This window comes from Streptomyces sp. NPDC003635 (assembly GCF_053587635.1).
Genome location: NZ_JBSFOK010000006.1, coordinates 201,151 through 257,496, shown reverse-complemented (window position 1 = coordinate 257,496; position 56,346 = coordinate 201,151). Strand labels below are relative to the sequence as shown.

Annotated in this window: 50 protein-coding genes and 2 pseudogenes (1 of these 52 only partly in view); 30 read left to right on the top strand and 22 right to left on the bottom strand. The window is 71.9% G+C overall.

The window, feature by feature from the left end; translation table 11 throughout:
* Positions 1-39 precede the first annotated feature (39 nt).
* On the bottom strand, positions 40-765 hold the full coding sequence (locus tag ACWDRW_RS08905) for a hypothetical protein (protein ID WP_451721600.1): 726 nt from the start codon (positions 763-765) through the stop codon (positions 40-42).
* 260 nt (positions 766-1,025) lie between these two features.
* On the bottom strand, positions 1,026-1,265 hold the full coding sequence (locus ACWDRW_RS08900; RefSeq protein WP_451721599.1) for a chaplin: 240 nt from the start codon (positions 1,263-1,265) through the stop codon (positions 1,026-1,028).
* 694 nt (positions 1,266-1,959) lie between these two features.
* On the opposite strand from ACWDRW_RS08900, the gene ACWDRW_RS08895 reads away from it, so the two are divergent.
* From ACWDRW_RS08895 to ACWDRW_RS08860, 8 genes are read left to right on the top strand one after another with little or no spacing between them, the layout of a single operon-like run.
* Positions 1,960-3,120, top strand: coding sequence for a glycosyltransferase (locus ACWDRW_RS08895; protein WP_451721598.1), 1,161 nt, complete (start codon positions 1,960-1,962; stop codon positions 3,118-3,120).
* Positions 3,117-4,544, top strand: coding sequence for an exopolysaccharide biosynthesis polyprenyl glycosylphosphotransferase (locus tag ACWDRW_RS08890; protein ID WP_451721597.1), 1,428 nt, complete (start codon positions 3,117-3,119; stop codon positions 4,542-4,544). Before ACWDRW_RS08895 ends, ACWDRW_RS08890 begins: the two co-directional genes overlap by 4 nt.
* Positions 4,545-4,547: 3 nt before the next feature.
* A complete protein-coding gene (locus ACWDRW_RS08885) occupies positions 4,548-5,891 on the top strand; it encodes an O-antigen ligase family protein (RefSeq protein ID WP_451721596.1) in 1,344 nt (447 codons plus the stop codon).
* Entirely contained in the window at positions 5,888-7,540 is a 1,653-nt protein-coding gene (murJ, locus tag ACWDRW_RS08880; RefSeq protein WP_451721595.1) for a murein biosynthesis integral membrane protein MurJ, read from the top strand. Before ACWDRW_RS08885 ends, murJ begins: the two co-directional genes overlap by 4 nt.
* Positions 7,524-8,282 (top strand): polysaccharide deacetylase family protein, encoded by a 759-nt coding sequence (locus ACWDRW_RS08875; protein ID WP_451721594.1) that lies wholly within the window; start codon positions 7,524-7,526, stop codon positions 8,280-8,282. Before murJ ends, ACWDRW_RS08875 begins: the two co-directional genes overlap by 17 nt.
* Entirely contained in the window at positions 8,279-9,427 is a 1,149-nt protein-coding gene (locus tag ACWDRW_RS08870) for a glycosyltransferase (protein ID WP_451721593.1), read from the top strand. Before ACWDRW_RS08875 ends, ACWDRW_RS08870 begins: the two co-directional genes overlap by 4 nt.
* Positions 9,424-10,077, top strand: a complete 654-nt coding sequence (locus ACWDRW_RS08865; protein ID WP_451721592.1) for a lipopolysaccharide biosynthesis protein — start codon at positions 9,424-9,426, stop codon at positions 10,075-10,077. The genes ACWDRW_RS08870 and ACWDRW_RS08865 overlap by 4 nt, the downstream gene beginning before the upstream one ends.
* The gene (locus ACWDRW_RS08860) at positions 10,074-11,165 is read left to right on the top strand and encodes a GNAT family N-acetyltransferase (protein ID WP_451721591.1); all 1,092 of its coding nucleotides are present in this window, start codon (positions 10,074-10,076) and stop codon (positions 11,163-11,165) included. The genes ACWDRW_RS08865 and ACWDRW_RS08860 overlap by 4 nt, the downstream gene beginning before the upstream one ends.
* 22 nt (positions 11,166-11,187) lie before the next feature.
* Here the strand turns inward: ACWDRW_RS08860 and ACWDRW_RS08855 are convergent, their stop codons facing one another.
* A complete protein-coding gene (locus ACWDRW_RS08855) occupies positions 11,188-12,432 on the bottom strand; it encodes a glycoside hydrolase family 26 protein (protein ID WP_451721590.1) in 1,245 nt (414 codons plus the stop codon).
* Positions 12,433-12,557: 125 nt separating this feature from the next.
* On the opposite strand from ACWDRW_RS08855, the gene ACWDRW_RS08850 reads away from it, so the two are divergent.
* Complete coding sequence (locus ACWDRW_RS08850; protein WP_451721589.1) at positions 12,558-13,823, top strand: carboxylate--amine ligase; 1,266 nt, start codon at positions 12,558-12,560, stop codon at positions 13,821-13,823.
* Between the two features lie 146 nt (positions 13,824-13,969).
* Here ACWDRW_RS08850 and ACWDRW_RS08845 read toward each other — a convergent pair whose 3' ends face one another.
* From ACWDRW_RS08845 to ACWDRW_RS08835, 3 genes are all read right to left on the bottom strand, one after another.
* Positions 13,970-14,905 carry a chaplin gene (locus tag ACWDRW_RS08845; RefSeq protein ID WP_451721588.1) on the bottom strand — a complete coding sequence of 312 codons (936 nt, stop codon included), beginning with the start codon at positions 14,903-14,905 and terminating at the stop codon, positions 13,970-13,972.
* Between the two features lie 106 nt (positions 14,906-15,011).
* Positions 15,012-15,239: a chaplin gene (locus ACWDRW_RS08840; protein ID WP_451721587.1), complete on the bottom strand. Its 228-nt coding sequence runs from the start codon at positions 15,237-15,239 to the stop codon at positions 15,012-15,014.
* Between the two features lie 317 nt (positions 15,240-15,556).
* Complete coding sequence (locus ACWDRW_RS08835; protein WP_451721586.1) at positions 15,557-15,973, bottom strand: rodlin; 417 nt, start codon at positions 15,971-15,973, stop codon at positions 15,557-15,559.
* A 283-nt stretch (positions 15,974-16,256) separates the two neighbouring features.
* On the opposite strand from ACWDRW_RS08835, the gene ACWDRW_RS08830 reads away from it, so the two are divergent.
* Complete coding sequence (locus ACWDRW_RS08830) at positions 16,257-16,658, top strand: rodlin (protein ID WP_451721585.1); 402 nt, start codon at positions 16,257-16,259, stop codon at positions 16,656-16,658.
* A gap of 220 nt (positions 16,659-16,878) precedes the next feature.
* Positions 16,879-17,289, top strand: coding sequence for a rodlin (locus ACWDRW_RS08825; RefSeq protein WP_451721584.1), 411 nt, complete (start codon positions 16,879-16,881; stop codon positions 17,287-17,289).
* 63 nt (positions 17,290-17,352) lie between these two features.
* Here the strand turns inward: ACWDRW_RS08825 and ACWDRW_RS08820 are convergent, their stop codons facing one another.
* From ACWDRW_RS08820 to ACWDRW_RS08805, 4 genes are all read right to left on the bottom strand, one after another.
* Positions 17,353-19,278 carry an AMP-dependent synthetase/ligase gene (locus ACWDRW_RS08820; RefSeq protein WP_451721583.1) on the bottom strand — a complete coding sequence of 642 codons (1,926 nt, stop codon included), beginning with the start codon at positions 19,276-19,278 and terminating at the stop codon, positions 17,353-17,355.
* A 107-nt stretch (positions 19,279-19,385) separates the two neighbouring features.
* Positions 19,386-20,936 (bottom strand): YfbK domain-containing protein, encoded by a 1,551-nt coding sequence (locus ACWDRW_RS08815; protein ID WP_451721582.1) that lies wholly within the window; start codon positions 20,934-20,936, stop codon positions 19,386-19,388.
* 147 nt (positions 20,937-21,083) lie between these two features.
* Positions 21,084-21,938, bottom strand: coding sequence for an ABC transporter permease (locus tag ACWDRW_RS08810; protein ID WP_451721581.1), 855 nt, complete (start codon positions 21,936-21,938; stop codon positions 21,084-21,086).
* The gene (locus ACWDRW_RS08805; RefSeq protein ID WP_451721580.1) at positions 21,935-24,571 is read right to left on the bottom strand and encodes an alpha/beta fold hydrolase; all 2,637 of its coding nucleotides are present in this window, start codon (positions 24,569-24,571) and stop codon (positions 21,935-21,937) included. The genes ACWDRW_RS08810 and ACWDRW_RS08805 overlap by 4 nt, the downstream gene beginning before the upstream one ends.
* Positions 24,572-24,794: 223 nt before the next feature.
* On the opposite strand from ACWDRW_RS08805, the gene ACWDRW_RS08800 reads away from it, so the two are divergent.
* Positions 24,795-26,189: a condensation domain-containing protein gene (locus ACWDRW_RS08800; protein WP_451721579.1), complete on the top strand. Its 1,395-nt coding sequence runs from the start codon at positions 24,795-24,797 to the stop codon at positions 26,187-26,189.
* On the opposite strand, the gene ACWDRW_RS08795 is transcribed toward ACWDRW_RS08800, so the two are convergent.
* Positions 26,163-27,560, bottom strand: coding sequence for an APC family permease (locus tag ACWDRW_RS08795; protein WP_451721578.1), 1,398 nt, complete (start codon positions 27,558-27,560; stop codon positions 26,163-26,165). The genes ACWDRW_RS08800 and ACWDRW_RS08795 overlap by 27 nt on opposite strands.
* A 349-nt stretch (positions 27,561-27,909) precedes the next feature.
* Between ACWDRW_RS08795 and ACWDRW_RS08790 the strand changes: the two genes are divergently transcribed.
* Positions 27,910-28,755: a hypothetical protein gene (locus tag ACWDRW_RS08790; RefSeq protein ID WP_451721577.1), complete on the top strand. Its 846-nt coding sequence runs from the start codon at positions 27,910-27,912 to the stop codon at positions 28,753-28,755.
* Positions 28,756-28,809: 54 nt separating this feature from the next.
* On the opposite strand, the gene mmsA is transcribed toward ACWDRW_RS08790, so the two are convergent.
* The 5 genes from mmsA to iolC are packed head-to-tail and all read right to left on the bottom strand — an operon-like array spanning position 28,810 to position 34,906.
* Entirely contained in the window at positions 28,810-30,312 is a 1,503-nt protein-coding gene (mmsA, locus tag ACWDRW_RS08785; RefSeq protein ID WP_451721576.1) for a CoA-acylating methylmalonate-semialdehyde dehydrogenase, read from the bottom strand.
* 14 nt (positions 30,313-30,326) lie between these two features.
* Positions 30,327-32,204, bottom strand: coding sequence for a 3D-(3,5/4)-trihydroxycyclohexane-1,2-dione acylhydrolase (decyclizing) (gene iolD / locus ACWDRW_RS08780; protein ID WP_451721575.1), 1,878 nt, complete (start codon positions 32,202-32,204; stop codon positions 30,327-30,329).
* Complete coding sequence (gene iolB / locus ACWDRW_RS08775; protein WP_451721574.1) at positions 32,201-33,031, bottom strand: 5-deoxy-glucuronate isomerase; 831 nt, start codon at positions 33,029-33,031, stop codon at positions 32,201-32,203. The genes iolD and iolB overlap by 4 nt, the downstream gene beginning before the upstream one ends.
* Positions 33,032-33,038: 7 nt before the next feature.
* Entirely contained in the window at positions 33,039-33,920 is an 882-nt protein-coding gene (locus ACWDRW_RS08770; RefSeq protein WP_451721573.1) for a Cgl0159 family (beta/alpha)8-fold protein, read from the bottom strand.
* A complete protein-coding gene (gene iolC / locus ACWDRW_RS08765; protein ID WP_451721572.1) occupies positions 33,917-34,906 on the bottom strand; it encodes a 5-dehydro-2-deoxygluconokinase in 990 nt (329 codons plus the stop codon). Before iolC ends, ACWDRW_RS08770 begins: the two co-directional genes overlap by 4 nt.
* A gap of 163 nt (positions 34,907-35,069) precedes the next feature.
* On the opposite strand from iolC, the gene ACWDRW_RS08760 reads away from it, so the two are divergent.
* Together ACWDRW_RS08760 and ACWDRW_RS08755 are read left to right on the top strand one after the other, a co-directional pair.
* Positions 35,070-35,981 carry a helix-turn-helix domain-containing protein gene (locus tag ACWDRW_RS08760; protein ID WP_451721571.1) on the top strand — a complete coding sequence of 304 codons (912 nt, stop codon included), beginning with the start codon at positions 35,070-35,072 and terminating at the stop codon, positions 35,979-35,981.
* 364 nt (positions 35,982-36,345) lie between these two features.
* On the top strand, positions 36,346-36,549 hold the full coding sequence (locus tag ACWDRW_RS08755; protein WP_451721570.1) for a helix-turn-helix transcriptional regulator: 204 nt from the start codon (positions 36,346-36,348) through the stop codon (positions 36,547-36,549).
* Positions 36,550-36,578: 29 nt separating this feature from the next.
* Here ACWDRW_RS08755 and ACWDRW_RS08750 read toward each other — a convergent pair whose 3' ends face one another.
* Both ACWDRW_RS08750 and ACWDRW_RS08745 read right to left on the bottom strand, forming a co-directional pair.
* On the bottom strand, positions 36,579-37,622 hold the full coding sequence (locus ACWDRW_RS08750; protein WP_451721569.1) for a zinc-dependent alcohol dehydrogenase family protein: 1,044 nt from the start codon (positions 37,620-37,622) through the stop codon (positions 36,579-36,581).
* A 45-nt stretch (positions 37,623-37,667) separates the two neighbouring features.
* Entirely contained in the window at positions 37,668-38,867 is a 1,200-nt protein-coding gene (locus ACWDRW_RS08745) for a cation:proton antiporter (RefSeq protein ID WP_451721568.1), read from the bottom strand.
* Positions 38,868-39,071: 204 nt separating this feature from the next.
* On the opposite strand from ACWDRW_RS08745, the gene ACWDRW_RS08740 reads away from it, so the two are divergent.
* A complete protein-coding gene (locus ACWDRW_RS08740; protein WP_451721567.1) occupies positions 39,072-39,287 on the top strand; it encodes a heavy-metal-associated domain-containing protein in 216 nt (71 codons plus the stop codon).
* Positions 39,288-39,306: 19 nt separating this feature from the next.
* Positions 39,307-41,544 (top strand): heavy metal translocating P-type ATPase, encoded by a 2,238-nt coding sequence (locus tag ACWDRW_RS08735; RefSeq protein ID WP_451721566.1) that lies wholly within the window; start codon positions 39,307-39,309, stop codon positions 41,542-41,544.
* Positions 41,545-42,096: 552 nt separating this feature from the next.
* Here the strand turns inward: ACWDRW_RS08735 and ACWDRW_RS08730 are convergent.
* From ACWDRW_RS08730 to ACWDRW_RS08720, 3 genes are all read right to left on the bottom strand, one after another.
* Entirely contained in the window at positions 42,097-43,386 is a 1,290-nt protein-coding gene (locus tag ACWDRW_RS08730; protein ID WP_451721565.1) for a citrate synthase, read from the bottom strand.
* 267 nt (positions 43,387-43,653) lie between these two features.
* Positions 43,654-45,885, bottom strand: a complete 2,232-nt coding sequence (gene recD2, locus ACWDRW_RS08725) for an SF1B family DNA helicase RecD2 (RefSeq protein WP_451721564.1) — start codon at positions 45,883-45,885, stop codon at positions 43,654-43,656.
* A gap of 44 nt (positions 45,886-45,929) precedes the next feature.
* The gene (locus ACWDRW_RS08720; RefSeq protein WP_451721563.1) at positions 45,930-46,676 is read right to left on the bottom strand and encodes a helix-turn-helix domain-containing protein; all 747 of its coding nucleotides are present in this window, start codon (positions 46,674-46,676) and stop codon (positions 45,930-45,932) included.
* A gap of 229 nt (positions 46,677-46,905) precedes the next feature.
* Between ACWDRW_RS08720 and ACWDRW_RS08715 the strand changes: the two genes are divergently transcribed.
* The 3 genes from ACWDRW_RS08715 to ACWDRW_RS08705 are packed head-to-tail and all read left to right on the top strand — an operon-like array spanning position 46,906 to position 49,356.
* Complete coding sequence (locus tag ACWDRW_RS08715) at positions 46,906-47,577, top strand: DUF4097 family beta strand repeat-containing protein (RefSeq protein ID WP_451721562.1); 672 nt, start codon at positions 46,906-46,908, stop codon at positions 47,575-47,577.
* Positions 47,578-47,605: 28 nt separating this feature from the next.
* Complete coding sequence (locus tag ACWDRW_RS08710) at positions 47,606-48,565, top strand: ATP-binding cassette domain-containing protein (RefSeq protein WP_451721561.1); 960 nt, start codon at positions 47,606-47,608, stop codon at positions 48,563-48,565.
* Complete coding sequence (locus ACWDRW_RS08705) at positions 48,562-49,356, top strand: ABC transporter permease (protein WP_451721560.1); 795 nt, start codon at positions 48,562-48,564, stop codon at positions 49,354-49,356. The genes ACWDRW_RS08710 and ACWDRW_RS08705 overlap by 4 nt, the downstream gene beginning before the upstream one ends.
* A gap of 187 nt (positions 49,357-49,543) precedes the next feature.
* On the opposite strand, the gene ACWDRW_RS08700 is transcribed toward ACWDRW_RS08705, so the two are convergent.
* Positions 49,544-49,909 carry a hypothetical protein gene (locus ACWDRW_RS08700; RefSeq protein WP_451721559.1) on the bottom strand — a complete coding sequence of 122 codons (366 nt, stop codon included), beginning with the start codon at positions 49,907-49,909 and terminating at the stop codon, positions 49,544-49,546.
* Positions 49,910-50,058: 149 nt separating this feature from the next.
* On the opposite strand from ACWDRW_RS08700, the gene ACWDRW_RS08695 reads away from it, so the two are divergent.
* The 10 genes and pseudogenes from ACWDRW_RS08695 to ACWDRW_RS08650 all read left to right on the top strand — a co-directional run.
* On the top strand, positions 50,059-51,075 hold the full coding sequence (locus ACWDRW_RS08695; RefSeq protein WP_451721558.1) for a LacI family DNA-binding transcriptional regulator: 1,017 nt from the start codon (positions 50,059-50,061) through the stop codon (positions 51,073-51,075).
* 59 nt (positions 51,076-51,134) lie between these two features.
* A pseudogene (locus ACWDRW_RS08690) lies at positions 51,135-51,386 on the top strand (substrate-binding domain-containing protein); the annotation flags it as partial.
* Between the two features lie 34 nt (positions 51,387-51,420).
* Complete coding sequence (locus tag ACWDRW_RS08685; RefSeq protein ID WP_451721557.1) at positions 51,421-52,323, top strand: ribokinase; 903 nt, start codon at positions 51,421-51,423, stop codon at positions 52,321-52,323.
* Positions 52,320-52,701, top strand: a pseudogene (gene rbsD, locus ACWDRW_RS08680) (D-ribose pyranase). Before ACWDRW_RS08685 ends, rbsD begins: the two are co-directional and overlap by 4 nt.
* 415 nt (positions 52,702-53,116) lie before the next feature.
* On the top strand, positions 53,117-53,446 hold the full coding sequence (locus ACWDRW_RS08675; RefSeq protein WP_451721615.1) for a gas vesicle protein GvpO: 330 nt from the start codon (positions 53,117-53,119) through the stop codon (positions 53,444-53,446).
* A 32-nt stretch (positions 53,447-53,478) separates the two neighbouring features.
* A complete protein-coding gene (gene gvpJ, locus ACWDRW_RS08670; protein ID WP_451721556.1) occupies positions 53,479-53,967 on the top strand; it encodes a gas vesicle protein GvpJ in 489 nt (162 codons plus the stop codon).
* A 19-nt stretch (positions 53,968-53,986) separates the two neighbouring features.
* Positions 53,987-54,310 (top strand): gas vesicle protein GvpG, encoded by a 324-nt coding sequence (locus ACWDRW_RS08665; protein WP_451721614.1) that lies wholly within the window; start codon positions 53,987-53,989, stop codon positions 54,308-54,310.
* A gap of 19 nt (positions 54,311-54,329) precedes the next feature.
* Entirely contained in the window at positions 54,330-54,866 is a 537-nt protein-coding gene (locus tag ACWDRW_RS08660) for an ABC transporter substrate-binding protein (protein WP_451721555.1), read from the top strand.
* Complete coding sequence (locus ACWDRW_RS08655) at positions 54,859-55,956, top strand: SRPBCC family protein (protein ID WP_451721554.1); 1,098 nt, start codon at positions 54,859-54,861, stop codon at positions 55,954-55,956. The genes ACWDRW_RS08660 and ACWDRW_RS08655 overlap by 8 nt, the downstream gene beginning before the upstream one ends.
* A 26-nt stretch (positions 55,957-55,982) precedes the next feature.
* On the top strand, positions 55,983-56,346 hold the 5' portion of the coding sequence (locus ACWDRW_RS08650; RefSeq protein ID WP_451721613.1) for a gas vesicle protein. It continues 86 nt past the right edge of the window; 364 of the gene's 450 nt are visible here — the first part of the coding sequence; the start codon lies at positions 55,983-55,985; its stop codon lies beyond the right edge, outside the window.

The window sequence follows — 56,346 nt, the reverse complement described above, 5'->3', positions numbered from 1 at the left end:
CTTTGAGGTGCTGCCCGAGCGCCGCGTACTCGCCATCGGTCACACCACCCACCCAGCGCGCGTCAGGTCTGGGCTCGCCCCACTCGCCGCCCGCGGCAGGCCCGGCAGGCTCGGGGCGGGCAGTCCGCCGCCGAGCAGGGTGGCGGCGACCACGTTGACCAGGCCGGTCAGCACACCGGTGACGGCCGGGACGACCTGGCCGACGTCCCCGGAGGTGACGGCCTTGAGCAGGGCGTCGACCGCCTTCTGGACGGTGGCGAGGGCGTCGGCGACGAGGTCGGCGGGGAGTTCCGCGCTCGGCGCCTTGTCGTCGCTCTTGCTGAGCGTCGGCAGGGTGGGAAGGGTCGGCAGGGCCGGCGCGTTGGGCAGCGCGGGGGCGGCGGGCGTGGCCGGCGCGTTGGGCGTCGCGGGCGTGGCGGGGAGGTTGGCCGACGGGGCGGCCGGGGCGGCGGCGGTGACCTTGGCGAGGGCGTCCTTCACCGCCTGACCGAGCTTGTCCGCGTCCGCGGCGGGCAGTTGGCCGTTGTCGGCCTTGAGCGCGGCGTTCAGCAGGTCGGTGACGGGGGTCAGCACGGTACCGAGGTTGCCGAGCGACTTGACCTGGGCGAGCAGCGCGTCCGCGCCGGGGACGGGCGCATTGAGGGCCGCATGGGTGCGCTCACGGGCGGAGTCGTCGGCCGCCATGGCGGTGGGACCGGCGATCCCGATCAGGAGGGTGGCGCAGAGTGCGGAGACCGCGATACGCCGTGCGGGCAGAGCACGCATGGGTGTTCCTTTCGGTGGTGCGTGGGACCTTGTGCCCACCGTGAAAGCGCTCACCGCGCTCTGCAACCGTTCGAACGCTCTCGGTCACCATTCGTACACCGCGCCAACCACGTCCTGCCTGGTGAATGGCATGTCAAGGCGGCATGGCCGCGCCACTCCCGGAATGCCCCATTCGGGGCAATGCGGAGGATGACGCGAACCGGCCGCCCCACCGTGGCGGATCCACGGCGGGGCGGCCGGCAGAGGGTCTAGCGGTGACGTCAGTCGTTGACGCAGGTGTTGCCGAACGCCGGGTTCAGCAGACCGATCACGTTGACCGTGTTGCCGCAGACGTTGACCGGGACGTGGACCGGGACCTGGACGACGTTGCCCGACAGCACGCCCGGGGAGTGGGCAGCGCCACCGCCCGCGCCGGCGTCGGCGGCGGCGATGCCGGCGCCGCCCGCAACGGCCGCAGCGGCAACAGACGTAAGGACCAGGCCCTTCGCGATACGCGACATGGAGAGGTGCTCCTTGGGGTTGACACAAACACCCGGGCGGGGATGCCCGGCGCTGTGTCAACGCGCGACGCGCACCGGGGTTGTGCCGCCAATGGGGTGATCCCGCGACAGGCCCGGCTTCACCGTTCCGACACACTTGTCGGGTTTCGACGGATTAATAGGCATAGCGACTAGAGTTGCGGACCTCCTGACGCACCCCTATTGCAAGCAAATCGCACCTTTTCCGAAGGGCACGGCCGGTCATGCGCCACACCTGCATCTCCGCGCGCCGGGGCGGCAACTCGCCCGGTGGCACGCAGGGGATCGGGGCGCGCGCGGGGAATGGCGCGCGCGGGCGCGCGGGCTGTGTGGCGTACGCCGGGGAGCGCGGCCGGAGCGAAGACGCGATCGGCGTCGCGGGTGTCCCTCTCGGCGGCGCGACCGACCCCCGCCATGACGTCCTGAACTCCACGTTCGGCGAACCGGGGGCGGCTCCGGCGCGGTGTGCGCCCGCGTACACCGACCCCCTCCGCCACGACGCCGACGTGTTCGAACTCGGCAAGGCGCGGCGAGCCGGTGGTGACCAGCCGGCCGTCCGGCTCGTTTCCCAGCGGGACGCAGTGTGGGCCGCGCGCTCTTCGTCGCCGTCGACGCCCAGAGCTGAGGCGCGATCCCGCCCGTCCCGAGCGACACCCGTGAGCGAGGAAACCGCGCAATGCACCTGCCACCCACCGACCCTCCGCCTCGGGTCCTGCATCTGACCCAGCCTGTGGACGGCGGGGTCGCCCGCGTCGTGACGGACCTGGCCCGCGCCCAGCTCGCGGCCGGTCTGCACGTCACGGTCGCCTGCCCCGACAGCATCCTCACCGGGCAACTGGGGGCGCTCGGCGCCGACGTACGCGCCTGGTCCGCGACCCGTACGCCGGGACCGACACTCGTTCGAGAGGTACGCCTGCTCGCCCGGCTGGTCGAAGAGGTACAGCCCGACCTGGTGCACACCCACAGCGCGAAGGCGGGCCTGGCCGGGCGGCTCGTGCTGCGCGGGCGGATCCCGACGGTGTTCCAGCCGCACGCCTGGTCCTTCGAGGCGGTCGACGGGGCCATGGCGGCGGTCGCGCTCAACTGGGAGCGCAAGGCCGCGCGTTGGGCCTCCCGGGTGGTGTGCGTGAGCGAGGCGGAGCGGGTGACCGGAGTGCGGGCCGGGATCCGCGGCCGTTACACGGTGATCCCCAACGGCATCGACCCCGAACGCTTCCACCCCGCCGCCGTCGGTACCGTACGCGCCGGACTGCTGCCGGACGTCGATCCCGGGGCACCGCTGGTGGTGTGCGTCGGACGGCTGTGCCGGCAGAAAGGGCAGGACCTGCTGCTGCGGGCCTGGGCCGCGGTGGCGGAGCAGGTGCCCGGGGCCCGTCTCGTACTGGTCGGCGACGGTCCGGACGGCGCCGTACTGCGCTCGCGGGCGCCGAAGTCGGTGCTGTTCGCGGGGGCGGTCGCCGACGCCGCCCCCTGGTACCAGGCCGCCGACCTGGTCGTCCTGCCCTCGCGCTGGGAAGGCATGGCACTCGCCCCGCTGGAGGCGATGGCGTGCGGCCGGCCGGTGGTGGCGACCGAGGTGGGCGGCGCCCGGGAGAGCCTGCCGCCCTCGCTCGCGCCGCACTGCCTGGTCCCCCCGCGCGACCCGGCCCGGCTGGCCTCGGCCATGACCGAGCTGCTGCGCGACCCGCTGCTGCGCGAGTCCCTCGGCCACCAGGGGCGCCGGCACGTCCTGTCCACGCACGACGTGCGGCACACCGCCCGGGCGGTCGCGGAGGTCTACCGCGACCTGCTCGCCGGGCGGGTGCCCACCGAGTACAGGGAGTCCATCCACTCGTGACTGCCGACAGCACCGTCCCCCCGCCCGCCGGGCAGCCACGGGGCCCCGGTTTCTCGCCCGTCTCCGTCATGCCGCCACGCGGCTCGGCCGCCGGTTTCCGCTTCCCGGCCCGCAGACCCCGCCCGCGCCCCGCGTCGCCCGTACCGCTGCTCGCGGCCGATGTCGTCGCCGCCCTGCTGGGTGCCCTGGCCCTCACCGGCGCCCAGCGCCGACCGCTGCTGGTCGCGGCACTGGTGGCCACCGCCCTGCTGCTGCGCCCGCAGCCGCCCCGGCCGGTGACCGGGGTGCTGGACGAACTGCCCGCCGTCTGCGGCCGGATCGCGGTGGCCTGGCTGGCCCTCGCGACCGCGGTCGCCGCGTACGCCCCGCACCACGCTCTCTCCGCGCGCACCCTCGCCCTCGGCTTGCTCGCGCACGCCGCGGCGAGCTGCGCGGGCCGGGGTCTGGTGCACCGGCGGCGCGCCGAGGCACTGCTCGGCCGCCCGCGCGCCGCGCTGGTGATCGGCCCGGCCGCGACCGCGCAGCGCGTGGCCGCCGGGGTGCTGCGCCATCCGCGGTGCGGGGTGCGGCCGGTGGGCATCGTCGCCGGGGACCCGGACGGCACCGAGAGCCTGCCCGTGCTGATGACGGGCGAGGAGGTCGAGCGGGCGCTGATCCAGAACGGCGTCCGGGACGTCCTCGCCGTCCATCCCTCGGTACGGTCCGAACGGGCCCCCCTGCTGCGGGCGCTGGCGGAGTCCGGGTGCGCGGTGTGGGAGGTCGACGCGGACTCCCCGACCTACGCCACCCGCGACCAGCTCGCCGGGTTCGCCTGCCGCCGCCTGGACATGGGGACGACCCGGCGACGCGGCAGCGCGGGCAAGCGGGCGCTGGACGTGGCCGTGTCCGGGACGCTGTTGCTACTGGTCAGCCCGCTGCTGCTGGTGTGCGCCGTGGTGCTGCGGGTGACGGACGGACCCGGGGTGGTCTTCCGGCAGGAGCGCATCGGACAGGGCGGGCGCCCCTTCACGCTGCTGAAGTTCCGCACCCACCGCCCGGTCGACGAGCACGAGTCGGCGACCCGCTGGAGCGTGGCCGACGAAGTGCGCATGTCGTGGTTCTGCCGCTTCCTGCGCCGCTCCTCGCTGGACGAGCTGCTCCAGCTGTGGAACGTGCTGTGGGGCGACATGAGCCTGGTCGGGCCGCGCCCCGAACGCCCGTACTTCGTGGCGAAGTTCAGCCAGACCTACCCGGGCTACGCGGCCCGCCACCGGATGCGGACCGGAATCACCGGGCTCGCCCAGGTCCACGGGCTGCGCGGCGACACCTCCATCGAGGACCGGGCGCGGTTCGACAACGCCTACATCGACAACTGGTCGCTCTGGCAGGACATCTGCATCCTGCTGCGCACGGCGGCGTCCCTCGTCCGTCCGACGGGGAGCTGACCGATGACGAGCCTCGCCCTCACCCCGCCCCGCGCCCTCTCCCCGGCCCTCCCGGTGGTGGCCGTCGTGGCGCTGCTCGCCCTGCCGGCCGGATCGGGCGGCGAGGGCGGGGCGGGCCCGGCGGACGCGCTCTCCGCGCTGGTGGTGCTGTACTGCGTGGTCAGCCTGCTACGGCAGAGGCGGCGCCCCCTGTCCCGTACGGCGGTCGTGGTGCTCGGACTGCCCGTGGTGGGTCTCGCGGTCGCCGCCGCGGGGGCGGTGTCGCCGGGCGCCGGGCTCAGCGGCATGGGCCGTTATCTCCAGGTGTTCGTGCTGGTCCCCGCCGCCGTCCTGCTGCTGGTCCGGGACCGGGCCGACTTCCGGCTGCTGGCCTGGTCGTTCGTCGCCCTCGCGGGATGGCAGGGCACCCTCGGCGTGCACCAGTACGTCACCGGCACCGGCGCCTCCTACCAGGGCGAGCCGATCCGGGCCGTGGGCACCTTCGGGGCGCAGGACGTGATGGGGATGGCGACCGTCGTCTCCTTCGGTCTGGTCTGCGCGGTGGGCCTCGCGCTCGGCCGCGCCCCGCTGCGGCAGCGCGCTCTCGCCGCCGGCTGCGCCCTCGCCCTGCTCGTGCCGCTCGCGCTGTCCTTCAGCCGGGGCGCCTGGATCGCCACCGCGGTGACCTGCGCCGCGCAGTTGGCGCTGGCCGGGCTGCGCCGGGCGCTGCAGGTGGGCGCCGTGCTCGCCGCCGCCGGGGTGATCCTGGTGGGCGGGTTCGGGGTCGGCACGGCGATGCTCCAGGAGCGGATCAGCAGCATCACCCAGGTCACCGACGCCCCCGACCAGTCCGTCACCGACCGCTACACGATGTGGGCGGCGGCGGTCGGCATGTGGCGCGAACAGCCGCTGACCGGGGTGGGGTTGAAGGGGTTCCCGGAGCACCGGGACGCGCACGCCTCGCTGGCCCTGTCCGCGGGCAGCGACACCGAGGGCGCCGGCGCCGGGTTCGTCAGGCAGCCGCTGCTCTCCCCGCACAACATGTACCTGCTGATCCTCGCCGAGCAGGGTCTGATCGGTCTGCTGGCGCTGGCGGGCGGCTGGCTGGCGCTGCTGGTGTGCGCCCTGCGGAGGGTATGGCGGACGGCGGCGGGGCTGGACTGCGGTCTGGTCGCCTGCGGGCTGCTGGTGTGGCTGCTCGTCGACTTCGCGTACGCCGACATCGGCGGACCCTCGACGGTGCTGACCGCGGTCTGCCTGGGCCTCACGGCCTGGTGGGCGACCGCCGGGGAGGCCGAGCCGCGGCCGGCGGCCACCGCGGAGGCCGCCCGACGGACCGCGACCGCCGGGGAGGCAGCGCAGCGATGACGGTGACGCCCCCTCGGACCGGCACCGACGGCTCGGTGTCGCTGCCCTCGGCCCGCTCCGGTGACCCGGGCCCGGTCCAGGACGGTACCGGACTCGCCCCCGTCTCCCGGAGGTTCCTGGCCCGCGCCACCCTCGTCACGGCCGTGCTCTCGATCGCCGGTGCCCTGCTGGGGCTCGCCCGCGACCAGGCGCTGGCCCGGCTGTTCGGGGCCGGTACGGAGACGGACGCCTTCCTCGTCGCCTGGACCGTGCCCGAGTTCGCCTCGACCCTCCTCATCGAGGACGGTCTCGCCTTCGCCCTGGTCCCGGCGTTCAGCCTGGCGCTGGCCCGCCGCGCCCAGGGCGCCCCCGGCGACCCGGTACGGGCCCTGGTCACCAGCACCCTGCCGAAGCTGACGCTCACCCTGATCGGCGCCGCCGCCCTGGTCGTCGTGACCGCCCCCCACCTGGTCGGGGCCCTCGCGCCGGGACTGCCCGATCCGGCCCTCGCCGTCGACTGCACCCGCCTGACCGCGACCTGCGTGCTGAGCTTCGGGCTCGCCGGATACTGCAGCGCGGTCCTGCGGGCACACCGGCGCTTCCTGGCCCCGGCCGCGATCTACGTGGCGTACAACACCGGCATCATCACGGCGATGTTCGTCCTCGGCGGCCACTGGGGGGTGCGTTCGGCGGCGGTCGGGGTGGCCGTGGGCGGAGCTCTCATGGTCGCCGTACAGCTGCCCTTCGTTCTCCGGCGGTTGCGGCGCGGGGAGGCCCTGGCCGAGGAGACGGGGCGGACGGAGGGGCAGGCCGTCACGCTGGCGCTGGTGGCGACCGTGCTGCTGTTCGCGCTGTGCCGGCAGTCGCAGGTCCTCATCGAACGGTTCCTCGCCTCCGGGCTGCCCGCCGGGTCCATCTCGCATCTGAACTACGCGCAGAAGGTGGCCCAGATCCCGATGACGCTGTCGTTGATGCTGTGCACGGTCACCTTCCCGGTGGTCGCGCGAGCCGTGGCCGAGGGCGACATCGAGCTAGCCCGTGCCCGGGTGGAGCGCGATCTGGCCATGGCCGCCTGTGTGGTGCTGCTCGGCGCCTCCACGGTCATCGCCTGCGCCCCGCACATCACCGAACTGCTCTTCCAGCAGGGTGCGTTCACCGACCGGGACACCGCGGCCACCGCCGGGGTCATGCGCGTGTACGCCCTCGGGCTGCTCGGCCAGACCCTGGTCGGCGCCCTGATCCGCTCCTACTTCTCGGCGGGCCGCCCCACCTGGTTCCCGCTCGCGATGATGTCCGTCGGCATCGCCGTCACCTCCTGGATCGGCGTGTGCACCGTACGGCCGTGGGGCGTGCACGGCATCGCCGCCGCCAACGCGGCCGGGATCACCGTCACCGCCGCGCTGCTCCTCGCGGGGATGCGCAAGCGCGCGGTCCCCGTCCGCACCCGGCGGGTGCTGGGCGAGCTGAGCAAGCCGGTGTGGGCCGCGGTGATCGCCACGGTGGCCGGTGCCCTGGTCGCCGCCCGCTTCGACACCCCCCTGCCCGGTCTGGCCGCGGGCGCGGCCACCGTGACCGGCGTGTTCCTCCTGATCGGCTGGGCGCTCGGCGCCCAGGGCCTCTCCCCCCTCACCACCGTCACGCAAAGGCTCCGCGATGTCCGTTTCCGTTGACACCGGCCCGCGTCCCGGGTCCCGCCCAGAACCGGTCCTGTGGGTGGCGATGTACCACTCCGTGGGTGACTGCTCGGACGACCCGTACCGGATCACGGTCACCCCTCAGCGCCTCGACGAACAGCTGGGCCGGCTGCGTCGCCGGGGACTGCGAGGTGTGTCCGTGGCCGAGCTGCTCGCCGCCCGGCGGCGAGGCGAGGGACGCGGTCTGGTCGGGCTCACCTTCGATGACGGGTACGCCGACTTCCTCGACCACGCCCTGCCCGTGCTGCGCCGCCACGACTGCGGCGCCACCCTCTTCGTCCTGCCCGGCAGGCTCGGCGGGGACAACGCCTGGGACCCGCTCGGCCCGCGCAAACCGCTGCTCACCGCCGACGGCATCCGCCAGGCGGCACAGGCCGGGGTGGAGATCGGCTCGCACGGGCTGACCCACGTGGACCTGACGAAGGCCGACGACGACCTCCTGCGCGCCGAGACGGCCGAAAGCAGAGCGGCGCTCTCGGAGTTGACCGGTGCTCCGGTCACCGGCTTCTGCTACCCGTACGGCACGGTCGACGCCCGCGCCGTCGAGGCCGTCCGCGCGGCCGGTTACGCCTACGCCTGCGCCATCGACCCCGGCCCGCTCAGCGCGCTGCACGCACTTCCCCGCGTCCATGTCGGCCAGAACGACACGGCCGTACGCCTGTATCTCAAGCACCGGCTGCACCGGCTGCGCCGCCGTCCCGTGGCGGGTCTGCGGTGAAGGCGCTGCACGTCATCACCGGCCTCGGCGTCGGGGGGGCCGAGCAGCAACTGCGGTTGCTGCTGCGCCACCTGCCCGTCGACTGCGACGTGGTCACGCTCACCAACCCGGGCACGGTCGCCGACGGTCTGGTCGCCGACGGAGTGCGGGTCGTGCACCTCGGCATGACCGGCAACCGGGATCTCGCCGCACTCCCCCGCCTCACCCGCCTCATCCGGACCGGCGGCTACGACCTGGTCCACACCCACTTGTACCGCGCCTGCCTCTACGGCCGCCTGGCCGCCCGGATGGCCGGGGTGAGGGCGGTCGTCGCCACCGAGCACTCCCTCGGCGACTCGCAGATGGAGGGGCGCCGACTCAGCCAGGGGGTGCGGGCCCTGTATCTGGCGGGCGAGCGGCTCGGCCGGATGACCGTCGCCGTCTCCCCGACGGTCGCCGACCGGCTCAAGCGCTGGGGCGTGCCCGCGCCGCGCATCGAGGTCGTCCCCAACGGCATCGACCTGGAACGCTTCCGCTTCGACCCGGTGCGGCGGCTGCGCACCCGCCGCCGCCTCGGCCTGCCCGAGGACGCCTACGTCGTCGGCGGCATCGGACGCCTCACCGCCGCCAAGCGGTTCGACACCCTCGTCCGCGCCCTCGCCCACCTGCCTGCGGACACCTGGCTGCTCCTGGTCGGCGGCGGCCCCGAGGAGAGCGTGCTGCGCCGCACCGCGCGGGAGGCCCGGGTCGCCGACCGGGTCCTGTTCACCGGCGAACGCCCCTACGTCCCCGACGGCTCCCCCGGGCCCGACCTGCCCTCCCTCACCTCCGCGATGGACGTCTTCGCCTCCCCGTCCCCCGAGGAGGCCTTCGGACTCGCCGCCGTGGAGGCGCTGGCCTGCGGTCTCTCCGTGCTCTACGCCTCCTGTCCCGCGATCGAGGACCTCCCCGCGCAGGCCGCCCCCGCCGCGCGCCAAGTCAGCGGCGGACCCGAGGAGTTCGCCCGGGCCGTCGCCGCGATCCGGGCCGAGGGCCCGCGCCCGCGCACCGCGCCCGAGGCCGCCCTGCACTACGGCATCACCCGCAGCGCCGACCGCCTGCTGGACGTGTACACCGCAGTCACCTCCCCGCAGTCCCCGTCATCCCAGGGAGTCAGTGCCCCATGACCGAGAACAGCACCGGACGCCACCGCCCGGTCCCGCCCGCGGCCCGCGCCAAGGCCCTGCCACCCTGGTCCCTGATCGCGGCCGGCGCTCTCGCCGGAGGACTGATCGGCGGCGCGTACGGCCTGGTCAAGCCGGCGACCTACACCGCCACGAGCTACGTGGTCGCCGTCCCGGGCGAGAAGTCCGACCCCGCCTCCGCGCTCGGCTTCGCTCAGGCCTACGGCCGTGTCGCCACCCAGCTCGCCGTGCTCGGGGACGCCCAGGTGTGGGCGGGCGTACCGGTGTCGACGCTGAAGGAGAGCGTGCGGACCGCGACCTCCCCGGACGCCCCGATGGTCGCCGTCACCGCCACCTCCTCGCGCGCCGACCTCGCCGCCGACATGGCCAACGCCGTCTCCCGTGCCCTGACCCGGCACGCGGCCGACACCGAGGAGTCCACCCACGTCGAGCTCCAGCCGTTCGCCCGCGCCACCACGCCCACCGAGCCCTCCTCCGCGTCCCCCGCGGTGACCGGGCTGGTCGGCGCGAGCGCGGGCGGACTGCTCGGCGGCCTGGCGCTGCTGGCGCGGCCCCGCCGGGGCACCGAGGATCCCGGCCGCGCGGCCGTGCCGGGCCCCGCCCTCGCCGCCGACGTCCACCGACAGCTGTGACCTACACGACGGAACTCGTCACCGACGAGGACACCTTCGCCGCCCTGTCCCCCGACTGGGCGCGGCTGTACGGCAGCTGCGCCACCGCGACCCCGTTCCAGAGCCACCCCTGGCTGCACTCCTGGTGGCGGTCGTACGGCGGCCCCGGCCGGCTGCGTGTGGTGCTGGTCCGCGACGGGGCCGAACTCGTCGCCGCCGCCCCGCTGATGCGCGTACGCGGGCCGGTGCCCGCGCTGGTGCCGCTCGGCGGGGCGATCTCCGACTACGGGGATGTCCTGCTGGACGACGAGCACGGCGAACCGGCGGTGGCCGCGCTCACCGCGGGCCTGGCGGCAGCGGCCCGTACCGCGCTGATCGAACTGCGCGAGGTCCGCCCTGGCGGTGCGGCCGAACGGATCTACGCCCACTGGCCGGGCCCCCGCCGCCAGGTCCCCGACTCCCTCTGCCTGGAACTGCCCGCCGCCCCGATGCCCGAGCTGATCGCCCGGCTGCCCTCGGCGAAGGCCCAGCAACGGGCGCGCGCCCAGCTCCGCAAACTGACCGCACTCGGGATCCAGCGGCACGTCGTGGAGCCGGACGAGGTCGACAAGGCGCTGCGGCGGCTGCTGGAACTGCATGAACTCCAGTGGCAGGAGCGGAAGGTGACGTCCGAGCACCTGCGCCCCCGGTTCCGCGACCACCTGGTGCGCTCGGTCGGCCCGATGGTGGCCTCCGGGGACGCGGTGGTCACCGAGTTCCGGCTCGACGACGACGTGGTGGCCGTTGATCTGACCCTGCTGTCGCGGCGCGTGACGGGCGGCTATCTGTACGGCGCCCACCCCTATCTGCGGGAACGCAAGGCGGACGTGGCGGTGATGCTGCTCGACGCCTGCGCCGAGCACGCGCGGGGCACGCTGAGCCTGTTGCGCGGCAACGAGCCCTACAAGCACCACTGGCGGCCCGAACCGGTCGAGAACCGACGGCTGCTGCTGGCCCGGAAGCGGACGGCCCCGCTGCTCGCGGCGGCGCTGGGCGCGGTCGCCGCCCGGCGGCGGGGCAGGGAACTCGTGCACCGCTGGAAGGAGCGCGACGGTGGCGGCAGGTCCTGACGGGCCTGCCGCCACCGGGGGGTCAGCGGTTGCGCGAGAACCAGTCGAAGCGCAGGCACAGCTTCCCGCCGAGCCAGTACTCCACCCAGTCGCCGAGATCCAGCGGCGAGCAGTTCGGCGGGGTGACCGGCGGCACGGTGGGCTCGACCGGCGTCGGTGTCGGCTTCGGCGTGGGCTGCGGCACCCCGGGCCGGCCGGACAGCAGCTCGCGGTAGACCTTGGAGGACTCCGGGTTGTCCTCGCACTGCCACACGCCGTGCGGGCAGTAGTCGGTCACCGTGTTGTACAGGGGCTTGTGCTCCGCCATCCAGGCGAGCATCCGCCGCATGTACTCGGCGTTGTCGCCGTTGCGGAAGAGTCCCCATTCGGGATAGGAGATGGGCTTGCCGTGGGCTTTGGCGAAGTCCACGTGTTCCTGAAGTCCGTAGGGCTCTTTCACCTGTTCGTCGAACGACATTCCGCGCGGCTGGTCGTACGCGTCCATTCCGATGATGTCGACCGTGCTGTCCCCCGGATAACACTGCTTCCAGGGAACGGCGTCCCGGCCCCGGGTCGGGGTGAAGTCGAACCGGAAATCCTGACCCGGCACCGCTCGCATGGCGGTGACGATCCTGTTCCAGTACTTCTTCCAGGCCGTCGGGTCGGGGCCGCAGCGATGGGTGTACGTGATGCCGTTCATCTCCCAGCCGAGCACGATCACCGTGTCCGGCACCTTCAGCTGCACCAGCCGTTCGGCGAGGCGGCGGAAGTGGTGATCGAAGGCGCCGGCGGCGCCCTGCCGCAGGAGCAGCCGGACCTCGGCGTCGGAGACGCCTTCCTCGTTGCGCTCCAGCATGGGGACGTTGAGGACGAACATCCGGTCGTCCTTCTCCCGCCGCCACTTCGCCCAGGCGTCCAGGAAGTTGGGGGCGCCCTCGATGTTGCTCCACACGTCGCCCGGCAGGTAGGTGTGCCCGACGCGCAGGTTCGCGCCGTTCAGCCACCGGCTGAGCTCGGCGATCCGGTCGACGCCCCGGGCGCTGTAGTCGAGGTAGGCGCCGAAGGCGGGGGACTCCGCCGTGGGCGCCGGTGCCTGCTGTGTCGTAGCCGCGGGTGCCGGTGTCGTCTGTGCCGTGGCCGTGGGTGCCGGAGCCGGCGGGTCGGCGACCCGTGCCGTCCCCGCACCCGCGGCGAAACCAGGACCGGACGCCAGGGCGGCGGACGCGGCGACGACCACCGCGACACATGCCAGCCGGCGGGACCGGACCGGTCGCTGCTGTGGGGCCATGCCTGCTCCTTTCTCCACCTGCGCAGGATTTCCCATTACTGACACTCAGTCATATGAACAGGAATTACGCCACCGCCGTTACGGCTTTCGAGTGTCCCGCTCGCCCGACCGAAGGAATTGAATCCGTGTCGCTTTTCGACACCCGGGTCCCCGCGGTACTGCTGCGGATCGACCGAAATCCCTTTCACCACGGAACGCTGGGCGCCGTGCGCTCGCTGGGGCGGGCGGGCGTGGACGTCCACGTGGTCGCCGACTGCGCCGCCTCCCCCGTACGCGCGTCCCGGTATCTCACGCGGCTGCACTCCCCGCCGCCGCCCGGCGCCGCTCCGGCCGACGTCGCGGTGGCGCTGCGCCGGGTGGCCGCCCGGATCGAGCGGCCCGCGGTGCTGATCCCGATGGACGACGCGGGCGCGGTCGCCGTCAACCGGCTGCGTGAGGAGCTGTCCCCCGCGTATCTGCTGCCGCGGCAACCGGGATCGCTGTCCGAGCGGGTGGCCGACAAGGCCGAGTTGGCCGGACTGTGCCTGGCGGCGCGGGTGCCGCACCCGCGGACCGTCGTCCCGGACAGCGCGGCCGAGGCCGCCGCCGAGGCCTGGCGCCTCGGCCTGCCGGTGATGGCGAAGTGGAGCCGCCCCTGGCTGCTGCCCCCGGACAGCGGACTGCGCAGCACCACCGTGATCCGCTCGGCGGGCCAGGCGCGGGAGTTGTACGCGCGGACGGCCGAGGCGGGCAGCCGGCTGCTCCTCCAGGCGTATCTGCCGCCCGGCCCCGAGCCGGACTGGTTCTGCCACGGGTACGTCGACCGCGCGGGCGCCCTCCGAGCGGGCGGCAGCGGGGTGAAGCACCTGGCCTGGCCCCGCGGCGCGGGCCTGACGGCGGCGGGCCGCTGGACCCCCAACCCCCAGGTGCGGGCGCTGGCGGAGCGCCTGCTCGGCGAGCTCGGCTATCGGGGCATCCTCGACCTGGACTTCCGCCGCTGCGCCGACACCGGCCGCTATCACCTGCTGGACTTCAACCCGCGACCGGGAGCCCAGTTCCGTCTCTTCACCGACACCGCGGACCTGGACGTCGTACGGGCGCTGCACCTGGACCTGACCCACCGTCCGCTGCCGGAGGGGGCCGCGCGGTCCGGCCGGGTCTTCGTGGTGGAGAACTACGCTCCGCTGACCGCGCTGCGTCCGAGGCGGGCGGGCCGGGAAGGGGCCTGGCACGCGAGGGACGACCGTCTGCCCGGCTGGGCGATGTGGGCCCTGTGGGCGAGGCATGTCACGCGTCGCGTCCTGGACCGCCTGCGCCGTCCGGGCAGGCGCACCGGTCTCCCGGAGGGCGCCCGTGTGGTCCGCCAGGGGTCCGCCCCGGTGACCGACGACAAGCAGGCACGGAATCTCTGACGCACGGGCCACCGGCGGCGGGCGCGGGCCCGTAGGGAGCCACCCGCCCCGCTGAAGGGCGGTACCCCGTGGCGTCGGGCACCTCGGTGCTCACGACAGCGGGGCGGGTGCCGGACAGGGCTCAGGTCCGGCACCCGCCGCGTACCTCACCGATGGGAGGCGGCCCGGCCTCGCCGGTACAGGACGGCCCCACCCGCGATGAGCGCGGCACTGGCACCGGACGCGGCCAGCAAGGCCTCCCCGGCACCGGTCTCGGGCAGGGTGGGCGGCGGCCCAGCGGGGGGCGACGTGTGCCCACCGCCCGGATGCGTCGAGGGCGGCGTCGTCGGCGGCGTGGTCGGCGGAGTGGTCGGCGGCTTCGTGGGAGGAGCCGTCGTGGGAGGAGCCGTCGTGGGCGGCGTCGTCGGCGGCTGCGTGGTCGGCGGCGTCGTCGGCGGCTTGGTCGGCGGAGTCGTGGGCGGCTTGGTCGGGGGCGTCGTCGGCGGCTTGGTCGGAGGCGTGTCCCCGTACCCGCCACCCGGCGAGTCCTCATACCCGCCACCCGGCGAGTCCCCGTACCCGCCACCCGGCGAATCCTCGTGCCCACCACCGGGCCACTCGTCGTGTCCACCGCCAGGCCACTCGTCGTGCCCACCACCGGGCCAGTCCTCGTGCCCACCGCCGGGCCACTCATCGTGCCTGTCACCAGGCGAGTCACCGTAGCCGCCGCCGTCGTCCGACGAGTCCTCGGGCACCCCGTGCGCCCACGTGCTGGAATCGCGGTCGTCGTCGTGGTCGTACCCGTCCCCGTACCCGGAATCGCCGTACGGCGTTTCGAAGGCCCGGGCCTTCTTCGCGTCCGCGTCCGAGTCACAGGAGTTGCCGAAGGCGGGGTTGAGCCCGGCGGCCGCGTCGACGGAGTTGCCGCAGACGTTGACCGGGACGTCGACCGGCACGGCCACGTCGTTGCCGGACAGAACGCCCGGCGAACCATTGGCGGACCCGTTCGCGCTCGTGTCGCCGAGGGCGGGACTGCCGCACAGGGACAGAATGCTTGTCGCGGCGGCGGCCGCGACCATTCCCCTGCTCAGGGTCTGTCGCAATCTCGTTGTCTTCCTGCTTGTAGAAGTGGGAAAAGCCGGCCTCGGAACGGGGAGATGTGTCCAAGGCCGGCCATGACACAAGCCGAGAGGCTGGTGCGTTGCGTCGTCAGTCGTTGACGCAGGTGTTGCCGAACGCGGGGTTCAGCAGGGCGATGACGTTCACGGTGTTGCCGCAGACGTTGATCGGAATGTGGATGGGAACCTGGACCACGTTGCCCGACAGGACGCCCGGGGAGTGCTCGGCGACGGCGCCGGCACCCGAGTCGGCGAACGCCGGCGTGGCCATGCCCATGGCCAGGATGGCGCCCGCGACAACTGCAGCGCTCTTCTTCATGAACTTTCCCTTCTCCGCGGTCATGCCCCTTTGTCGGCCGAAGCCGAGCGAGCACAGCTGGAACGGCTCGCACCATGACCGGCAGGTTGTAGAACGAGGGATAGACAGTTGAAGAAACTCCGGAACGCGAGTCGCCGGTTAATTCACTCGAACGCCTTCACAGAATTGACACCGGAGATCCACAGACGCCTCCCGCCGGAGGTGAAACGGTTCTCCCGGGTGAAAGAATTGACAGCACGTCAGCGCATGGAAAACGCCCGGCAGTTCCGCGAAGAGCGCGGGACCGCCGGGCGGTCTCATGTGATCGGCGAAGCGTGTCAGCCGTTGTCGACACCGTTGCCGGAGAGCGCCGAGATGTCGCTGAGGATGTGCGACAGCGGCTCGTCACCCTTGGCCTGGGTGGAGTTGTCGGCGCACTGCTGGTTCTGCGGGGCGGACAGGATCGGCACGTCCTGGGCCACGCCGACGGCGGCGATGACGCCGAGGATGGCCTGCAGGTTGGCCTTCACGGGCACACCCGCGCAGAGCTTGTTGACCGAGCCCTGCACCAGCGTGGCCTGCGGGCTCATGTCGCCCTTGGTCACCTGGTTGCCGAACTTCGAGTGGGCGTGGTTGCCGCTGGCGGAGGTGGTGCCGCTGTCGTCACCGATGGCAAGCGCCTGAGGGGCGGCCGCGGCCGAAGCGCCGACTACGGACGCGGTGACCGCGACGGCGGCCATTGCCTTCTTGAGCATGTCGCATTTCCTTTCTTGGGCAGGAGCGCCACGGGTCCGGACACACCCTGAGGTGAGACGCATGTTCCTGCCCTCGCATCAACCCGATGCGCGGGGATTGGTTGCGGCCCTTCACCCGTTCGGGCCGTTCGGTGCGCGCAATTCACGGAATTCCCGTGGTCGGCCGGGCTGCGCCCTTTCTTCCCCGTGTGCGCCATCGGAGTGAATGGCAGCAACCAAGCGGGCCCTGGGCAGTTGACCAGAGCGCTCCGGTGGACGGGGTTTCTTCAGAAGGGACTAGCAAGTGATCAAGAAGGTTCTGGCTTCCGCCGCGGTCGCCGCCTCCGTCGTCGGGGCCGCCTCGCCGGCCATGGCCATCGGCAACGACGACGGCACCAAGTCCGCCAGCGGCAACGGCGCCATGCAGTCGTACGGCAACTCGGCCACCTACGGCAACATGAGCCCGCAGATGGCGCTCATCCAGGGCTCCTTCAACAAGCCCTGCATCGGCCTGCCCGCGAAGGCGAACCTGCAGGGGATCCTCGGCCTCGCCGCCGTCGGCGTCCTGCAGGACGTGCCGATCCTGTCGGCCCCGCAGAACCAGCAGTGTGTCGAGAACTCCACCCAGGCCAAGGGCGACGAGCCGCTGTCGCACATCCTGGACGACATCTCCGTCCTCGCCGGCAACGGCGTCGACAACCACTGAGGCACCGGGCTTCTGAGCCCTCGTCAGCGGGCCGCCGGATCACCGGCGGCCCGCTGTCGTGCGTCGCGTCACGGGAGCGCGGGCGTCCGTGCGCGAGGGCGCTCACGGGCGGACCTGTGCGCTGGGCCAATCGGGGCACAGGCCGCAACCCGGTCGGGGGTGACGGCGTTGACGATCATGCAGCTCCTCCCCCGGAGTCCGCTTTTCGAAGGGAACAAACATGAAGAAGCTGTGGGCAACCGCGGCTGTCGCCGCTTCGGTCGCCGGTGTGTCGGCTGCCGCCGCCCCCCAGGCGCTCGCGATCGGTGACGACAACGGCACCACCTCCGCCAGCGGCAACCACGCCAAGCAGGAGTTCGGCAACTCGGCCACGTTCGGCGACATGAGCCCGCAGCTCTCGCTGGTCCAGGGCTCGCTGAACAAGCCCTGCATCGGCCTGCCGGCGAAGCTGAACGCCCAGGGTCTCGTCGGCCTCGTGGCCGTCGGCGTCCTGCAGGACGTGCCGATCCTCTCGGCGCCGCAGAACCAGCAGTGTGTCGAGAACTCCACCCAGGCCAAGGGCGACGAGCCGCTGTCGCACATCCTGGACGACATCTCGGCGCTGTCGGGCAACGGCGCGGGCAACGGCTGAGCCTCCACTCCGCCGCGGCGGGTCACCGGGTCTCCCCGGTGGCCCGCTTCTCTGTGTCCGGCGTCAGCCGCGGTAGAGGGCCTCGATCTCCTCCTCGTAGGCCCGGATCACCGCGTGCCGCTTGACCTTCAGGGACGGGGTCAGCAGGCCGTTCTCCTCGCTGAACTCGCCCTCGACCAGTGCGAAGGAGCGGATCGACTCGGCGCGGGAGACGGCCTCGTTGGCGTGGTCGACGGCCCGTTGGACGTCGGCGCGCATCCGGGGGTCGCGGCAGACCTCGGACATCGGGGTGTCCGCGGGCAGTTTGCGGACCGACAGCCAGTGGGCGACCGCGTCGGGTTCGAGGGTGATCAGGGCGGCGACGAAGGGCCGGTTGTCGCCGACGACGAGGCACTGACCGACGGGCGCGCGGCTGCGCAGCCGGTCCTCCAGGACGGACGGGGAGACGTTCTTGCCGCCGGAGGTGACGATGAGGTCCTTCTTGCGGCCGGTGATCGTGAGATAGCCGTCCTCGTCGAGGGAGCCGAGGTCGCCGGTGGCGAACCAGTCGCCCTGGAGCACGGCGTCGGTGGCGGCGGGGTTGTTCCAGTAGGAGCCGAAGACGATCCCGCCCTTGAGGAGCACCTCGCCGTCGTCGGCGATGCGGACGGCGGTGCCGGGGACGGGCAGGCCGACGGTGCCCGGGCGGGGCCTCAGCGGCGGGACGATGGTGGCGGCGGCCGTGGTCTCGGTCAGGCCGTAGCCCTCGTAGACGATGATCCCGGCCGCGTAGAAGAACAGGTTGAGGTCGCGGTCGAGCGGGGAGCCGCCGCTGATGGCGTAGCGCAGACGGCCGCCCAGTTCCTTGCGGACGCGACGGTAGACCAGCAGGTCGTACAGGGCCCAGGCGGCGTAGAGGCCGGGGCCGGGTCCCCTGGCCGTGCCGAGGAAGCGGTTCAGGTAGGCCTCGCCGAAGCGGACCGCGACGCGGTCGGCGCGGTCGAAGGAGGCGGCCCGGCCGATCTTCTCCGCCGTGGCGCGGCCGGTGTCGTGGATCTTCTCGAAGAGGTACGGCACGCCGACGATGAAGGTGGGGCGGAACTCCTTGAGGGCCGGGCGGAGTTCGTCCGGTTTCACGCTCGGGCAGTGGCCGACCTCGATGCGGGCCATCAGGCAGGAGATCTGGATGCTGCGACCCAGGATGTGGGCGAGCGGGAGGAAGAGCAGGGTCGACGGGGTCAGGCGGGTGACCTCGCGGAACACGGGGAGCAGCAGTTCCACGGTGTTGGCGGCCTCGGCGTACAGGTTGGCGTGGGTGAGCACGCAGCCCTTGGGGCGGCCGGTGGTGCCGGAGGTGTAGCAGACCGTGGCGATCGTGTCGGGGGTGAGCGTGGTACGGCGCTTGGTGACCTCCTCGTCGGGGACGTCGCGGCCGAGGGTGGTGAGGTCCGCGAGGGCGCCGGCGTCCAGCTCCCAGACGTGGGGCGGCTGTGGGTGGTCTGCCGTGGCCGTGGTGACCGTGGCGGTGTTCTCGGGGGTCTCGGTGACGAGGTGGCGGGTGCCGGAGTCCCGGACGATCCACTCCACCTGCTCGGCGGAGGAGGTGGGGTAGATCGGTACGGACTGGCCGCCGGCCGCCCAGATCGCGAAGTCCAGAAGGGTCCACTCGTAGCGGGTGCGGGACATCACCGCGACCCGGCCGCCGGGTTCCAGACCGGCGGCGATGAAACCCTTGGCGATGGCGGTGACTTCCCTCGCGAAGGCGGTCGCGGTGACGTCCTGCCAGGGGCCTTGGGGGGCCGTCTTGCGGCGGAGGACCACCGCGCCGGGGGCCTCCGCCGCGTTGGTGAAGGGGATGTCGGCCGTGGTGCCGGCGGGGTGGGCCGGGGCGAGGGGCGGGGTGGCCGCCTCGCGGACCTTGCCGGTTTCGTCTCTGGTGATCTCGACCCTGGTGCGGGTGCGGAGGTCGGTGCTGTGACGTGCTCGTTTCAGGTCCTTGCGTACGCCCATGACGGCTCCCGGTCGCGACTCTGCGGCTCGGACTTGAGGGGGGACTCGGAGGGGGACTTGGACTTACTGAGGAGTCAACTTACTCACGCGTAGCGGAAGGTCAATGGCTACCGGCCTCGGGTCATCCGGTCCGCCTGGACGATCGCCTCGGCCAGGCCGTCGACGTCCTCGTCCTCCGTGTCCCTCGCCAGCTCGTCCGCCCGTTCCGCCAGTTCGGTCAGGCTCGGGGCTCCCGGAAGCTGTCCCCAGCGCTCGTCGCCCCTGCGGAGGGTGTCGGCGAAGTAGGCCGCCACCGCCGCCACCTGGAAGCGCGGGGTCGTGCTCCAGATCGAGTCCGCCAGGGCGTCCGCCTCCAGCTGGGCCGATTCCTCGTGCGGGGTGCGGGAGTCGGGGTCCTGCCAGCGGACCGTGGCGGTCGCCAGGTGTCCGTCGGCTCCCGGCTCGGTGCGGACCGCGTACAGGGCCGTGACCGTGTGGCCCGGGCCCGTCTCACCGCCGTCCACGCCGTCGTCCCGGAAGTCCTCGTCGGCGACCCGGCGGTTGTCGTAGCCGATGAGGCGGAACTCCTCGACGGTCTCCGGGTCGAAGGAGACCTGGGCCTTGGCGTCCCGCGCGGTCAGGTCGATGTTGCGCGGGAGTTGTTCGCTGAAGACCTCGCGGGCCTCCTCCTCCCCCGAGACGTACGCCGTGTGGCCGTCCCCCTTGTCCGCCAGGCGTTCCATCAGCGCGTCGCCGTAGTCGCTGCCCACGCCCACCCCGAACAGCGTGATGCCGTACTCCTCACGGGCTCCCGCCACGCGGTCCAGGATGGTGTCGGCGTCCGTGTCGCCGGTGTTGGCGAGCGCGTCCGAGATGAGGACCACCCTGTTCGTGGCGCCCTCGTGCAGGCCCTCCACGGCCGCCGCGTAGCCCGCCTGCACGCCCGCGCCCAGGTTGGTCGACTGGGTGGGCTCCAGGCTGTCGACCGCCTCGTGGATCTCGTCGCGGTGGTCGCCGACGCGGGTCATCGGCAGGACCGTCTCGGCCTCGTCGCTGAAGGTCACCAAGGCCACCGAGTCGTCGTCGCGCAGGCGGTCGGTCATCACGCCGAGCGACTTCTGGGCGAGGTCCAGGCGGCCCTCCTCGCTCATCGAGCCCGACACGTCGATGACGAAGGTCAGGGCCGCCGGCGGGCGTTCGTCCTCGTCCTCGGCGGCCCGTGTCGCCAGGCCCACCCGCACCAGCGACCAGTCCTCCCGTTCGGTGCGGGCGGCGTCGACCGTCACCGAGAAACCGTCGCCCTCGGGACGGTCGTAGTCCTGGCGGAAACTGTTGACGAACTCCTCGGGGCGGACCGACCCGGGGTCGGGGAGCCTGCCCTCGGCGAGGGCGCGGCGGGCGTAGCCGTAGGACGCCGTGTCGACGTCCAGGGCGAAGGTGGACAGGTGGTCGGGGGACGGGGCTACCTCGCGGGAGTCGCCTTCGTCGCCTTCGTCGTGCTCGTTGTTTCCGTCGTAGCCGTCGTAGCCGTCGTACTCGCCGCTCTCCGGCGCCGGTGCGTAGCCGTCGCTCCTGTCCGCGGACGAGTTGTCCCCGTCCGCCCCTCCGCCGCACCCCGTCAGCAGCAAGCCGCCCAGTGCCAGCGCCAGTACCGCGCCGCGTGTCCGGTGACCCCTCATCTGCCGTGCCCCCTCGGTCCGTTGACGTCGACTCATGTGACTGTGACGGCGCGCGGGGGCGGAACGTGCGGTACGGAGCGTTGCGGCTGGGTCTCGAAGTGGGCACGGCGGGGGGTCTTCGAGACCGGTGGGTGATCTTCCGTTGACCTACGACACCACGTCCTTGCGGGCGAAACCGCGGAAGGCCAGCGCGAACAGCACGACGGCGTACGTTACCGAGACGGCGACGCCCTGGATCATGCCGGACCACTCGGGGGTGGGCTGTACGGCGTCCGCCCAGGCGAACTGCCAGTGCGCGGGCAGGAAGTGGCGCCAGTCGCCGAGAGCGGTCACGGCGTCGAGCACGTTGCCGACGATGGTGAGGCCCACCGCGCCGCCGACCGCGCCGAGCGGGGCGTCGGTCTTCGTCGACAGCCAGAACGCGAGTCCGGCGGTGACCAGTTGGGAGACGAAGATGTAGCCGACGACCACGACCAGGCGCTGTGCGGCCGTGGCCGCGTCCAGCGAGCCGCCCGTGGGGATCGCCAGCGGCCCCCAGCCGTACGCGGCCGTGCCGACCGCCAGCGCGACCACCGGCAGCAGGATCATCGCGGCCAGGCTCAGCCCCAGCCCCACGACCAGCTTCGACCACAGCAGCCGGGCCCGGGGCACCGGCGCCGCCAGCAGGTAGCGCAGGGAGGACCAGCCGGCCTCGGAGGCCACCGTGTCCCCGCAGAACAGGGCGACCGGGATGACCAGCAGGAAGCCGGCGGAGACGAACAGGTTCACCGCGGCGAAGTTGGCGCCGGAGGCGGTGGCCGTGTCCATCAGGGTGATCCGGTCGCCGTCGCCGTCCGGCTCGCCGCCGATCGCGAAGGCGATCAGCAGGACGAACGGCAGGGCGGCCAGGATCGCGCCCATCACCAGGGTGCGGCGGCGCTTGAGCTGGCGGACCAGTTCGACCCGCAGCGGCAGGGTGCGGCCTGCCTGGTAGCCGGAGGCGACCTCGGTGAGCGTGCTCATGCGGCACCTCCGATCAGGGTGAGGAAGGCGTCTTCCAGACGGCGGTGCGGGCCGACCGACCGGACCGGCACCTCGAGGCGGACGAGTTCGGCGACCAGGCGTTCCGGGCTGCCGTCGCTGTCCAGGCGGACCAGCAGCCCGTCGTCGGTCCGTACGGCGGAGGCGACCCCCGCCAGAGCGGCCACCTTCTCCGCCACCGGCTCCTCCACGGGTGTGGCGGTGCCGACGAGCAGCGTGTCTCCGGAGCCGACGATCTCGCCGACCGGGCCCGCCTGCACCAACTGCCCGCGGTCCATGACCACGAGGTGGGTGCAGGTCTGCTCGACCTCCGAAAGGAGGTGGCTGGAGACGATCACCGTGCGTCCGGCGGCCGCGTACCGGATCATCACCTCGCGCATCTCCCGGATCTGCGGCGGGTCGAGACCGTTGGTCGGTTCGTCGAGGATCAGCAGGTCCGGCAGGCCGAGCATGGCCTGGGCGATGGCCAGGCGCTGGCGCATGCCCTGGGAGTAGGTGCGGACCGCGCGGGCCAGGGCGTCGCCGAGGCCGGCGATCTCCAGCGCCTCGTCGAGGTGGGCGTCCTCGACGGGGCGGCCGGTGGCGGCCCAGTACAGCTCCAGGTTCTCCCGGCCGGACAGGTGCGGCAGGAAGCCCGCTCCCTCGACGAAGGCGCCGACGCGGGACAGGACGGGCGCGCCGGGGCGGATCGCGTGTCCGAAGACGCGGATCTCGCCGCCGTCCGGGCGGATCAGACCCATCAGCATGCGCAGGGTCGTCGTCTTGCCCGCGCCGTTCGGGCCGAGCAGCCCGAGGACCTGGCCCTGCTCCACGGTGAAGGAGAGATCGCGGACGCTGTAGCGGTCGCCGCCCGCGTACTTCTTGCTCAACTCGGTGATCCGGAGCGGGACGTCGGCGAGCGCCGGGTCGGGGGCCGGGCCCGCGGTGCGGCGGCGGGCCGTCAGCAGCAGGGCCGCGGCGACCAGCGCACCGGCGATCGGCAGCCACCAGACCCAGGCGGGCAGCGGGGCGGCGGCGCTGGTCACCCCGGGCGCCGTCGGCACCTCCAGGTCGCTCTTCAGGGAGATCGTGTACGTCGCCGGGGACGCCGGTGAGGCGTAGCCGAGGTCCGTGGAGGCGAGGACCAGGCGGAGCCGGTGGCCCTTGTCGATCTCGTGGTCGACGGCGGGGAGCGTGACGGTCACGTCCTTGCCGGACCCGGCGTCCTCGACGCGCAGGGGTGTCACCAGCTGCGAGGGCAGCACCTGCCGGGTGCCGTCGGCGCCGACGTCGTACACCTTGGCGAAGAGGACGGCGTCCTCGGCGGTCGACTCGACGTGCACGGTGACCGTCGGGGAGCCGGTGATCCGCAGGTCGTCGCGGACGGGGGCCGAGTCGAAGCGGGCGTACTGGCCGGGGAAGTCGAGGGAGACGCCGACGCCCAGGGAGGAGAGCTGGGCGAGGCCTCCGCCGCCGAGCCCGGGCAGGGCCGAGACGGCGGGCGGGCTGGCGCCGGCCGGGTTGGCGACGCGCTGCTCGCCGCCGGACAGGGCGATGGACCGCCGTCCGCTCTCCAGGCCCGGGTAGCTGTCCGCGCTCGCGCCCCGCAGCAGGGCCTCGCCATCGGTGGAGTCGATGCCGCCGGTGCGGGTGACGCGGAAGGCGGGGCCGGTGTCGGCGGCCTTGTCGCCCTTCAGGTACCGGTCGAACCAGGAGGTGACGCGTGCCTGGACACGGTCGCCCTCCATGTCGCCGCCGTCATGGCCGCCCGCGATCCAGTCGACGTCCACGGCAGCGCCGTTGGCGCGGATCGCCTTGGCGGCCTGGTCGGCCTGGTCGAGCGGGAAGAGCGAGTCGGTCTGGCCCTGCAGCAGCAGCGTGGGGACCTTGATGCGGTCGGCGACGGCCGACGGCGAGCGGCGCTGGAGCAGTTCGCGTGCCGCGGCGTCGGGGGTGCCGGACTCGGCGACCCGGTCGTACATCCGGCAGAGCTCGGCCTCGAACTTCGCGCAGCCGCCTCCGGTGTTGAAGAAGATGCCGGCCCAGAGCTTCTTGAAGACGCCGTTCGGGAAGAGGGCGTCGGCGAGGTTCCAGTAGGTGATCGCCGGGGCGATGGCGTCGACGCGGTCGTCGTACCCGGCGCCGAGCAGGCTGATCGCGCCGCCGTAGGAGGCGCCCGCCATGCCGACGCGGGGGTCGCCGCTCTTGTCGAGCCGGACCTCGGGCTGCTTCGCCAGCCAGTCGATCAACTTCGAGACGTCGGCGACCTCGGCCTCGGGGTCGTTGATGCCGATCCTGCCGGTCGACCCGCCGAACCCGCGGGCCGACCAGGTCAGGACGGCGTACCCGTCGGCGGCGAGGTCCTCGGCCTGTTCCCGTACGTCGTCCTTGCTGCCGCCGAAGCCGTGGCCCAGCAGGACGGCGGGGCGGCGCTCGGTCCCCGAGGCGGTGAAGTACGAGGTGTCCAGGCGCACGCCGCCGCCCACGGACATGACCCGGTCCGCGCGCTCCACCGGGGGCCCGTCGTCGGAGGCGACGGCCGTCCAGGTGCCGGCGCCGGCGAGCACGACGACGGCGGCACCGGCGGCCAGCAGTCGCCGGGGCCGCCGGAACGGCCCGCGCAGTCGAAGATCCATGCGTCAACCGTACGGGGTGAACCTGTCGGCGAGTTATCGACCGCAGGCCGAACCGGGGCACCTCCCAGGGACGTACGGCACCCCCCGCGCATACCGCGTTCGCGGTACGAGGACCGGTGTTCGACGGCGCACCCGATGCGTTGAAGCCGGACGAAACCGTACTCCCCGGTTCCGGGGGCGGCAGACCCTAGAGGGTCCGCCCCTCTGCGAACGGAGACGCCCTGTGCGCATCACCGACATCCAGCGCTGCGAGGTCCGGCCCGGACAACTCGTCGAGTGGACGCTCAGTCCGGCGACCGTCGCGAGAGCGTCGGTGCTGCCGGACGACAGCAGGCCACCGGCGTACATCCAGGAGTCGCACATCAGGACCGCCCGGAGCGTGCGCGAGGACGGGCTGTTCGTCCCGACCTGGCTGGGCACGGCGTTCGACGTCCCGGGCCGGATCGACCTCGACGCCCTCCAGGACGCCCTGCGCGCCTGGACCCTCCGGCACGAGACGCTGCGCAGCGGCTTCCGGCAGGACGGCGACCGGCTGCGCCGGTTCACGCTCGGCACGGAGGAGGTGTCGCTGCACCGCGAGGTGGTCGGCGACTTCACCGACCCGGCCGCTCTCGTACGGCACCTCCAGAACCGTTTCGACGTGGCGGCGGACGCGCTGCGCTGGCCGAACCTGATCTACGCGGCAGTCGTGCGGGACGACGGCACGAGCGTGTACATGGCCTTCGATCACAGCAATGTGGACGCCTATTCCCTCCATCGCATCCCCGCGGAGATCCACGAGCTGTACGCGGCAGGGGTCGCGGGGCGGAGCGTGCGGCAGGCGCCGGTGAGCAGTTACATCGACTTCTGCGAGATCGAGCGGGCGGACGCGGACCGGATCGACGCCGGGCACGAGATCGTCGGGCGCTGGCGGGAGTTCATCGGGCGGTGCGACGGAAGGCTGCCGGGGTTTCCGGTGGATCTGGGCCTCGAGCCCGGCGGGTCGCTGCCCACGCAGAGGCTGATGAGCGAGCCGCTCGCGGACGCGGGGGCCGCCGCGGAGTTCGAGGCGTACTGCCGGCCGTACGGCGGGAGTCTGGTCGGGATGCTGGCCGCGACGGCGCAGTTCGTCCGTGACGTCGGCGAGCGTTCCGTCTACCGGGCGGTGGTGCCCTTCCACACCCGGGTACGGTCCCAGTGGTCGGAGTCGGTCGGCTGGTACGTCGGCGGCGCGCCGATCGAGGTGCCGCTGGGCGGGGCGCCGGACTTTCCGGCGCTGCTCGGGCGGGTGCGCGCCGAGCTGCAGGCCAACCGGTCACTGGCGCGGATGCCGCTGGCCCGGGTGCTGGCCCTGCTGGGCCCCGACTTCCGGCCCACGTCGCCCGATCTGTACTCGATCGTCTCGTTCCTCGACAGCCGGCCCATCCCCGGTTCCGAGGAATGGGCCGGACTGTCGGCGTACGGGCTGCTGCGGGTGTCGTACGGCGACCAGGTGTGCGTGTGGATCAGCCGGCTGCACGAGGGGCTGTGGTTCGCCTGCCGGTATCCCGACACGGACGTCGCTCACAAGAACCTGCGGCTCTACGTGGAGCGGCTGCGGGACTCGATCGCCCTAGGGGGTCTCGTCCGACGGAAGTGACACCAGCCAGCGCGTCTCCCGCCTCGGCCGCAGGTACAGCGCCCAGTACAGGGTCGCCGCCGCCGTGATGCCGCCCGTCCACAGGAGGTACTCCGTCTCCTGCTGGGTCAGGATGTAGGTGAGGACCACGATCAGCAGGACCGGCATCGCGGGCCACAGGGGCATCCGCCAGGCGGCGGTGTGCTTGTGGGAGCCCCGGCGGGCCAGCAGCGCGGCCACCGCGACCAGCAGGTACATGCCGGTCACCGAGACGCCGGTGACGCCGTAGAGGGTGTCCAGGTTGACGAAGCAGAGGGCGGCGCCGGGGACGCCCACCGCCAGCGTGGCCACCCAGGGGGAGCCGAAGCGGCCGAGCTTGGCGAAGACGCTGTTGACCGGCTGGGGCCAGGCCTTGTCGCGGGCGGAGGCGAACAGGACGCGGGAGTTCTGGATGACCATGACGATGCCCGCGTTGATGATCGCGAGGGCCACGCAGAGGCTGACGAAGGTGCCGACGGCGGAGTTGGACCAGGCCTCGACCATGCCGCTGATGTCACCGCCGGTCAGCGCCGACAGGTCGGAGGCGCCGAGGGTGATGCCGATGACCGGGACCAGGATGATCACGGCGGAGATGCCGAGGGTGGCCAGGACCGTACGGGCGACGTTCTTCCGCGGGTTCTCCAGTTCCTCGGAGAGGTAGACCGCGGTGGAGAAGCCCTGGGTGACGAAGAGGGCGATGGCGAGCCCCGAGACGATCAGCATGGCCGTCACGGTGTCCACGCCGCCGTCGGCGCCCGCCACCTGGAGGGAGACCAGGCTGTCCGGTCCGCGCTCGGCGTGGGCGAAGCCGAGGACCGCGACGACGGCCGCGGCGATGACCTCCAGGACCAGGAAGACTCCGGTGATCCAGGCGTTGGCGCGCAGGTCGAGCAGACCGGCGAGGGTGGCGAGCAGCATGACGCCGGCGCCCGCCATCGACGGGTCGAGGTCGACGATCGGGGCGAGGTAGTCCGCCGTGCCCATCGCGATGACCGGGGGCACGATCATCACGACCAGCAGGGAGAGCACGAAGACCAGCCAGCCGGCGAGCCGTCCGGCCATCGTGGTGACCATCGCGTACTCGCCGCCCGCGCTGGGGATGAGGGTGCCCAGCTCGGAGTAGCAGAACGCGACCGCGATGCAGAGCAGGGAGCCGATCGCGATGGTGAGGGCGGTGGCGGTGCCGAGCGATCCGAACAGGTCGGGGACCACCACGAAGAGGGTGGACGCGGGCGTGACGCAGGAGAGCGTGAGCAGAGTTCCGCCGATGACCCCGATCGAACGCTTCAGCTCCGGTGTGGGGGCCGATGCGTCGTCCTCGGTGACGACGGTCTTCTCCAGCGTGTCGGTCATGCGGCGGTTCCGATCGAGTCGTGCGGCGGTGGTGGTGGGGTCGGGAGCGCCTATCGCCTCCGGCGGCTTCTGTCGTTCGTCTGTTTCTCGGTTCGCTCCCGGCGCTGCATGGAACACCGACGAAAACCAACACGTCAATGGTTGTTTACCTACGGAATCCGTGGTTCCGAAGGCCTTGTGATCGCGTAAACAGCAGAACAGGCAAGCGGTTGCGCTTTTTGTCGCCGTACGGGAACCGCAACGTGAAGGGCGAAAAAACTGCCGACGTCCGGCATACGGACGTGTCAGAGGCTGCCGCTAGAGTCCCTTTGAGGCACAGCGAAGACACAGCGATGGGGTGGGCAGGAAAATGAAGCTGCGGCACAGCACGGCCTGGGTGGGGCTCACGGCGGCCCTGGTGGCGGTCACCGGATGCGGTTCCGAGGCGGCCAAGGAGACGACGGACAAGGCCGCCGAGGCGATCACCAGCACCGACAAGATCATGGCGGCGCTGTCCCGCGCCACCGACCGGACCGAGGAGCTGGGCTCGGCCGAGGTGAAGATGTCGACCGACCTGGGCACCGGCACGCCGATAGCCATGGACGGCACGTACTCGTGGGGCGACGGCATGGCCTACGACATCCACATGGACACCAAGGCCGCCCAGATGGAGTCGCTCCAGGACGACCCGACGATCCACTGTCTGCTCGTCGACGGCGTCTACTACTACGACGTCGACGCGCAGGCCTCCGGCCCGATCGCGGGCAAGGAATGGATCAAGGTCGACTCCTCCGCCGTGTTCGGCGACAGCGGCAGCCAGGCCTACAAGGGCGGCGGCGACGCGGGCAACCCGACGGCCTCCCTGAAGAGCCTGAAGTACGCGAGCGACGTCGAGAACCTCGGCACGGAGACCGTGAACGGCCAGCGCGCGACCCACTACCGCGCCGTGCTCGACGAGGGCGACATGGGCCAGTTCCAGGAGGCCTACAGCGGCGAGGACAGCATGATGGGCTCGCTGACCGGTGGTGCCACCACGATGGAGATGGACATCTGGGTGAACGACAAGGACCTGCCCGTCCGCCTGAAGCAGGACATGGGCACCCTGTCGGTCTCCATGGACTTCGCCAAGTTCGGCGCCACGAAGGACATCGACGCCCCGCCGGCCGCCCAGACGGCCGACCTCACCGAGATGATCCAGGAGCAGAACGGCCAGTGAGCGGGCACGGCCGAGCCCGGGCACGGTGAGAAGCGCCCGGGCTCGGCCGTCCGCTCAGTGGTTGCGCGGGAAGCCCAGGTCGACGCCCGCCGGGGCCTCGGACGGGTCGGGCCAACGGGTCGTGACGACCTTGCCGCGGGTGTAGAAGTGCGTGCCGTCGTTGCCGTAGATGTGGTGGTCGCCGAAGAGCGAGTCCTTCCAGCCGCCGAAGCTGTGGTAGCCGACGGGGACCGGGATCGGGACGTTCACGCCGACCATGCCGGCCTCGATCTCCAGCTGGAAGCGACGGGCGGCGCCGCCGTCCCGGGTGAAGATCGCGGTGCCGTTGCCGAACGGCGAGGCGTTGATGAGGGCCACGCCCTCCTCGTACGTCTCCGCGCGCAGCACGCACAGCACCGGGCCGAAGATCTCGTCCTGGTACGCCTTCGCGCTGGTCGGCACCTTGTCGAGGAGCGAGATGCCGATCCAGTGGCCGTCCTCGAAGCCGTCGACCGTGTAGCCGGTGCCGTCCAGGACGACCTCGCAGCCCTCGGCCGCCGCGCCCTCGACGTAGGACGCCACCTTGTCCCGGTGGACCTTGGTGATCAGCGGGCCCATCTCGGAGGCCGGGTCGTTGCCCGGACCGATCTTGATCTTCTCGGCGCGCTCGCGGATCTTCTCCACCAGCTCGTCGCCGATCGCGCCGACCGCCACCACCGCGGAGATCGCCATGCAGCGCTCGCCCGCTGAGCCGTAGGCGGCGCTGACGGCCGCGTCCGCCGCCGCGTCCAGGTCGGCGTCGGGCAGGACCAGCATGTGGTTCTTGGCGCCGCCGAGGGCCTGCACGCGCTTGCCGTTGGCGGAGGCGGTGGTGTGGATGTAGCGGGCGATCGGGGTCGAGCCGACGAAGGAGACGGCCTTGACGTCCGGGTGCTCCAGCAGGCGGTCGACGGCCACCTTGTCGCCGTGGACGACATTGAAGACGCCGTCGGGCAGACCGGCCTCGGCCAGCAGCTCGGCGATCTTGACGGACGCCGAGGGGTCCTTCTCGCTCGGCTTCAGCACGAAGGTGTTGCCGGTCGCGATGGCGATCGGGAACATCCACATCGGGACCATCGCCGGGAAGTTGAACGGCGTGATGCCCGCGACGACACCGAGCGGCTGGCGGATCGCGGCCACGTCGACGCGGTTCGCGACCTGCGTCGACAGCTCGCCCTTGAGCTGCACGTTGATACCGCAGGCGAGGTCGACGATCTCCAGGCCGCGGGCGACCTCGCCGAGGGCGTCGGAGTGCACCTTGCCGTGCTCGGCGGTGATCAGCTCGGCGATGGCGTCCCGGTTGGCGTCCAGCAGCGCCCGGAACTTGAACAGGATCGTGGTGCGCTGGGCCAGGGAGGACTGGCCCCAGGTCACGAAGGCGTCCTTCGCGGCCTGTACGGCGGCGTCGACCTCGTCGACCGAGGCGAACGCGACCTTCGTGGTGACCGCGCCGGTGGCCGGGTCGGTGACCGGCCCGTAGTTGCCCGACGCGCCTTCGGCGGTCTTGCCGCCGATCCAGTGGTTGACGATCTTCGTCATGCCCAGTTACTCCTTCACAGATGGCGGCGTCGAGCTGAGACGTGCCGGTCGTACTCCTCGCGGGCCTTGACCGCCGACGGTCGGGTCGCGGTCTCGGCCACAGGAACATCCCACCAGGCCTGCGCCTCGGGCGCGCCCGACACTGTGTCTGCCGTTTCGGTCTCCACGTAGACACATGTGGGAATGTCGGCGGCCCGCGCCTCGGCGAGCGCCTCGCGCAGGTCACGCACCGTCTTCGCGCGCAGCACCCGCATGCCGAGGCTGGCCGCGTTGGCGGCGAGGTCGACGGGGAGCGGGGCACCCGTGTAGGTGCCGTCCTCCGCCGGGTAGCGGTAGGCGGTGCCGAACCGCTCGCCGCCCACCGACTCCGAGAGCCCTCCGATGGACGCGTACCCGTGGTTCTGCACGAGCAGCACCTTGATGGCGACGCCTTCCTGCACGGCGGTGACGATCTCGGTCGGCATCATCAGATAGGTGCCGTCGCCGACCAGCGCCCACACGGGCCGGTCCGGGGCGGCGAGCTTCACGCCGATGGCCGCCGGGATCTCGTAGCCCATGCAGGAGTAGCCGTACTCCAGGTGGTACTGGTCGGCCGAGCGGGCCCGCCAGAGCTTGTGCAGATCGCCGGGGAGCGAACCGGCCGCGTTGATGATCACGTCCGACTCGTCCACGAGCGCGTCCAGCGCGCCGACGACCTGCGGCTGGGTCGGGCGAACGTCCGGCTCCGGGGCGTCGAAGCAGGCGTCGACGCGGCGCTCCCAGGCCTCCTTGTCCTCGCCGTACTCGGTGACGTAGGCGGCGGGCACCCGGTGCCCGTGGGTGGCCAGGGCCGCCGTGAGTTCCTGGAGGCCGCTGCGGGCGTCCGCGACCAGCGGCATCCCGGCGAGCTTGTGGCCGTCGAAGGGCGCGATGTTGAGGTTGAGGAACCGGACGTCCGGGTTCTGGAAGAGGGTGCCGGAGGCGGTGGTGAAGTCGGTGTACCGGGTGCCGACGCCGATCACCAGGTCCGCGGTGCGGGCCAGCTCGTCGGCGGTCGCGGTGCCGGTGTGGCCGATGCCGCCGACGTCCTGCGGATGGTCGAAGCGCAGGGAGCCCTTGCCGGCCTGGGTGGAGGCCACCGGGATGCCGGTCGTGCGGGCGAACTCCGCCAGCGCCTCCTCCGCCCGGCTGTGGTGGACCCCGCCGCCGGCCACGACGAGGGGCCGCCGGGCGGCGCGGATCGCGGTGGCGGCCTCGGCCAGCTCGGTCGGGTCGGCCCCGGGACGCCGTACGGCCCAGACGCGGTCGGCGAAGAACTCCTCCGGCCAGTCGTAGGCCTCGGCCTGCACGTCCTGGGGCAGCGCGAGCGTGACGGCGCCGGTCTCCACCGGGTCGGTGAGCACGCGTACGGCCTGGAGGACGGCCGGGATCAGGGCCTCGGGGCGGGTGACCCGGTCGAAGTACTTCGACACCGGGCGCAGACAGTCGTTGACGCTGATGTCGCCCGCGTACGGCACCTCCAGTTGCTGGAGCACCGGGTCGGCGGGGCGGGTGGCGAAGATGTCGCCGGGCAGCAGCAGGACCGGCAGATGGTTGATGGTGGCGAGGGCGGCGCCGGTGACGAGGTTGGTGGCGCCGGGTCCGATGGAGGTCGTCACGGCGTGCGTGGACAGCCGGTTGGACTGGCGGGCGTATCCAACGGCCGCGTGCACCATCGACTGCTCGTTACGGCCCTGGTGGTACGGCATCACATCGGCGGCCTCGACCAGCGCCTGGCCCAGCCCGGCGACGTTCCCGTGGCCGAAGATGCCCCAGGTCGCGCCGATGAGCCGGTGCCGTACGCCGTCGCGCTCGGTGTGCTGGGCGGCCAGGAAGCGCACGAGCGCCTGTGCGACCGTGAGCCTGATGGTCATCGGTAGCCCTCCGTGTGGTCGGGGTGGAAGCAGATCCGCCACTCCCGGGTCTCCCCCGGCCCCGCCATGACGTTCAGGTAGTACATGTCGTGGCCGGGCTGGGCGATCGACGGGCCGTGCCAGCCGTCCGGGACGAGCACGACATCACCGGAACGGACCTCAGCGAGCACGTCGGAGCCGCCTTCGCGGGAGGGGGAGACCCGCTGGTAGCCGAAGCCGTGCGGTCCCTCGATCTCGAAGTAGTAGATCTCCTCCAGCTCCGACTCCTCGCCGGGCCGGTTCTCGTCGTGCTTGTGCGGCGGGTACGAGGACCAGTTGCCGCCGGGGGTGATCACTTCGACGGCGATGAGCCTGTCGCACTCGAAGGCGTCGGCGGAGGCGAAGTTGCGGACGTACCGCGTGCGGTTTCCGCTGCCGCGCTCCTCCATGGGGACCTCCGGCGCGGGGCCGTAGCGGGCGGGGAGTCGTCGCTCGCACCTTGCTCCTGCCAAAGCAAAGCGGCCACCCGCGCCGGAGGCGATCTGGACCCGGGCGTCTCGGGGTACGTACGCGAAGTCGGTGACCGACGCGAACACGTCCCCCCGGCCCAGGAGTTGGAACTCGTTCAGTTCTGTTTGCACGGTACATCCACCATTGAGGGGCAGGACGATCCACTCGCTGTCCCCGGTGGTGAAGGTGTGCGTGCCGCCCGGGGCGAGCTCGACGACGCGCAGACTGGAGTACGTCCACCCGGCCCGCGCGGGGTCGATGTCGAGCGCGTGGTGGGCGTCCGCGGTCGAACCCCCGGGGACGTAGAGCTCGCTCTCGGTCCTACGGCTGTCGGTCATGCGGCCCTCACAGCAGTCCTACGGCGGTGTCCACGGCGGCGGCCACATCGCCGTCCGCCGGATACAGCAGCGAACGGCCGACCACCAGGCCGCGCACGGTGGGGAGCTGGAGGGCGCCGCGCCACTTCTCGTAGGCCGCGTCCTGGTCGTCCCCGATGTCGCCGCCGAGGAGCACGGCGGGCAGCGTGGATGTCTCCATGACCTGGGCCATGTCGTCCGGGTTGTCCGTGACCGGGACCTTGAGCCAGGTGTACGCCGAACTCCCGCCGAGGCCCGAGGCGATGGCGATGGACCGGGTGACGGCGTCGGCGGACAGATCGTTGCGGAGTTTCCCGTCGGGGGTGCGACGGCTGATGAACGGCTCCACGAACACCGGGAGTTGGCGGGCCGCCATCTCGTCGACGGCGCGGGCGGTGGACTCCAGGGTGTTGAGGGAGCCCGGGTCGTCGTAGTCGATGCGGAGCAGCAGCTTGCCGGCGTCGAAACCGAGGCGGTGGATGTCCTCGGGGCGGTGGCCGGTGAAGCGGTCGTCGAGTTCGAAGCTCGCGCCCTGGAGACCGCCTCGGTTCATCGAGCCCATCACGACACGGTCGTCGAGGGCGCCGAGCAGGAGGAGGTCGTCGAGGATGTCGGCGGTGGCGAGGACTCCGTCGACGCCCGGGCGGGACAGGGCGAGGCAGAGGCGTTCCAGCAGGTCGGCACGGTTGGCCATGGCGAACTTGCGGTCCCCCACACCGAGGGCGCCGCGGGCGGGGTGATCGGCGGCGACGATCATCAGCCGGCCGCCGCTGTCGAGCAGGGGCCGCCTGCGGCGGCGCGCCGCGGCCTGCGCGATGGCCTCGGGGTGACGGGTGCGGGTGTCCACCAGCGCCGCGATGTCGATGCTCACCGGTCGGCCTCGGTTTCGCCGTCGGCGGGCGCTGGGGCCATGACCGCTCCTGCCGTCAGGGCTGCCCTCACCTCGTCCGGCGTCGGCATCGCCGAGGAGCATTCCAGGCGGGAGGCCACGATCGCGCCTGCCGCGTTGGCGTGGCGCATGGTGGTCTCCAGGTCCCAGGCGCAGAGCAGGCCGTGGCAGAGGGAGCCGCCGAAGGCGTCGCCCGCGCCCAGGCCGTTCAGGACGGTCACGGGGAGTGGGGGGACCTCGGCCTGGTCGCCGTCGCGGCTCACCGCCAGGACGCCTTTCGGGCCCTGTTTCACCACCGCTAGTTCCACTCCGGCGTCCAGGAGCGCGCGGGCCGCCGCGTGGGGTTCGCGGACTCCCGTCGCCACCTCCACCTCGTCCAGGTTTCCCACGGCCACCGTCGTGTGCTTCAGGGCCTCGCGGTAGAAGGGGCGGGCCTGGGCCGGGTCGCCCCAGAACATGGGGCGCCAGTCCAGGTCGAAGACCGTGATCCCCGACTTCGCGCGATGCGCCAGTGCCGCCAGGGTCGCCGTACGGCTGGGCTCCTCGCTCAGGCCCGTACCGGTCACCCAGAAGATCCGGGCCTCCCGGACGGCGTCGAGGTCGAGGTCGTGGGCGTCGATCTCCAGGTCCGGCGCCTTGGGCTGCCGGTAGAAGTACAGCGGGAAGTCGTCCGGCGGGAACACCTCGCAGAACGTCACCGGGGTGGGCAGGCCGGGGACGGGGGTGACCCAGCGGTCGTCGACGCCGAAGTCCCGCAGGGCCTCGTGGAGGTAGGTGCCGAAGGGGTCGTCGCCGGTACGGGTGATGACGGCGGTGTTCCGGCCCAGGCGGGCGGCGGCGACCGCGACGTTCGCCGCCGAGCCGCCGAGGAACTTGCCGAAGGAGGCGACCTGCGGGAGGGGGACGCCGGTCTGCAGCGGATAGAGGTCCACACCGATCCGCCCCATGGTGATGAGGTCGTACGCCATCGCGTTCCCTTCGTATCGGCTCTCCCCGTGTTCTAGCCCGCACGCGGAGCGCTGTCAATATTTTGTCCGGACATTCGGACTAGTTCTTTGGGTGGGGTTCTGAGGGCTCGGGGGTCGCTTCTTGCGGGGCCACGTGCTGTCATGGCCCGCGGGAGGAGGACTCGTGCGCATTCTTCGCGGCCAGGGCGCCTCCGGCTCCTGGGAGTTCGCGCTCGCCCTGCCCCATCCACGGCTGCGGCCCGGGGTCATCAGTTATCGCGGGTTCCGGCTCGGCTTCGAGCGGCCTCGGCGACGGCTCGAGACCCCGATCGGGGCGGCCACGCTGCTGCTGTCGTTCGGGGAGTCCGTGCGGATCTCCCGGGGCGGGCGGGCGCCCGAGGCGTTCGCGTCCCTGTACTGCGGGCCCACCACCACCCCGGCCGTCGGGGAGCACGCGGGGCGGCTGGCCGGGATCGAGGTGCTGCTGACTCCGTGGGCCGCGTTCCCGCTGTTCGGGACGCCGCAGTACGAGCTGGCCGACCGTACCGTCGACCCCGACGAACTGCCGCACACGCTGACCGGCGGGGTCGGCGAACTCGCCGGCGCGCTCGCCGCGTTGCCCGGCTGGGGCGAGCGGTTCGCGCTGCTGGACGAGGTGTTCACCCGCTGGCGGGCGGCCGGGGTGCCCAGTTCGCGGCGGGTCGTGCGGGCCTGGTCGGAGCTGGTGCGGACCGGTGGGGCGATGCCCGTGCCGCGGCTCGCCGAGGAGGTGGGGTGGAGTCCTCGGCATCTGGAGAACCGGTTCCGGGAGCAGATCGGCCTGGGCCCGAAGGCGGCGGCCCGGGTGCTGCGGCTGCAACGGGCCCGGCGGCTGCTGGCGGCCGGTCGCGGTGCCGCGGAGACCGCGGCGGCCTGCGGCTTCTATGACCAGGCCCATCTGAGCGGCGAGTTCAAGACGATGACGGGGTGCACGCCCCGGGAGTTCGCCACGGCGCGCCGGCTGCCCGTCGGGGCACCGGCGGACGACCGGATGGCCGGTGAGGCCACCAGCCTGGTGCTCGACCCCGGCGGCAGTGCGGTTTTTTCCAAGACCTGAGCGGATCTCCCCCGGCACGCTGAGCGCCTGGCCTCGAGCCCGGGAGCCGAGGTGGCGGGGGAACCGGCGGGCCGGACCCGACGCAGCGGGTCCGGCCCGCCCTGCCATGTCCCCACGGCGTCGTCAACGCGCCGCGCCCACGCGCCCGCGCACGCCTTTGCGGCACCTGTGTCACAAACGACCCTCCTGTGTCACACATGTCGCGCTTACGCGGGTCTTGCGTCACACGCCGTGCACAGCCCCTGCCTCGCGGTCACTGAGCGTCGTTGACCGGGCACAGGCTTGGTGATCGCCAGCGCAGCGCCCGGTACCCCCGACGGCCGTTCCCGGCCGGCGCCGTGGCGCGCGCGGGGAGGTGCAACCGATGACGGACCGTCGGCTCTGGTCGTACAAGGAGATCGCGGCGCACATCAAGGTGCAGCCGGACACCGTGCGGTCGTACCGCAAGCACGGGCTGCTGCCGCCGCCCGACCATGTGGAGGGCGGCAAGCCCTTCTGGTACGCCGACACCGTCCGGGCCTGGGTCGCCTCCCGCCCGGGCAACCGTGGCCGAAAAGAGGACCGGTGACGGTCCGTAGGGGTGCCCTGGGGTGCGGTTCAGGCCCAGGGTTCGATGACCGTGACGCCCGATCCTGGTGCCGTGCCCATCGCCGCGAGCGCGGCCGGGGTCTCGGCCAGGCTGATGGTCCGGGTGACCAGGAGGTCGGGGCGCAGCACTCCGGAGCCGACCAGTTCCAGCATCGGCGGATAGGTGTGGGCGGCCATGCCGTGGCTGCCGAGGATCTCCAGTTCCCATCCGATGGCGCGGGCCATGGGGACGGGGGTCGTGCCGTCGGGCGAGGGCAGCAGCCCCACCTGGACGTGCCGGCCGCGGCGGCGCAGTCCGTTCACCGAGGCCGCGCAGGTGGCGGGCGAGCCGAGGGCGTCGAGGGAGAGGTGGGCGCCGCCGCCGGTCAGCTCGCGGACCGCCTCGGCCGGGTCCGGCACGCTCGTCGCGTCCACACAGGCCACCGCGCCGAACTCGCGGGCCAGGTCCAGGGCCCGGGGCGACACGTCGACCGCGACCACGCGGGCCCCCGCGGCCGCCGCGATCATCACCGCCGACAGGCCCACCCCGCCGCAGCCGTGCACCGCCACCCACTCCCCCGCGGCGAGCCGGCCCTGCTGCACGACCGCCCGGAACGCGGTGGCGAACCGGCAGCCGAGCGCTGCCGCGGTGGCGTACGACAGGCCGTCGGGGATCGCGACGAGGTTCACGTCGGCGTGGTCCAGCGCCACGTACTGGGCGAAGGAGCCCCAGTGGGTGAAGCCGGGCTGGGTCTGCCGCTCGCACACCTGCTGGTCGCCCGCCGCGCAGGCGGCGCAGCTTCCGCAGGCGCAGACGAAGGGGACGGTGACCCGGTCGCCGGAGCGCCGGCGGGTGACTCGGGAGCCGGTCTCCACCACGACACCGGCGAGTTCATGGCCGGGCACGTGCGGGAGCGTGATGTCGGGGTCGTGGCCCTGCCAGCCGTGCCAGTCGCTGCGGCACAGGCCGGTGGCCTCGACCCGTACGACGACTCCGTGCTCGGCCGGGCGGGGGTCGCTCACCTCGCGTACGTCGGCGGGTTCGCCGTACTTCTCGAAGACCACGGCTCGCATCGGGGCTCCCTTCCTTCGAGGTGAAAGCCGGAAGCCGGCCTCGGGTCACCAGGACTCCGGCTGCCGCGCCGGCTCCCTGCGCTCTTCCCGCTCACCCCGCAGCCTCAACCCCACCAGCGGGAAGACCAGGACCGACACCATCGCGGCCCCCACCAGCGCCGCCGCCTCGTCCGTGCGCATCGTTCCCTCGTCGACGCCGATCGTCGTGATCGCCACGACCAGGGGGAGGGCCGTGGCGGCGAACAGTGTCAGGGCCTTGCGGTCTCGGCGGGTCAGGTCGCGCGGGGCCAGGGCGTACACCGGGAGGCCGCGGACCAGCAGGAACAGCGCCAGGAACAGCGGCAGGAGCAGCAGTGCCCGGCCGCCCGAGAGCAGGGCGGACAGGTCGAACTCGATGCCCGTGACGACGTAGAAGACCGGGACCAGGAAGCCGAAGCCCATCGCCTCGACCTTCTCCATCACCGGTTCCGCGCTCTCGGGTGCCGAGCCGTGCAGGATCAGCCGCGCGATCACGCCTGCCGCGAAGGCGCCGAGGAGGGTGTCCAGGCCCATTGCCTCGGCCAGGCCGAGCATGGCCGCGAGCAGCAGCACCACCATGCGTACGGCGAACTGGCCGCTGGTGTGCAGGGTCACCTCGACCACCCGGGAGAACCACGCCGGCCGCGGGCGCGTCGCCCACCACACCGCCACCGCCGTCAGCAGCGCGAACGCGACCAGTACCGCCGTCGAGCGGCCCGGTGAACGGCCGCTCAGGAGAAGGGCGATGGCGATGATCGGGCCGAACTCCCCCACCGCGCCGAAGGCCGTCGTCACCGTGCCGAACCGGGACCGCAGGTCCCCGGCGTCCCGCAGCAGCGGCAGGACGGTGCCGAGGGCCGTACTGGTCAGGGCCGTGCCGATGTAGACGCCCCGGTCGAAGCCGGAGATCAGGGTGGCCAGGCCCAGGCCGACCGCCAGCGCGATCAGCCAGGCCGCCACGGAGCGCTTCAGGGGCTCTCCGCGGACCTTGTCGAACTCGATCTCGTAACCGGCGAGAAAGATCAGCATCGCCAGGCCGAGGTTGGCGAGGGTGTCGATGACCTCACCGTCCCCCGCCCAGCCCAGTACGTCCGGGCCGACGAGGATGCCGAGGGCGATCTCGAAGATGACGAGCGGGACCGGCAGGAGGCGGCTCACCCCGTGCGCGAGCAGCGGCGCCAGCACCGCGATGGACATGATCAGGATGAGCGTCCCGGACTGCGACATAGGGGGTACCTACCATAGGGTTCTGGCAAATCAGCCCAATTCGCCTACGCTGTCCGCGACTCACCGCCGAATCCGCCGCACCCGGGCGCGTTCACCGGGCCGCGGCGACCGTTGTTGGAGGAGTACCCCGTAGGGGTATACGGTGGGTGGTATGGGGTCCCCGGGGACCCCGTGAGCCCCAACCGCCTCCACGAGGAGAACACCATGAGCGTCAGCGCCGTCTACAAGGTCAGCGGGATGAGCTGCGGACACTGCGAGGGCGCTGTCTCCGGCGAGATCTCCGAGCTCCCCGGTGTCAGCTCCGTCAAGGCCGTCGCCTCCACCGGCGAGGTCACCGTCATCTCCGAGGCCGCCCTCGACGAGGACGCCGTGCGCGCCGCCGTCGACGAGGCCGGCTTCGAGCTCGTCGGCGCCCTCTGAACCCGGGGAGTCCCGGCCCATGTCCGCCACCGTCCAGGCCCCGATAACGCCCGGCTCCGAAGTAGAGCTGCTGATCGGCGGGATGACCTGCGCCTCCTGCGCCGCCCGGGTCGAGAAGAAGCTCAACCGGATGGAGGGGGTCAGCGCCACCGTCAACTTCGCCACCGAGAAGGCGAAGATCACCTACGTCGAGGGGGTCGAGGTCGCGGACCTGATCGCGACGGTGGTGAGGACCGGGTACACGGCCGAGGAGCCCCAACCGGCCGCGCCGGTCGCGGAGGAGGCCCCGGACGAAGCCCCGCAGGACCCCGAACTCGCCGACTACCGGCAGCGCTTCACCGTCTCCGCGCTGCTCGCCGCGCCCGTCGTGCTGCTCTCGATGGTCCCCGCGCTCCAGTTCGACAACTGGCAGTGGCTGGCCCTCACCCTCGCCGCCCCGGTCGTCGTCTGGGGCGGCCTGCCCTTCCACCGGGCCGCCTGGACCAACGCCCGGCACGGCGCCGCGACCATGGACACCCTGGTCTCGGTCGGCACGCTGGCCGCGTTCGGCTGGTCGCTGTGGGCGCTGTTCCTCGGGGACGCGGGCATGCCCGGAATGCGGGAGAGCTTCCGGCTCACCGTGGGCGGGATGGACGGCGCCTCGGCGATCTACCTCGAAGTGGCCTCCGGGGTCGTCGCCTTCATCCTGCTCGGCCGCTATCTGGAGGCCCGCGCCAAGCGGCGCGCCGGGGCGGCGCTGAGGGCGCTGATGGAACTGGGCGCCAAGGACGTGGCGGTCCTGCGGGACGGGCGCGAGCAGCGGATCCCGGTGGCCGAACTGACGGTCGGGGACCGGTTCGTCGTACGACCCGGGGAGAAGATCGCCACCGACGGCACCGTCGTCGAGGGCACCTCGGCGGTGGACGCCTCGATGCTGACCGGCGAGTCCGTGCCGGCGGACGTGGCGGTCGGCGACGCCGTCACCGGCGCGACCGTCAACGCCGGCGGCCGGCTGGTCGTCGAGGCCACCCGGGTCGGCGCCGACACCCGGCTGGCGCGGATGGCGCGGATGGTGGAGGACGCGCAGAACGGCAAGGCCGAGGTGCAGCGGCTCGCCGACCGGATCTCCGCGGTGTTCGTACCGGTGGTCCTCTTCCTCGCGGTCGCCACCTTCGGCGGCTGGCTGGGCGCCACCGGTGACACCGTGGACGCGTTCACCGCGGCCGTCGCCGTCCTGATCATCGCCTGCCCGTGCGCCCTGGGTCTCGCCACGCCGACCGCGCTGATGGTCGGCACCGGGCGCGGCGCCCAGCTCGGCATCCTGATCAAGGGCCCGGAGGTGCTGGAATCCACCCGCCGCGTCGACACCGTCGTCCTCGACAAGACCGGCACGGTGACGACGGGCCGGATGACCCTGCACGAGGTGTACGTCGCCGAAGGCACCGACGAGCGGCAGGCGCTGCGGCTCGCGGGCTCCCTGGAACACGCCTCCGAGCACCCGGTCGCCCGTGCCGTCGCCGCGGGCGCCGAGGAGCGGGTCGGGGCGCTCCCCGTGGCCGAGCACTTCGAGAACGTCCCCGGGCGGGGCGTACGAGGGCGCGTCGAGGGCCATGAGGTCGCCGTGGGGCGCCTGTTCCCCACCCTGCCCGAGGAACTGGTCCGCGCCCGGGACGAGGCCGAGCGGGACGGGCGTACGGCCGTGGTCGTCGGCTGGGAGGGGGCGGCGCGGGCCGTGCTGGCGGTCGCCGACACGGTCAAGGAGACCAGCGCCGAGGCCGTACGGCGGCTGCGCGCACTGGGCCTCACGCCGGTACTGCTGACCGGGGACAACCGGGCGGTGGCCGAGGCGGTGGCGAAGAGCGTCGGGATCGAGCAGGTGATCGCGGAGGTGCTGCCCGAGGAGAAGGTCGCGGCGGTGCGGCGGTTGCAGGGCGAGGGGCGGACGGTCGCCATGGTCGGGGACGGCGTCAACGACGCGGCGGCGCTCGCCACCGCGGACCTGGGGCTGGCGATGGGGACCGGGACGGACGCGGCGATCGAGGCCGGGGATCTGACACTGGTGCGCGGGGACCTGCGGGTCGCCGCGGACGCGATCCGGCTGTCCCGGCGGACCCTCGCGACGATCAAGGGCAATCTCGTCTGGGCGTTCGGCTACAACGTGGCCGCGCTGCCGCTGGCCGCGGCCGGCCTGCTGAACCCGATGATCGCGGGGGCGGCGATGGCCTTCTCGTCGGTGTTCGTGGTGACCAACAGCCTGCGACTGCGGACTTTCCGTTAGGGGCCCCTCTGGAGTCAGGCGCGAGCCTCACATAAGCTCTTCACAAGCCTCGCGCATCATCCTTACGCTTGGGTCCCGTCGCTGTATCCGGGCTCTTGCGCAGTTAACGGACAAATGCAAGAGACGCAGATCACAGTGATGTGAACGTAACCATCGAAGGGGTTCGAAGGTCTAAGTTGGCGATGTCGGTATGCGTCTTGGGGGGCGCGAACCGGCATCTGGGGATGTCTTGGGGGACTTCCTCAGAGATGCGTTGCCGGGGCACGCACCCCGGGGAGCTTTGAGCGGCCCTCCCGAGCGTGCGTTGTCCCGGCAGACCGCACAGGCAGTAGTACGACGAGTTCCACTGGTTCTGCTCAACGCAGCACCGGACAACAGCGATTCAGGCGCTGTCCTCACAGACGCCCGGCCGGATCCCGTGGGGGGAATCCGCACCGGGACATGGGAAGGCGCCCTGGACGTCGGCCCGTGGGGGGACCGGCGCCAGGGCGCCTTCTTCTTGCCTGGTACTTCCGCGCCGAGCGCCCAGGGGTGCCTGGGCGCTCGGATCGATCAGCGCTCCTCTACCGGAACGAAGTCGCGCTCCACCACGCCCGTGTAGATCTGGCGCGGGCGGCCGATGCGGGAACCCGGCTCCTTGATCATCTCGTGCCACTGGGCGATCCAGCCCGGAAGGCGGCCGAGGGCGAACAGGACCGTGAACATCTCGGTCGGGAAGCCCATGGCCCGGTAGATCAGGCCGGTGTAGAAGTCGACGTTCGGGTAGAGGCTGCGCGAGACGAAGTAGTCGTCGGAGAGCGCGTGCTCCTCCAGCTTCAGGGCGATGTCCAGCAGCTCGTCGGACTTGCCGAGGGCCGAGAGGACGTCGTGCGCGGCAGCCTTGATGATCTTGGCGCGCGGGTCGAAGTTCTTGTAGACCCGGTGGCCGAAGCCCATCAGACGGACGCCGTCCTCCTTGTTCTTCACCTTGCGGATGAAGGAGTCGACGTCACCGCCGGAGGCCTGGATGCCCTCCAGCATCTCCAGTACGGACTGGTTGGCGCCGCCGTGCAGCGGGCCCCACAGGGCGCTGATGCCGGCCGAGATCGAGGCGAACATGTTCGCCTGCGAGGAGCCCACCAGACGGACCGTGGAGGTCGAACAGTTCTGCTCGTGGTCCGCGTGCAGAATCAGCAGCTTGTCGAGCGCGGCGACGACGACCGGGTCCAGCTCGAACTCCTGGGCCGGCACCGAGAAGGTCATGCGCAGGAAGTTCTCGACGTAGCCGAGGTCGTTGCGCGGGTAGACGAAGGGGTGGCCGATCGACTTCTTGTACGCGTAGGCCGCGATGGTCGGCAGCTTGGCGAGCAGGCGGATGGTGGAGAGGTTCCGCTGCTTCTCGTCGAACGGGTTGTGGCTGTCCTGGTAGAAGGTCGACAGCGCGGAGACCACCGAGGACAGCATCGCCATCGGGTGGGCGTCACGCGGGAAACCCTTGTAGAAGTTCTTGACGTCCTCGTGCAGCAGGGTGTGCTGCGTGATGTCGTTCTTGAACGTGCTCAGCTCGTCGACGGTGGGCAGCTCGCCGTTGATCAGCAGGTAGGCGACCTCCAGGAAGGTGGAGCGCTCGGCCAGCTGCTCGATCGGGTAGCCGCGGTACCGGAGGATGCCCTGCTCGCCGTCGAGGTAGGTGATGGCGGATTTATAGGCGGCCGTGTTGCCATAGCCGCTGTCCAGGGTCACCAGACCGGTCTGGGCGCGGAGCTTGCCGATGTCGAAGCCCTTGTCGCCGACGGTGCTGTCGATCACCGGGTAGGTGTACTCGCCGTCGCCGTACCGCAGTACTACAGAGTTGTCGCTCACGTCTTCCCTCACCGACGTTGTGCCTCTTCTTCGAGGTTGCCCTGACTGTCTCTACCATCCCCCATTTGGCGCATGAGAGTGCACTCGGGGTCGACCATTGGGCTTATTGACGGCACTCAGTGCCGCCAACCTGCTCATCCTGCCCCCTACGGACCGGCATCCGGAAGGGCTCTGTGACCTTTACGACTCGTTTGATCGATCAAATTTCTCTCACCCCTCCCAGAACCAGGCTGAGAGCAGGGCTCTCACCGGGCCAGAGGGTGGCACTCAGACCTCCAGCGCGCGTGGTGCGAGCCTGAAGTCCAGGGCCGTGCAGCGCCGTCCCGCCGACACCGTGCGCACCGCCTGTCCGATCGCCTTGCGCGAGCCGACGAGCACGACCAGCCGCTTCGCCCGGGTGACGGCCGTGTAGAGCAGATTGCGCTGGAGCATCATCCACGCGCCCGTGGTGACCGGGATCACCACCGCCGGGTACTCGCTGCCCTGGGAGCGGTGGATGGTGACCGCGTACGCGTGCGCCAGCTCGTCCAGTTCGTCGAACTCGTACGGCACCTCCTCGTCCTCGTCCGTGCGGACCGTCAGCCGCTGGTCGACCGGGTCGAGCGAGGTGACCACGCCGACGGTGCCGTTGAAGACGCCGTTCGCGCCCTTGTCGTAATTGTTGCGAATCTGGGTGACCTTGTCGCCGACGCGGAAGACCCGCCCGCCGAACCGCTTCTCCTGCAGATCGGGGCGACCGGGCGTGATGGCCTGCTGGAGCAGGCCGTTGAGGGTGCCGGCGCCGGCGGGGCCCCGGTGCATGGGCGCGAGCACCTGGACGTCCCGGCGCGGGTCGAGCCCGAACTTGGCCGGAATCCGCCGTGCAGCCACGTCCACCGTCAGTCGTCCGGCCTCCTCGGTGTCGTCCTCGACGAAGAGGAAGAAGTCCTTCATGCCGTCGGTGACGGGGTGCTGCCCGGAGTTGATCCGGTGCGCGTTGGTGACCACCCCGGACTGCTGGGCCTGGCGGAAGACCCGGGTGAGGCGGACGGCGGGGACGGGGCTGCCGTCGGCCAGCAGGTCCCGGAGCACCTCCCCCGCCCCGACGCTGGGCAGCTGGTCGACGTCCCCGACGAAGAGGAGATGAGCCCCCGGCGGGACGGCCTTCACCAGCTTGTTGGCGAGCAGCAGGTCCAGCATCGACGCCTCGTCCACCACCACCAGGTCGGCGTCCAGCGGCCGGTCCCGGTCGTAGGCCGCGTCCCCGCCGGGCTTGAGCTCCAGCAGGCGGTGCACGGTGGAGGCCTCGGCGCCGGTGAGTTCGGCGAGGCGCTTGGCGGCGCGGCCGGTGGGAGCGGCGAGGACGACCTTCGCCTTCTTGGCGCGGGCCAGTTCGACGACCGAGCGCACGGTGAAGGACTTGCCGCAGCCGGGGCCGCCGGTCAGCACGGCGACCTTCTTGGTCAGCGCCAGCTTGACGGCGGCCTCCTGCTCGGGGGCGAGCTCGGTGCCGGTACGGCCCTTCAGCCAGGCCAGCGCCTTGTCCCAGGCCACGTCCCGGAACGACGGCATCCGGTCCTCCTCGGTGCGCAGCAGGCGCAGCAGCTGGGCGGCGAGGGAGAGTTCGGCGCGGTGGAAGGGGACGAGGTAGACGGCGGTGACGGACTCGCCGTGCTCCCCGGGCACCTTCTCCCGCACGACGCCCGGGTCGCCGCCCTCCTCGTCCGGCACGGCCAGTTCGGCGAGGCACTCGATGACGAGCCCGGTGTCGACCTGGAGCAGCTTCACCGCGTCGGCGATCAGCCGTTCCTCGGGGAGATAGCAGTGGCCCTGGTCGCTCGACTGGGACAGCGCGTACTGCAGGCCCGCCTTGACCCGCTCCGGGCTGTCGTGCGGGATGCCGACGGACTGGGCGATCTTGTCGGCGGTGAGGAAGCCGATGCCCCAGACGTCGGCGGCGAGCCGGTAGGGCTGGTTCTTCACGACGGAGATGGAGGCGTCGCCGTACTTCTTGTAGATGCGCACGGCGATGGAGGTGGACACCTCGACGGTCTGGAGGAAGAGCATGACCTCCTTGATCGCCTTCTGTTCCTCCCAGGCGTCGGCGATCTTCCTGGTCCGCTTCGGGCCGAGCCCGGGGACCTCGATGAGCCGCTTGGGCTCCTCCTCGATGATCGTCAGGGTGTCCAGGCCGAAGTGCTGGGTGATCCGGTCGGCGAAGACCGGTCCGATGCCCTTGACCAGACCGGAGCCGAGGTAGCGGCGGATGCCCTGGACGGTGGCCGGGAGGACGGTGGTGTAGTTCTCGACAGTGAACTGCTTGCCGTACTGGGGATGGGAGCCCCAGCGGCCCTCCATCCGCAGGGACTCGCCAACCTGGGCGCCGAGCAGCGCGCCGACGACGGTGAGGAGGTCACCGCCGCCGCGGCCGGTGTCGACGCGGGCGACCGTGTAGCCGTTCTCCTCGTTCGCGTACGTGATGCGCTCGAGTACCCCTTCGACCACCGCCAGATTGGACATGATCCGACGGTACCGCCCGGGTGTGACAGCGGGTCACCGCTCCCTCAGGACCCGGGTCCTTCGGCCTCCGGGGCCGGCGGCGCGGGCTTCGTGTAGAGCACCTCGCGGACCTGTTCGGCGGCGCGCAGGATGCTCTCGCTGATGAAGTCGCTGAAGCGGGCGATGTTCTCCAGGCGGGCGGCGGCCGGGGTGCCGGGGCCGAGGACGGTGACGCCCTGGCGGGCGGTGTCGGCAACCTGGGCGATGCCGTGGGCACTGGAGATCGTCGACTGGTACCAGACGTCGTCGTCGACGACGTAGCGCTCGCGGCGGCGCTCGTCGCGTTCCCGGCGGATGAGGCCCTGGGCCTCGAGGAAGGCGACCGCCTTGGACACGGAGGCCGGGCTGACCTGGAGCTTCTCGACGAGTTCGGCGGCGGTGAGGCTGCCCGCGTCGGCGGTGAAGAGGCTGGTCAGCACCCGGGCCATCATCTTGGGCACACCCTGCGCCATGAACAGGGTCGTGAACGTCTCCTCGTACTCCCGCACGGCCTCGGGGTCGCGGCCGTGCGGGAGTGGGGCCGCCTGCGCGCCGCGGGGAGCGGTCTGCCTGCGGCGGTGGGTGCGGCGCTCGGTGGCGCGGTGGGCCAGGTCGGAGCGGTAGCCGGTGGGGCCGCCGTTGCGCTGGACCTCGCGGGTGATCGTCGAGGTGGGGCGGTCGAGGCGCCTGGCGATCTCCGCGTAGGCGAGGCCGTCGCCCAGACCCACGGCGATCTGCTGACGTTCCTGCTGGGTGAGCCTGCCTCCCGGCATCGGGGTCTCCCTTCCCATGTGCTGCCTGACGCCGTCAGCATAGCGTTCACTGCCACTCCATTGCAACGCACGCACGAAGCGTCATTGCGTTAAATCACCGGCCATTGCAACAATTTCCTACATCTGAACTGCGATTATCACTCTTCTTCGCAACATGCTTGTTGCCCGATCTTTGAATGCAACGTAGCGTTTTCGATGTCGGAAACGGACCGCACACGAGGAGAGCACGATGAACAAGTTCGACACCACCGCCCCGGTCTCGGCCGTCGTCGACATCCCCGCCGGGCGCGTCCAGGTCATCGCCGCCGACCGCGCCGACGCCACCGTCGACATCCGGCCCGTCGACACCGCCAAGCGCCGGGACGTGAGGGCGGCGGAACAGGTCACGGTCGAGTACGACGACGGCGTCCTGCGCATCGCGGCTCCGGCGGCGCGGAACCAGTACTTCGGCCCCTCCGGCGCCGTCGAGGTGACGGTCCAGGTGCCCACCGGTTCGCGGGTCGAGGCGAAGTCGGCCGCCGCCGAGTTCCGGGCCGTCGGACGGCTCGGGGACGTCACCTTCGACGGCGCGCGCGGCGCGATCAAGCTCGACGAGGCCGCGAGCATCCGCCTCACCGCCCACGACGGCGACATCACGGTCGGCCGCCTCAACGGCCCCGCCGAGATCAGCACCCAGAAGGGCGACATCCGGATCACCGAGGCCCTCGGCGGCACCGTCGTGCTGGAGACCCAGATGGGCGACGTGACGGTCGGCGCCGCCCACGGGGTCTCCGCCTCCCTGGACGCCGGCACCGGCTACGGCCGCGTCCACAACGCCCTCAAGAACAGCGCCGGCCCCGGCGCGGGCCTGAACATCCGCGCCACCACCGCCTACGGCGACATCACCGCCCGCAGCCTCTGACCGCCCGTCCTCTTCAGGAGAACCCACCATGACCAACCCGGCCATCGCCGCGCACGGACTGCGCAAGTCCTACGGCGACAAGCTCGTCCTCGACGGCATCGACCTGGTCGTCCCCGAGGGGACCGTCTTCTCCCTGCTGGGCCCGAACGGCGCCGGCAAGACCACCGTCGTGAAGATCCTCTCCACGCTGATCTCCGCCGACGCCGGCAGTGTCCGGGTCGGCGGGCACGACCTCGCCGCCGCACCGCAGGCCGTGCGCGCCGCGATCGGGGTCACCGGGCAGTTCTCCGCGGTGGACGGCCTGATCACCGGCGAGGAGAACATGCTCCTCATGGCCGACCTGCACCACCTCTCCAAGCAGGAGGGACGCAGGGTCGCGGCGGAACTGCTGGAGCGCTTCGACCTCGTCGAGGCGGCGGCGAAGCCCGCGTCCACCTACTCGGGTGGCATGAAGCGGCGCCTGGACATCGCCATGACGCTGGTCGGCGACCCGCGGATCATCTTCCTCGACGAGCCGACCACCGGGCTCGACCCGCGGGCCCGGCACAGCATGTGGCAGATCATCAGGGAGCTGGTCTCCGGCGGCACCACGGTCTTCCTCACCACGCAGTACCTGGAGGAGGCCGATGAACTGGCCGACCGCATCGCCGTGCTGAACGACGGCCGGATCGCCGCCGAGGGCACGGCCGACGAGCTCAAGCGCCTGATCCCGGGCGGGCACATCCGGCTCCGCTTCACCGACCCGGCCGCGTACCGGAGCGCCGTCGCCGCCCTGCGCGAGGGCACCCAGGACGACGAGTCCCTGTCCCTCCGGCTGCCGAGCGACGGCAGCCAGCGTGAACTGCGCGCCGTCCTCGACTGGCTGGACTCGGTCGGCATCGAGGCCGACGAGCTGACCGTGCACACCCCCGACCTCGACGACGTCTTCTTCGCCCTGACCGGCGGCGACGCGCGGGTCCCCCACCAGACCAAGGAGAACGCCCGATGAGCACCCACCTGTCCCTGGCCCTGCGGGACTCGTCCACGATGCTGCGGCGCAACCTCCTGCACGCGCGGCGCTATCCGTCCCTCACGCTGAACCTGCTGCTCACGCCGATCATGCTGCTGCTGCTGTTCGTCTACATCTTCGGCGACACGATGAGCGCCGGGCTCACGGGCGGTGCGCCGGACCGCGCCGCTTACGTCGCCTACCTCGTCCCCGGTCTGCTGCTGATGACCATCGGCAGCACCACCATCGGGACGGCGGTGTCCGTCTCCACCGACATGTCCGAGGGGATCATCGCCCGGTTCCGCACGATGGCGATCCACCGGCCCTCGGTGCTCGTCGGGCATGTCATCGGCAGCGTGCTGCAGTCGGTGGTGAGCGTGGTCCTGGTGGGCGCCGTGGGTGTGGCCATCGGCTTCCGCTCCACGGACGCCACGGTCGTGGAGTGGCTGGCCGCCTTCGGACTGCTGGTGCTGTTCGCCCTGGCCCTCACCTGGATCGCGGTCGGCATGGGCCTGATCAGCCCGAACGCCGAGGCCGCCAGCAACACCGCGCTGCCGCTGATCCTGCTGCCGCTGCTGTCCAGCGCCTTCACCCCGGTCGACTCGATGCCCGGCTGGTTCCGGCCGATCGCCGAGTACCAGCCCTTCACTCCCGCCATCGAGACGCTGCGCGGCCTCCTCCTCGGCACCGAGATCGGCCACAACGGCTGGCTGGCCCTCACCTGGTGCCTCGGGCTCTCGGTGCTCGGCTACTTCTGGTCGACCGCCAAGTTCAACCAGGACCAGAAGTGACGCCATGACGACGCGGGCGACTTCCCGCGACCCGTCCCGTCCCAGGGCGGCGTGACCCCGACACCAGGTCGGCGCACGCCGCCCTGTCGGCGTTCCCGCGCCGCGGGTTCGGGCACTGCCCCCGAAACGGTCGCTCACGTCGCCCCAGGGCAGTTCGGTCACGCCGTCATGCCGGCCCGCCGGAGTCTCAACCCGCTTGCGCCTTCACGTGGTTGATGACCTCGTCGAAGTCCTCCGTGGGCGAGAACTCCACCAGTTCGCAGTCCTCCAGGGCGACGGGGACATGGCCGGGGGCCCAGTAGTAGGCCTGGCCGGCCTCGTAGGTGTGCTCGCCGTCCGGTGTGCGCATCCGCAGGCGGCCCTTGAGGAGGTAGCCCCAGTGCGGGCACTGGCACGCGTCGTCGGGGAGGCCCTTCATCGCGGGGCCCATGTCCGTCCCCTCGGGGAGCCGGATGTAGCCGACGGACAGGCCGCCGCCGATCGGCTGGGTGCGCAGTTCCACCCCGCCGCCTTCCATCGCTATGGGTACGTCGTTCCGCGCCGCCGCTGTCATGGCTTCTCCTCGAGGAAACGGATGCCGGACTTCCAGAACATCACGATCCGGTGTCCTGGGCTTGTCAGGCGCCGTGTAATCGATTCCAATCCTCCCTACGAAGGTCGATGTAATCGATTCCAGCGTTTCCACGAGGAGGTGGGACGGCGATGGCGAGCATCAAGGACGTCGCCGCCGAGGCGGGCGTCTCCGTCGCCACGGTCTCGCGCGTCCTGAACGACCACCCGTCGGTCAGCGCCCACGCGCGCACCCGCGTACTGGCCGCGGTGGCGGCGCTGGGCTACCGCCCGAACGCCGTCGCCCGTTCCCTGCGAACCGACCAGACCCACACCCTCGGCCTGGTCATCAGCGACGTGCTCAACCCGTACTTCACCGAACTGGCCCGCTCCGTCGAGGAGGAGGCCCGCGCCCTCGGCTACAGCGTCATCATCGGCAACGCCGACGAGCGGCCGGAGCTCCAGGACCACCACGTGCGGAACCTGCTCGACCGGCGCATCGACGGACTCCTCGTCTCCCCCACCGACGGCGGCTCCCCGCTGATGCTGGACGCCGCCCGGGCCGGCACCCCGATGGTCTTCGTGGACCGGTGGATCCCGGGTGTCGAGGTGCCGGTCGTGCGGTCCGACGGCCGGGCCGCCGTGCGCGATCTGGTCGCGCATCTGCACTCCCTCGGGCACCGGCGGCTCGCCATCATCGCGGGCCCCGCCGCCACCACCACCGGACGCGAGCGCGTGGAGTCCTTCCGGGAGGCGCTCCAGGCGTACGGCCTCGAACTGCCCGACGCCTGCATCGGCCAGGGCGACTTCCAGGCCGAGAGCGGCCGCCGGGTCACCGAGGGCTTCCTCGACCTGCCCGAGCCGCCCGAGGTCGTGTTCGCCGCCGACAACCTGATGGCGCTCGGCGCCCTGGACGCCGTACGCGCGCGTGGGCTGCGGATTCCGCACGACCTCGCGCTCGCCGCGTTCGACGACATCCCGTGGTTCGTGCACACCGATCCGCCGATCACCGCGATCGCCCAGCCCACGGGCGAGCTGGGCCGGGCCGCCGTACGGGCCCTGGTCGACCGCATCGAGGGCCGGGCCGGCGAGTCCGTCACCCTCCCCGCCCGCCTCGTCGTACGCCGCTCGTGCGGCGAGGACCCCGTACAGAAGAGGAGCAAGTCGTGAGCGACCCGGACGAGTTGCTGCGCATCGAGGGCATCCGGAAGACCTTCCCGGGCGTGGTCGCGATCAAGGCGCTCGGCGCGAAGGCCGGCAAGTCCGTCCAGGTCATCGGGTTCGACGGAACCGAGGACGGGCTGCAGGCCGTCGAGGAGGGCACGTTGTACGCCTCCGTCGCGCAGCAGCCGGCGGAACTGGGCAGGATCGCGGTGCGCAACGCCGTGAAGACCGCCGGGGGCGACCAGGTCGAGAGGTCGGTGATGGTGCCGGTGAAGGTGGTCACGAAGGAGAACGTGGCCGAGTTCGGGCAGGACTGACGGGCCCGCGAGGCCTCCGCAGGGGAGACGACTCATGTACGACTACGACCTCCTGGTCGTGGGATCGGCCAACGCCGACCTGGTGATCGGCGTGGAACGCAGGCCTGGCGCGGGCGAGACCGTGCTCGGCTCCGACCTCGCCGTCCACCCGGGCGGCAAGGGCGCGAACCAGGCGGTCGCCGCGGCCCGGCTCGGGGCCCGTACGGCGCTGCTGGCCCGGGTCGGCGACGACGCGTACGGCACGTTGCTGCTGGACTCCCAGCGGCGGGCCGGGGTGGACACGGTGGGCGTGCTGGTCGGCGGTGCGCCGACCGGGGTGGCGCTGATCACCGTGGACCCGTCCGGGGACAACAGCATCGTGGTCTCCCCCGGCGCCAACGGCCGGCTCGAGCCGGGGGACGTACGGGCCGCCGCGAGCCTGTTCCAGGCCTCGCGGGTGGTCTCCGCGCAGCTGGAGATCCCGCTGGAGACGGTCGCGGAGGTGGTAAGGAACCTGGCGGAGGGCAGCCGGTTCGTGCTGAACCCGTCGCCGCCGCGGCCGCTGCCCTCGGAGGTGCTGGCCGCCTGCGATCCGCTGATCGTCAACGAGCACGAGGCGAGGGTGATCCTGGGCGACTCCCGGGTGAGCGAGGAGCCGTCGGACTGGGCGCGGCTGCTGCTGGCGAAGGGCCCGCGGTCGGTGGTGGTGACGCTGGGCGCGGCGGGGGCGCTGGTGGCCTCCGCCGACGGTGTGGCCCGGATTCCGGCCGTGAAGGTGGCGGCCGTGGACACGACCGGCGCGGGGGACGCGTTCACCGCGGCGCTGGCGTACCGCCTGGGTGCCGGAGCCACCCTCCCCGAGGCGGCGGCCTACGCGGCCCGGGTGGGCGCGGCGGCGGTCACGAAGGAGGGCGCGCAGGCGTCCTTCCCGACGGCGGCCGAGGTCGAGGCCCGGTGAGGAGGGCGGGCATCCTGAACCGTCATCTCGCCGGGGCGCTGGCCGAGTTGGGGCACGGGGACGGGGTGCTGGTGTGCGACGTGGGCATGCCGGTGCCCGCAGGGCCCCGGGTCGTCGATCTGGCGTTCCGGGCCGGGGTGCCGTCCTTCGCCGAGGTGGTGGCGGGGCTGTTGGACGGTGGAGGGGGCCACGGCCGCGTGGGAGGTGCGCGAGGCCAATCCGGCGGCGGCCACCCTGCTGGACGGACACTTCCCCGGACTGCTCCTGGTCCCGCACGAGCGGCTCAAGGAGCTGTCGCGGGACGCGCGTCTGGTCGTCCGCACCGCAGAGGCGCGGCCGTACGCGAACGTGCTGCTGCGCTGCGGAGTGTTCTTCTAGTGCCGCGTCAGGCAACGTTTGCCCGTCAAGGAGCGGCGTCCGGTGCGTGCTCTCGGCGTGCCGGGTGCAAGCCCTCGTACTGGACGTACCTGGGCTTGTGCCCGGTGCGGCGAGAGTGCGTGCCGGGCGACGCGACGGGGCGAACGTTGCCTGACGCGGCACTGGGCGACGGTCCGGCAGGCCCTCGCGCCCCGGACATGCTTCGAGGGGGCCCGGTCCGTCGACCCGGCCCCCTCGCGCTTTCCCCTCCGTATCAGAACCCCCCGCGATCCCCCCAGATCCCCCTCCAAGAAGTTCTGACACCAAGTACGACCCGCGACCCCCGGGAAGGGTTGCACGGCTTCCGGAGAAATTTTCCGGTTGGCAGGAGAGGCGGGGGCGGGGCGATGATGGAACGAAAGTGAGAAGGTGAGCGATCACGAGCGACCGAGAGCCGAGGAAGGCTCGTCCCTCATCCCGGCAGGCAGCGTCCGAGGAGCGGTTGTCCGCCCCGGAGGCGATGCGCAGCGCGATGGAGCAGCTGAGTGAGCTGCTGGGCAGGACCCCCGAGTCCGTCTCGGCGCTGAAGCCGACCGACCAGGGCTGGGAAGCCGACGTCGAGGTCCTGGAGCTGGAGCGCATCCCCGACACGACCAGTGTGATGGCCAGCTACCAGGTGAAACTGGATCCCGCAGGACAGCTGTTGGCGTACGAGCGCGGGCGTCGTTACACGCGTGCGCAGGTCGACAGGGCGGACGGCCGGTAGACCGGTTCCCTTCGCTGGAAGGGAAGCACACCATGACTGTGGTGCCACAGGCCAACAGCGGGGGCGCCGCCGGTGGCGGCGGCGGTTCGGGAAACCTCTATGACGTGCTGGAACTCGTCCTCGACCGGGGTCTGGTCATCGACGCGTTCGTGCGGGTGTCCCTCGTGGGCATCGAGATCGCGAAGGTCGACGTCCGGGTCGTCGTCGCCAGCGTCGACACCTATCTGCGCTTCGCCGAGGCGTGCAACCGGCTGGATCTGGAAGCGCGCGACAAGGCTCCGGCGCAGCTCACCGATGTCGTCCAAGGCATCACGGAGGGTGGCGCGAAGGGCGAGAGCAAGGGGGCGCTGACAGGCGCGGCCGAATCGGTCACCGACTCGCTCACCAGGGGCCGCGAGAAGGAGCCCGAGCATGCCGAGCGAGGCTCGGGCCGCCGTCCCTCGCGGGACCGGGACTCGTCCAGGGGCAGGGACGGGGACTCCGGCAGGGACCGGCACTCCGGCAGGGACCGGGAGGAGTGAGCGCGCCATGTCCGAGGGCGTGGGGTCCGGCTGCGCGGGCCGCTGCCCCGCACAGCTTCGTCTGAGCCCGGGAGGCGCCGTGGGAGTGGTCAAGGAGATTCTTCTGTCACCATTCGCCCCGTTTCGTGGCGTGGGCTGGGTACTCGACAAAGTGGTCCGGACCGCCGAGGACGAGTACTACGACCCCGCCCCCGTGCAGGAGGCCCTGGTGAAGCTGGGCCGGGCGTGGGACGCGGGCGAGTGCGACGAGGAGGAGTTCGAAGCACAGGAGGAGGCGCTGTTGCGGCGCCTGGAGGAGATCAGGGCGTACCAGGTACGGCGAGCCGGGCTTCAGGGACCGTGAGGCAGAAAGAGGAAAGGCCATGAACAACGCCAAGATCGGCGCGGCTTTCCTGGGCGGGTACGTGCTGGGCCGGACGAAGAGGGCCAAGCTCGCGCTCGGGCTCGGGGCGGCGCTGGCCGGGTCGCGGGTCAACCCCGCACAGCTCGGCAAGACGCTCCAGGGGTCTCCCTTCGTCAACACCCTCACCAAACAGGTACGGACCGAACTGACCGGTGCCGGGAAGGCGGCGGCCACCTCCGTGCTGACGGCGAAGGCCGACCACCTGGCCGACGCCCTGCACGACCGCACCAGCGGACTGCGGGAGAAGGGACGCGCGGCCGAGGACGAGGAACCGGAAGAGACGGACGAGGCGGAGGAGCCGGAGGAGGAAGAGGAGGAAGAGCCGGCGGAGGAAGAGCCGGAACAGGACGACGAGGAGGAGCAGCCCCGGGCCAAGACCCGGCGCCGGAGCTCCGGCCAGGGCACGGGCACGGACCGGGCGAAGAAGAGGAAGTCCTCCGCGCAGGGCCGCTCGCGCAGCGGTACCTCTCGAACGAGGAGCCGGGACGATGGCTGAGGGAAGGGACACGGGCCGCGGTTCCGGGGGCGCCGGCACCAAGGCCGCCGGCAAGGCAGGGCAGCCGCAGGGCACGGACCGGCTGAAAGAGGAGCTGCAGCAGTACGTCGAGGCCCGCGTCCAGACCGCGCTGGAGAACATGGGGCACCGGATGGACACGGGCGCGAAAAAGCTCGGTGAGGCCCGTGTCGGACCGGGCGCGCTGACCTCGGCGGCTGCGCGCGGCGCCCGGCGGGTCCGCGACCGCCTGCCGGGGGGCGAGGCCCTGTCCTCGACGGCCACGCGTGCCAAGGACACGGCCGCCCACGCCAAGGACAGCGTGGTCGACAAGGCCAAGGACGTAGGGCAGCACGGGCTCGGGGGTGCCAGGAAGAAGACGCAGGACAAGACCCCGGACGCCGGGGGCAAGGGGCTGACCATCATCGAGGACATCAACGTGGGTGTCCCGGTGCGTGAGGCCTACAACCAGTGGACGCAGTTCCAGGAGTTCGCCCGGTTCACCAAGGGCGTGGTCGATGTCCAGCAGAAGGACGAGACCACCACGAGCTGGCACGTCAAGGTGGCCAAGGCGAGCCGCCGGTGGCAGGGGACCGTCACCGAACAGGTGCCCGACGAGCGGATCGCCTGGACGTCCGAGGGCCCCAAGGGCACCACCAAGGGCGTCGTCACCTTCCATCCGCTCGGCGAGAACCTCACCAAGGTGCTGCTCGTCCTGCGCTACTTCCCCCAGGGTCCGATCGAGCGGATCGGCAGCCTGTGGCGGGCACAGGGCCGTCGCGCACGGCTCGACCTGAAGCTCTACCGCAGCTTCGTGACCATGCGCGGCGAGGCCACCGGAAGCTGGCGCGGGGAGATCCGCGACAGTGAGGTGGTGCGCTCCGACGAGGAGGCGCAGGAGGAGGACGAGGAGCGGTACGACACGGAGGACGACGAGGACGCGGAGGACGCGGAGGACGCGGAGGACGCGTACGACGAGGAAGAGGAAGAGGAGCCGGAGGAGGACGACTGGGACGAGGACGAGGAAGACGAGTACGAGGACGAGGACGGCGGCTCCGACGACGTCCGTGACGACAGGTCGAGGACATCGTGAACCAACCCGCGCCCCGCTCCGGCGGCATGTCCTCGTCCGGGGGCTTCTCCCCGTACGGCGGCCAGCAGTCCGGGTCCAACCTGGCCGACATCCTCGAGCGCGTGCTCGACAAGGGCATCGTCATCGCCGGCGACATCAGGATCAACCTGCTCGACATCGAACTCCTCACGGTCAAGATCCGCCTCCTCGTGGCTTCCGTGGACAAGGCCAAGGAGATCGGCATCGACTGGTGGGAGCACGACCCCGCGCTGTCCTCCCGCGCGCACGACCGGCACGAGGACCGCGACCGCCTGGAGGAGCAGAACAGAAAGCTGCGGGCCGAGGTCAAGGAGCTGCGCCGACGCGTGGAGGAGTCCCCGGCCGAACTCCCGCCGCGCACCCGCCGGTCCC

Excerpts from the sequence above, each read along its gene's own strand:
- ACWDRW_RS08835 (WP_451721586.1), bottom strand. The coding sequence starts at position 15,973 with ATGCTCAAGAAGGCAATGGCCGCCGTCGCGGTCACCGCGTCCGTAGTC.
- ACWDRW_RS08840 (WP_451721587.1), bottom strand. The coding sequence starts at position 15,239 with ATGAAGAAGAGCGCTGCAGTTGTCGCGGGCGCCATCCTGGCCATGGGC.
- ACWDRW_RS08735 (WP_451721566.1), top strand. The coding sequence starts at position 39,307 with ATGTCCGCCACCGTCCAGGCCCCGATAACGCCCGGCTCCGAAGTAGAG.
- ACWDRW_RS08855 (WP_451721590.1), bottom strand. The coding sequence starts at position 12,432 with ATGGCCCCACAGCAGCGACCGGTCCGGTCCCGCCGGCTGGCATGTGTC.
- ACWDRW_RS08885 (WP_451721596.1), top strand. The coding sequence starts at position 4,548 with ATGACGAGCCTCGCCCTCACCCCGCCCCGCGCCCTCTCCCCGGCCCTC.
- ACWDRW_RS08815 (WP_451721582.1), bottom strand. The coding sequence starts at position 20,936 with ATGAGGGGTCACCGGACACGCGGCGCGGTACTGGCGCTGGCACTGGGC.
- ACWDRW_RS08710 (WP_451721561.1), top strand. The coding sequence starts at position 47,606 with ATGACCAACCCGGCCATCGCCGCGCACGGACTGCGCAAGTCCTACGGC.
- mmsA (WP_451721576.1), bottom strand. The coding sequence starts at position 30,312 with ATGACGAAGATCGTCAACCACTGGATCGGCGGCAAGACCGCCGAAGGC.
- ACWDRW_RS08875 (WP_451721594.1), top strand. The coding sequence starts at position 7,524 with ATGTCCGTTTCCGTTGACACCGGCCCGCGTCCCGGGTCCCGCCCAGAA.
- ACWDRW_RS08745 (WP_451721568.1), bottom strand. The coding sequence starts at position 38,867 with ATGTCGCAGTCCGGGACGCTCATCCTGATCATGTCCATCGCGGTGCTG.
- ACWDRW_RS08655 (WP_451721554.1), top strand. The coding sequence starts at position 54,859 with ATGGCTGAGGGAAGGGACACGGGCCGCGGTTCCGGGGGCGCCGGCACC.
- ACWDRW_RS08695 (WP_451721558.1), top strand. The coding sequence starts at position 50,059 with ATGGCGAGCATCAAGGACGTCGCCGCCGAGGCGGGCGTCTCCGTCGCC.
- ACWDRW_RS08810 (WP_451721581.1), bottom strand. The coding sequence starts at position 21,938 with ATGAGCACGCTCACCGAGGTCGCCTCCGGCTACCAGGCAGGCCGCACC.
- ACWDRW_RS08790 (WP_451721577.1), top strand. The coding sequence starts at position 27,910 with ATGAAGCTGCGGCACAGCACGGCCTGGGTGGGGCTCACGGCGGCCCTG.
- ACWDRW_RS08700 (WP_451721559.1), bottom strand. The coding sequence starts at position 49,909 with ATGACAGCGGCGGCGCGGAACGACGTACCCATAGCGATGGAAGGCGGC.
- ACWDRW_RS08895 (WP_451721598.1), top strand. The coding sequence starts at position 1,960 with ATGCACCTGCCACCCACCGACCCTCCGCCTCGGGTCCTGCATCTGACC.
- iolC (WP_451721572.1), bottom strand. The coding sequence starts at position 34,906 with ATGGCGTACGACCTCATCACCATGGGGCGGATCGGTGTGGACCTCTAT.
- ACWDRW_RS08805 (WP_451721580.1), bottom strand. The coding sequence starts at position 24,571 with ATGGATCTTCGACTGCGCGGGCCGTTCCGGCGGCCCCGGCGACTGCTG.
- ACWDRW_RS08865 (WP_451721592.1), top strand. The coding sequence starts at position 9,424 with ATGACCGAGAACAGCACCGGACGCCACCGCCCGGTCCCGCCCGCGGCC.
- ACWDRW_RS08660 (WP_451721555.1), top strand. The coding sequence starts at position 54,330 with ATGAACAACGCCAAGATCGGCGCGGCTTTCCTGGGCGGGTACGTGCTG.
- ACWDRW_RS08820 (WP_451721583.1), bottom strand. The coding sequence starts at position 19,278 with ATGGGCGTACGCAAGGACCTGAAACGAGCACGTCACAGCACCGACCTC.
- ACWDRW_RS08900 (WP_451721599.1), bottom strand. The coding sequence starts at position 1,265 with ATGTCGCGTATCGCGAAGGGCCTGGTCCTTACGTCTGTTGCCGCTGCG.
- ACWDRW_RS08740 (WP_451721567.1), top strand. The coding sequence starts at position 39,072 with ATGAGCGTCAGCGCCGTCTACAAGGTCAGCGGGATGAGCTGCGGACAC.
- recD2 (WP_451721564.1), bottom strand. The coding sequence starts at position 45,885 with ATGTCCAATCTGGCGGTGGTCGAAGGGGTACTCGAGCGCATCACGTAC.
- ACWDRW_RS08720 (WP_451721563.1), bottom strand. The coding sequence starts at position 46,676 with ATGCCGGGAGGCAGGCTCACCCAGCAGGAACGTCAGCAGATCGCCGTG.
- ACWDRW_RS08795 (WP_451721578.1), bottom strand. The coding sequence starts at position 27,560 with ATGACCGACACGCTGGAGAAGACCGTCGTCACCGAGGACGACGCATCG.
- ACWDRW_RS08750 (WP_451721569.1), bottom strand. The coding sequence starts at position 37,622 with ATGCGAGCCGTGGTCTTCGAGAAGTACGGCGAACCCGCCGACGTACGC.
- ACWDRW_RS08825 (WP_451721584.1), top strand. The coding sequence starts at position 16,879 with ATGAAGAAGCTGTGGGCAACCGCGGCTGTCGCCGCTTCGGTCGCCGGT.
- ACWDRW_RS08685 (WP_451721557.1), top strand. The coding sequence starts at position 51,421 with ATGTACGACTACGACCTCCTGGTCGTGGGATCGGCCAACGCCGACCTG.
- gvpJ (WP_451721556.1), top strand. The coding sequence starts at position 53,479 with ATGACTGTGGTGCCACAGGCCAACAGCGGGGGCGCCGCCGGTGGCGGC.
- ACWDRW_RS08715 (WP_451721562.1), top strand. The coding sequence starts at position 46,906 with ATGAACAAGTTCGACACCACCGCCCCGGTCTCGGCCGTCGTCGACATC.
- ACWDRW_RS08755 (WP_451721570.1), top strand. The coding sequence starts at position 36,346 with ATGACGGACCGTCGGCTCTGGTCGTACAAGGAGATCGCGGCGCACATC.
- iolB (WP_451721574.1), bottom strand. The coding sequence starts at position 33,031 with ATGACCGACAGCCGTAGGACCGAGAGCGAGCTCTACGTCCCCGGGGGT.
- murJ (WP_451721595.1), top strand. The coding sequence starts at position 5,888 with ATGACGGTGACGCCCCCTCGGACCGGCACCGACGGCTCGGTGTCGCTG.
- iolD (WP_451721575.1), bottom strand. The coding sequence starts at position 32,204 with ATGACCATCAGGCTCACGGTCGCACAGGCGCTCGTGCGCTTCCTGGCC.
- ACWDRW_RS08905 (WP_451721600.1), bottom strand. The coding sequence starts at position 765 with ATGCGTGCTCTGCCCGCACGGCGTATCGCGGTCTCCGCACTCTGCGCC.
- ACWDRW_RS08705 (WP_451721560.1), top strand. The coding sequence starts at position 48,562 with ATGAGCACCCACCTGTCCCTGGCCCTGCGGGACTCGTCCACGATGCTG.